A 57,671-nucleotide genomic window follows, 5' to 3' on the forward strand; every position below is an offset into this window, starting at 1 on the left:
CCTTGAAACAAACCGACAATAGGGTTGCCGCCTTGCAACGGGGCGGCCACGTCCCCATCTCCAGATCTCAAGGTCGCCTGGCCAGGCGACCTGTTCCCCATTGACCTGATCCTACGGCATCGCGCTCAAAGCGGCGAACTTCATTCAGTAAAGGGTTTCCCATGGCTCACTAYCCAGACATCCTGCTTCATATCGACGGCGCCTGGCGGCCGGCGCGTTCCGGCAAGACCATTCCCGTCATCGACCCGGCCAACGAGGAAACGATCGGCCAGGTGGCCTGGGCCGAAGTGGAAGACCTCAATGAGGCGCTTGCGGCCGCCGAGAAGGGCTTCAAGACGTGGCGGGCAACCTCCGCCTTCGACCGCGCCCAGGTGATGCGGTSGGCAGCCGCCCTGCTGCGCGAACGGGCCGGCGACATCGCCTTTCTGATGACGCGCGAGCAAGGCAARCCGCTTGCCCAGTCGAAGGGCGAGATCCTTGGCGCCGCCGACATCATCGAGTGGTTCGCCGAGGAGGGAAAGCGGGCCTACGGCCAGATCATTCCGCCGCGCGCACCCGATGTCACCCAGATGACCGTCAAGCTGCCGGTCGGTCCGGTTGCCGCCTTCACGCCCTGGAACTTCCCGATCAACCAGGTGGTGCGCAAGCTGTCGGCGGCGCTGACCACCGGATGCTCGATCATCGTCAAGGCGCCCGAGGAAACACCGGCGTCGCCGGCCGARCTCATCCGCTGCTTCGTCGATGCCGGGCTTCCGGCCGGCGTCGTCAACCTYGTCTACGGCGTGCCCTCGGTCATCTCGGAATACCTGATCGCCCATCCGGTGATCCGCAAGATGTCGTTTACCGGCTCGACCCCGGTCGGCAAGATGCTGGCGGCCCTTGCCGGCCAGCACATGAAGCGCGCGACGATGGAACTGGGCGGGCATGCGCCTGTCATCGTCACCGATGATGCCGATGTCGAACGCGCCGTCGCCATCATGTCCGCCAGCAAGTACCGCAATGCCGGCCAGGTCTGCGTGTCGCCGACCCGCTTCCTCGTGCAGGAGCGCGTCGCCGATCAGTTCCTCGACGGCTTCGTCGCCGCCTCGAAGACGATCAAGGTCGGCAACGGTCTCGAAGCCGGCGTCGACATGGGGCCGCTTGCCAACGAGCGGCGCATCCCGGCGATCGAAAGCCTGGTTGCCGACGCGCTCGAGCATGGCGCCCGATTGGCGACCGGCGGCCATCGCATCGGCAACCGCGGCTACTTCTTCGAGCCGACGGTTCTGGCGGACGTGCCGCTTTCCGCCCGGATCATGAACGACGAGCCGTTCGGCCCGGTCTCGATCATCAATCGCTTCCATGATCTCGACGAGGCGATCAACGAGGCCAATCGCCTGCCCTTCGGTCTTGCGGCCTATGCCTTTACCGGATCGGAGCGCAGCGCCCACCGCCTGGCAAGCGAGGTCGAAAGCGGAATGATTTCGATCAACCATCTGGGCCTGGCGCTCCCCGAAGTCCCCTTCGGCGGCATCAAGGATTCCGGCTACGGCACCGAGGGCGGNGCGCGGAATTTCGACGGTCTGCTCCAGAGCGATATCGAGTCAAGCGAGGTCGAAAGCGGAATGATTTCGATCAACCATCTGGGCCTGGCGCTCCCCGAAGTCCCCTTCGGCGGCATCAAGGATTCCGGCTACGGCACCGAGGGCGGWTCCGAAGCGATCGAGGCCTATCTGGAAACACGCTTCGTCACGCGAAAGAGCGTCTGACACCGGCCGCAGGCAACTGCCTCGCGACCGAGAAGCAACAAGGGACGGCGCCCGATGGCGCCGTCCCCTGCTTAAAATGCGTTGCTGATCCAGTCCTCATGCCCATGACGGACGCGAACGACGAGGATGTCGCCGTCCGCCTCGACCCGGTAGACGACCAGATGCGCCTTGAACGGATGGATGCGCATCGGCGGCGACAGCTCCGTGCGTTCGCGCGCCATGCGCGGGTTGGCGGCAATCAAGGCGAATACGGCGAAGAGTTCATCGTGATATCGCCGCGCCTGGGCGGAGCCGAAAAGGCGCACCCCATCTGCGGCGATCGCGATGATGTCTTCTTCTGCCGCGACGGAAAGCCGAAACGCCATTATCCGCGCGGCACTTCAGCGCGCGTAAGCGCCGCGGAAAAGAGCTCGTCCTTGGAGCGGGACCCGACGCCGCTCTTCAGACCGTCGTCGACAAAGCGTTGCATCACCGCAACCTTGTCATTTCGCTCCTGATCCCTGCGGATGAGGTCGCGCACATAATCGCTGGCGTTGGCATAACGGCCCGTGCGCGTTTGCGCTTCCACCCAATCCTTCATCGGGTCGGGCAAGGATACGTTCATCGTCGCCATGTCGGTCTCCATTTCCTGCGGGCAAGCATGGCATACTTTGGCAAAGTTTGTCAAATCAGCAAGCCCAGGCTGCCGGTTTTCGCCCCGCACAGCCCCGCATCCTGCTACGCTCGTGCAGACCATCGTGCGGTGCATCGGAGGCGCCGGTCCGGTCTGATCGCCAAGGCGGTTGACTATCGGCATGCCAGCCTTTCTGAATGCCGTCGGCACTACTAAACGTCGGATTGCAATCAGGCCGCAAGAATGACTGAGACGCTTCATCGAAATGCAATGGCAGCAACGGGGTCCGCCCTTTCCGAGCCGGAAAAGAACGTCATCATCGGCGGCGTTCTTCTCTCCATGCTTCTGGCCGCGCTCGACCAGACGATCGTGGCGCCGGCGATGCCGACCATCGGCAAGGCGCTGGGACATAGCGACTACCTGCCCTGGGTCGTGACCGGCTACCTCCTGACCGCGACGGCCATGGCGCCGCTTTACGGCAAGATCTCGGATATCTACGGACGGCGGCCGACGATCTTTGCGGCCATCATCATTTTCCTTGCGGGATCGCTGATAAGCGCGCTGGCGCCCAACATGCTGACACTGATCGTAGGCCGTGCGGTGCAGGGTCTTGGTGGCGGCGGCCTGTTTGCGCTGGCGCAGACCGTCATCGGCGATCTCGTACCGCCCAAGGAACGGGCGCGTTACGCCGCCTGGATATCGGGAACCTGGGCGGTCGCGAGCATCGCCGGGCCGCTGCTCGGCGGCACCTTCGCCGAGCATCTGCACTGGTCGCTGATCTTCTGGATCAATATCCCGCTGGGGCTGGTGGCGATGGCGATCATCAACAAGCCGCTGAGGAAGCTGCCGACCGTCGCCCGCGCGCATCGTATCGACGGGGCCGGAGCTCTATTGCTCGTCGCTGCGACTTCGCTATTGCTGCTTGCGCTCAACTGGGGCGGCAGCCGCTATCCATGGCTTTCCGCCGTCATACTCGGCTTGCTTGGCGCTTCCGTCGTGCTCTGGTTCGCCTTTGCCTTGCGGCTGCGCAGGGCGAGCGAACCGCTGATCTCGCTGGAAGTGCTTGCCAATCCCATCGTCCGCTACGGAACGCTCGCGATGTTTCTGGCGCAGGGCGCCAATGTCGGGCTCTCGGTCTATATCCCCGTCTATGCGCAAACGTTCCATGGCCTGTCGGCCAGCAGTTCGGGCGTGGTGATGCTCGGCCTGCTGCTTGGGACCGTCTGTGGAGCGACGACCAGCGGGCGGACGATACCGCGCATCGTTCACTATAAGAGGATGGCGCTGGTCGGCGGCGCGCTGGCCTTGCTTTGCCTGGCGGCCCTTGCTGCTCTCGCCGGTCGGACCTCGCTCGTCGTCCTCGAAATGCTGACATTCGCCGCCGGTTTCGGCTCGGGCATGACCTTTCCGGTGGCGACGATTTCGGTCCAGAACGCCGTCGACCAGGCGCATCTTGGCGTCGCAACCGGTGTTCTGACGTTCCTGCGATCGCTCGGTGGCGCCCTCGGCGTCGCGGCATTCGGCGCGATCGCTCTTGGCAACGGACTGCCGCTTGCTGGCGAAGGGGTGGAACCGCTCGGCACGACGGTTACCTCGGCCGTGCCCTTCACCTATATCTTCATCGCGAGCGCCGCAGCGATGGCGGCGGCGCTCATCTTCTTTCATCTCATGCCGGAAAAACCACTGCGAGGCCGCGACGAAAATCCCGTCGCCGCAGTCGTCGAATAGCTGGCCGCGCCGGCGCCGGCGCGGTCATGAACGGCATGCGGTTCGCGGGCTCAGAACTCCGCCTTCAGCGACGCGTAGAAGGTACGTCCCGGGCCGGGCTGCTGCACCAGGCTCAAGGGATCGACATAATAGGCGTCGGTCAGGTTCTCGATGCGGAAGCTCGCCGTCAGGGTCTCGTTGATCCGGTACTCGGCGAACGCGTCCACCAGCGTATAGGGCTTCCAGTCGATCAGCGAGATGAACTGGGAAGCGCCCTGCGCGGTCACGTCGCCATGACCGATCGCGCGCGATCCTGTACGAGAAATCCGCCCGCCAACCGTCAAGGCGTCGTCGAGGAATGTCTGCGACAGCGTCAGCGCGACCGTGTATTCCGGCGGCACCTGGTTGGTGGCGTAGTCGGCATAGAGCGACTTGTGTCCGCAAGTGGTCGCTGTTCGGCAAAACTCGACGTCGGTGTAGTAGTTGGCGGCGAGCTCGGCGGTAAAGCCGCCGCGTTCATAACGACCGGACAGTTCTATGCCCTGGAAGTGCGCGCCGGCAATGTTGTGAATGCGCATGCCGGAGATCCCGCGCGGATCAGTATACCATTCGCGCGAGATGTAGTTGTCGACATTCCAGTCGAAGAAGCCGAGCTTCATCATCGCCTGGTCGTCGGCCGAAAATACGCCTTCGCGCCTCAGGTTGGTGCCCACCTCCCAATTGCTCGACCGTTCCGGCCGCAGGTTGGAATTGACGTTCATGGTGAAGGCCGAAACGCCCTCGAAGATGCTCGGCGAGCGCAGTGCGTTCGAGTAGTTCACATAAAATTGAGTGCCGTCGAAAGGCTCCAACGTCACGCCCACCGAGGGGCTGAAGCCGCCGTCGCTGAGGGCTGTGTCGTAGGTGTAGCCCGGTCGGGCCTGTTCGGGGGCATTTCGATCCTCGGTCCAGTAGTGCTGGTAGCGCAGGCCACCATTGATCGTCAGCCAATCGGTGGCTTTCCAGGCAGCCTTGGTGAAGGCCGCCGCCTCCTGCCGCGTGCCATCGCGAAGGTCGAGCCAGGTCTCCAGTTCCGGTGTGAACTTGCTCGGTCGCGTATCCTCGCTCAGGAACGACAGGCCGTAGGTCAGGTCGAGCGCGCCGTAGTCGGTCGACAAGACCGACGTGTTTGCGACATCGGCGCCCCACATGAAGGTGTCGGAGCCGGTGCGGAAATCGGCCGGCAGGCCGAAATCTCCGGGCTGCGGATAGAGCACGCCGCTCCGCCGGGGATTGCGCAGCTCCAGCCGCGTGGCCCAGAGATTGGCCTTGAGATCGATGAGGTCGTTGTCGTCAGGCTTCCAGCCGTATCGAAGCGTGCCGGCATCGACCTTCGTTCCCGCCGTCTGGCCCTGCTGCATCGCCTGACCCCGATCCGAGGTCAGGCGCGACGCCAGGAGGTCGCCGGCCTCGCTGCGAAAACCATTGTAGCCGAACTGCAGGCTGTGACCGTTCTCGAAGCGAACTGTGCCCTTGGCGAGATAGGACTTTGTCTGGAGCTGGGTGTTCAGCACCTCCTCGCCGGCGCGGTAGTTGGCGATGCCAATATTGTCGATATAGTCTTTCCAGCCCCGGGCGGGCGGCAGGCATACGCCGCTCTCATAGCAGAAGGGTCGCGGCCCCATACTCACCGGTACTGCCGAGGGTCCGTTGGTGCCCGCGTGATAGTTGCCCTGCCGGCGATAGGCGTAACCGGCAAGGAGGTCGACGTTTTCTTCCTGCATCGCACCGACGATGCTGCCCGAGCCGCTGGTCGGATCGAAGAACGAGGGGCGGTCCATTCCGTCGCTTTTTGCCGTTGCGACCGGAGGCGCCCAGGTGCCCCCCGGCCAGGCATAGCCCGCCGTGGTGCCGGCCGGCGGCGGCTTGGATGTGTTGGTGCCAAAGCCGCCTTTGACCCGAAGGCCGAATGTGTGCCCCTCCTTCACGATGTCGCCGGCGTCGAGCGTGCGCATCGCCACCGTGCCGGAGATACCGCTCGATGCGACGTCCGATCCCTTGGTGATATCGACGCCCCCCAGGAAATCCGGATCGACGAAGGTCCGGTTGGAGATGCCCTGATAGCCCTGATAGACCGTGGCCGAATTGCTGGCTCCGTCGACGGTGACGGCAACGCGGCCCATACCCTGCATGCCGCGGATGTTGACGTCGACGGCGCCGGCGCCGTTGCGCGCTTCGCCGGAAAGCACGCCCGGCGTGCCGCGGAAAATGTCGGCCGGGCTCGAGCCGCGGAAGCGGTCGATATTTTCTTGCGAGATGTAGGCGGTCGGCGCAGCCGTTTCATAGGGCGCATCCACCGGATTGATGATGCCGCCGCCGGCGACGATCGGCGCAAGCATCGTCTCGCCGTTGGCCGCACCGACCGCGTGCGCACCGGAAACGCGCTCGGTGATCGTGACGGTCCCGCCGTTCAGGCTATAGGAGAGGCCGCTGCCGGACAAAAGCTGGGAGAGCGCCTCTGCCGGGGGGATCGGTCCGCTGACGGCAGGCGCGGATTTCCCCTGGGTCAGCGATGCCGAATAGGCAAGTCTCAGCCCCGACTGCCGCGCAAATGCCGTAAGCGCCGCGGTCAGGGACTGCGCCGGTATGTCGAAGGTGGTGGCGCCGGAACGGGCAGACCGTTCCTGTTGTGCCAGAGCCGGCATTGCCGTTTGAAGTGAACCGACCGCCGTGGTTGCGACCACGACCGCGCCAAGAAGTTTGTTTCGCCCCGTTTGTCTGGACATCTGATCCCTATTCCCATGCTTTGAGCGAGGGATCGTTCTTCCTGCTGGCAGGACACACCCCTCAAAAGCCGAGACGAGGCGTCACCCAAAAACCCGCAACGATGTTCGAAAAAAAATGAAACCGGCTAGACCGCCGAGATCAATGTCACGAAGCGCGTCATGCGCGTGACCCGGATCGGCAGGCCGGACGCAAGTGCTGAAAGCGAGGCGTCAGGGGTTCTGAGATCCAGCACCGCGCTGACCAATGTCGACTTCGAGCGGTCGTGGCTGAAGACGATCCAGCCGCCGTGATAGCGGCTAAGGGCAGCGACGACGTCGCCGAGCCTGCGGTTTTCGGCGACATACATGCCGGACTGCCATGCGAGTGCGATTGCCGGATCCTGCACGACAGGGTTACCGATGGCGCCGTCACCCCCGACCGACACGCGCTCTCCCTCGGCGATCGTAACGCCCATGAGGTCCCCGCCTGCCATTGGCGATACGCGAACGGAATGGCGGGTGACAGCAATGCCGAGCGAACCATCGGCGGCATTGGCGTCCACGTCGAAGGCGGTTCCAAGGGCCTTGACGATGGTTTCACCTGAGGCAACCTGAAAGGGTCGTGCGTCCGCCGCCACGTCGAAGAATGCCTGGCCTTCCTTCAGAACCACCCGGCGCGCCCGTTCGTCGAAATCCACGTCCATCGCAGTGCGCGCGTTGAGGACCACCCGTGACCCGTCGGGCAGGTCGATCGAACGCGTCTCTGCCGTGGTGGTCGCATAGTCGGAGCCGAGGATGCGCAGCCAGGGGCGCGAAGCGGCAAGCCCGCCTCCCAGAACAGCGATGCCGAACGCGCCGGTCAGAAGACGGCGGCGCGAAAGGAGTGCGGTGTCGCGGCCGGGATAGACGAGACCGGTTTGGCGATCGCGCCGCAGATGTGCCGCATCGTCCCACAAGGCTTCCGCTTCGACCGCCGCCGCCTCGTGCTCGGCACTTTGTCCGCGCCACGCATGATAGGCGCGTTGGTCCTCGCTGGTCGCCTCGCCGGAATGCAGCCGGACGACCCAGGCGAGCGCCGCGTCGGAGATGTCCCTTGCGGGACATTGCGTTGTCGCTGATGCCGGTTTCATCGCCGCCCCTTGTCAGACATGGTCCAGCTCGCGCCGCACGTCGCGGCAATGGCTCAGGGCACGCAGCATGTGCTTTTCGACCATGCTGACCGAGATACCCAGCGTTTCGGCTATTTCGCGGTGCGAAAGGCCCTCGACCTTGTTCATGATGAAGGCCGTTCGGCAGGCCACGGGCAACTCGTTCAAGAGAACGGAAAGGGCTGCGACCTTGTCGCGAAATTCCAGCCGCAACGCAAAATCGTCCGACGATGACAGACGGTCTGCCTGGTCCAATTCGACCCGGCGCGACCACTCCCGCTCGAGCTTGATGCGAAAGTCGATCGCCGCATTTCGCGCTGCCCTGAACAGGTAGGAACGCGGGTGCTCGACGCTGCGGCGGTCTACCCTCACCATGCGCAGATAGGCGTTCTGCACAACTTCCTCACCGTCATCCCGATTGCCGATCAGGCGCGATGCATAGCGCACCACCTCCTTGTGGTGACGTCTGAAGAGCAGACCGAGCCAGTGATTGAGAGAGCTTGCCATCAGCCACCCTTCCTAGCGAAGCGCGCCACGGCGGTCTTGGGGGTGGATTTCTTCAGGCATGATGCAAACTTCGCGGGAAAACCTGCGGCTCGTCCGATGCGGCACGCTAATACTTGTCTCTTATACTCATGTTTTAGAGCCCGACAAGCGCCTTTGCGCGAAAACGCGGGGATTGGATCGCCGGCACCGAACCCCGGATGGCTCCGGGCAGTCGGTACCGGCGGCATTTATTGCTGATCAGAAGAAAATCGATCCAGGCTCTGTTTCAAACGGCCTGTTCGAAGTCTGTCGAAACGGAAACCGTGTGCCACTGGGCAAGAAGATCGCGATCCGAAGCGTGTTTGGCCTCGATCGCAGCCACCGTGTCGCTGCCAAGCGGAAGCCGGACCGGCGGCTGCTCCGCATCGACGAACGCGATCAGTACGTCCGCAAGCCTGTCGGGGTTGCCCGGCTGGTTGTGGCTGATCTCCTTCGCCTTGCTGCGAACGGCACCTGCGGTCTCCGCATAGTCGCTGATCTCGATCGGGCTGACGCTCAGTGATGTCGAGTCGAGAAAATCCGTGCGGAAATAACCGGGCTCGATCGCCGTCGCGTAGATTCCGAGGGGCGCGAGTTCCGCCGCCAAAGCCTCGGTCAGTCCCTCGACGGCAAACTTCGTCGAGCAGTAAACGCCGAAACCAGGTCCGCTGCGGTAGCCGCCGACGGATGAGAAGTTGAGGATCCGCCCATGGCGTTGGCGGCGCATGTGCGGCAGCACCGCGCGGGTCACGGCCAGAAGTCCGAAGACGTTGGTCCGATAGAGCGCTTCAATCTCGGGACCTGTCGCTTCCTCGACCGCGCCCAGGAGACCGTAGCCGGCGTTGTTGACCAGGATGTCGATGCGCCCGAAGCGCGCGATCGCCTGGCCCACAGCCTGATGCGCCTGGGCCTCGTCAGTGACGTCGAGCGCGACCGCCAGGAGATTGGGATGATCCCCGAAGCGGTCCGCGATCGCCCTGGGATTGCGCGCCGTCGCGACCACCTGATCACCCTTCGCCAGGGCCTTTTCAACGATAAGAGCACCAAATCCACGGGATGCGCCAGTGATGAACCACGTATGCATGTGAACCTCCGGTTTGTTTCGCCGCTCGATCGTCGGCGGCTGGGAAGGTTGTACTGCGAGACGTCTGCTGAGATAATCGACTGGATTCTTGTTGATTTGTTGAATAGCATTCATCAATGCGAACCATATCGCCGTCCGACCTGTCGCCTTTCCTTGCGCTCGCCCGCCACCAGAGCTTCCGCCGTGCCGCCGACGAGATCGGCTGCACGCCGTCCGCACTCAGCCACGCCTTGAAGGCGCTTGAGGAGCGCCTGGACCTTAGGCTCTTCAACCGGACCACCCGCAGCGTTGCGCTGACCGAGGCGGGAGAACTTCTGCTCGCCCGCGTGGCGCCCGCCTTCCGCGACATCGAGGACGCCCTTGACGATCTCAACAATTTCCGGGGAGCGCCGATCGGACGGTTGAGGCTCAACACGGCGCGCGCTTCGGCAAAAATGGTTCTCCTGCCAATCGTTGCGCGGTTTCTCGAAAGTCATCCGAAGGTCAACATCGAGATCGTCGTCGATAACGACCTTGTCGACATGGTGTCGGAGGGTTTCGATGCGGGTGTTCGCTTTGGCGAGATCGTCGCGCAGGACATGATCGCCGTCCCGATCGGTCCGCGCCAGCGTACCGCGATCGTGGCAACACCTTCCTTCTTCGAGCGCCACGCAAGGCCGACCGCTCCCGAGCATCTGAAGGCGCTGTCCTGCATCGGACTGCGCTTCGGCAGCGGAAGGCTCTATGCCTGGGAGTTCGAGCGCGGCGGTGTCGAAGTTCAGGTCGAGGTGACCGGTGCCCTGATCGTCGATGACCAGGACACGATGGTCGATGCGGCCCTTCTCGGCGCGGGGATCGCCTTTGCCTTCGAGGACCAGGTGCGCGCGCTCATCGACGAGGGCAAGCTGGTCCGCGTCCTTGAAGACTGGTGCCCCTATTATGGTGGCTTCTATCTCTATTATCCGAGCCGACGCCAGATGCCGGCGGCGCTCAGGGCATTCGTCGATTTCGCCAGGGTCTGGGACAAGTCAACGCCTTGAGCCGTAACGGCGCAAGCGATCGTCGAGCCCGCTCGCTGCCCCCCCCTTTCCGCGTAATGTCCGTGCAACCTCGCGTTTACAATCGTCTCGGCAAGGTTTTACTGACACCGGTCTATGCCGCCTCAATAAAAGCGTCAGCCGAACGGCGTTGCCGGTCCAACAACATGGTGCGGATAGTGTGGAAGCTCTGGCCACGGTCTCTCAAGCAACGTCTCATTGCACACTTGCTGGTTCTGCAGCTGGCGGTGCTTCTTGCGTTCGGCATATCCTTCGTCACGCTGCTCGTCGTCGCTGACGAAGGCGGCGCGCTCGTCAGTCCCGCCCCGGTCGAGACGGCGTTCCGCGCGATCAAGCGGAGTGCCAGCGGCAAGCTCGAACTCGCTGACACCGCGGAACTGGCACGCGTTCGTCGCGAGCAACCGCATTTCTGGTTCATCGCGCGCAGCGACGGGGCGAGATCGTTCAGTCCGGCGACGTACCGGACATCTACCGCGGCATGACCGTGGCCCTCGACCGAATGACCTATTCGGACATCCGCGACGACGGCCCGCCATCGAACTATCTCGCCGTCATCCGGCGCATGACAAACGAGGAAGGCAGCTTCACCGTATTCGGACAGGGAACGCTTCTGAGCCAACCTTCGCTCATCCTCTCGTTCTCACGCCTGTTCGTCGCGCCGATGCTGGTGCTGCTCGCGCTCGTCACGATCTTCGCGGTGCCCCGCATCGTCAACCGGGCGATCCGGGGCATCTCCGATCTCGCCCGCGAAACGGATGAGATCAACATTACGCACCGGAGCCACCGGCTGGCCGAAACGGCGGTTCCGAGCGAGGTCCGCCCGCTCGTGCGCGGCATCAACAGCGCCCTTCACCGGCTCGATCAATCCTATGGCCAACATCAGCGCTTCATTCTCGACGCCGCCCATGAGCTGCGGACGCCTGTGGCCATTCTTCAGGCGCGGCTCGACTTGCTCGCCTCAGGGCCGGAGCGCGACCGGTTGATCTCCGACTGCGAAAGGATTTCAGCGCTTGCCGAGCAGTTGCTCGATCTGCAACGGCTGGAAGCCGACGCCAGGCCCTTCACCGCCGTGGACCTCGTCGCGCTCTGCCGCAACGTCGCTGCCGACCTTGCTCCGCTCGCCATCGACGAAGGCTACGACCTGTCGTTTGAACAAAACACCGAGCAGTCGCTGATACAGGGCGACGCAGTCTCGCTCGAACGGGCGGTTACCAATCTCGTCCAGAACGCGATCGAGCATGCCGGGAACCAGGGCGTGATCGTCGTACGGGTCGAGCCGGACGGCGTGATCGAAGTCAGCGACGACGGCCCGGGCATCCCGGAGGCGGAACGCGAGCGCGTCTTCGAGGCTTTTTACCGCCTCAAGCCGCGCGAACGTGGCGCTGGTCTCGGCCTCAATCTCGTTCTGCAAATCGCGCAGCGACACAAAGGCCGCGTGAGCATCCTCACCTCACAGAGCGGCGGTGCCTGCTTCCGGCTGGCCTTTGAGAACGGACGCATCTGAGCTGCAATCCGTAGTACCCCCAACAGGCAAGTGTGAGCGTAGTCCGAGTACCAGCCGCCCGAAAGCGGCCGAAATGGGCCCTTTCGGCGGAAAAAAATCGATCCGGGATCTATTTCGGCGGTTGGAAAGCAAAATTTAACCATACTTCTCCATCTTTTGTCCATCAGTCGTCAAGAAGGGGACAATCCAGAAATCGCGCAGCGGCGTTCGCTCGCCGGGCTGAGAGCCTTTGTGAGATTTTCTGGCTTGATTTGCGTTGTTGAGTAAGATCATTCGCCCACAGTCTTTGCACCGTCTGTTGCGCCCATTGCTGATCGCTTGCTGCGGCACCGCCCTCGTCGGCGCGGCTGCGTGGTCGCTTGTCGGCATGGCCGCGATCGGCAGTTCCTACGCGCATGGTTCCGGCCGCCTGCTGCCGAAGCCGCAGCTGCATTTGGCCGAGACGACCAAAGAGCGCGCCTGGGACAAGCACGCCAGAACCAACCAGGCGACGCGGCTCGTGGCCGCCGCCGCGGCGCAGCCCGTCATGGTCGCAAGCCTCGCTCCCAGCGAGGCGAGGTTCGGGCACGATGCCCTGTTCCCGATAGATGCGGAAACGATCGGCAAGAGCGCCCGGATTGCAGCCGCGGTGAAAAAGGCTGTTCTCTCGTCCGAGAAAGTCGCGAGCAACCCCGTTCCCGCTACCCAGGTTCACCATCAGATCGCAACGGTAAAGCTCCCGGCGCCAGAACGCTTCGCGCCGGTGGCGTCTGTTGCCATTGCCAAGAACCCGGTCCAGCTCGCCTACGCCACCCCCTCACAGAGCCACGTGGAAGGCAGCGCCTTTTCGGCTCTGTTGACGGCGCCGTCCGAGGACGATCTCGCCGAACAACCGGACCAGGACCAGGCTGAAGACACGGCCGCCCTGCCGAGCCATGAGGACACGCCCTCGGTCGGTCCCATGCCGCAATTCCGCCCCCGCACCGCGCAAGCGGAAAAGCCGCCCGCCGAAGACGAAAAGCCTGCGACCAAGCAGGCGGAAGACGCAGCGGTGAAAAAGGAAGAAGAGACAGCCAAGGCAGACGCGGACGAAGCGCCGAAGAAGCAGAAACTTGCCTATGCACGGCCGGAAGATCCGACCGAGAACAGTGCCGGCACCGGTTTCGGCCAGGCGTTGCGTAACATGTTTGGCGGCGGAGCGAAGGCCGGCAACGGCGTCGCCGTCTACGACATCACCGCTGCCAAGGTCTATATGCCTGACGGCAGTGTGCTCGAGGCGCATTCCGGTATCGGCAAGATGGCCGACAACCCGCGCTACGTCGACGTCAAAATGACCGGACCGACCCCGCCGCACACCTACAATCTCAGGATGCGCGAAACGCGTTTCCACGGGGTCGAGGCAATCCGCATGCTGCCGGTCGACGGAAGGAACAAGCACGGCCGCGACGGTTTCCTGACGCATAGCTACCTGCTGCGCGGCAAGCGCGCGGAATCCCATGGCTGCGTCGCCTTCGCCGACTATCCGCGTTTCCTGACCGCCTTCAAGCAGGGCAAGGTCAAGCAGATCGTCGTGGTGCCGAGCGGCGGACGCGCGGCCGGCATGCGCCTGGCACAGAACGGCCGGAACTCCTGAGCGGAGCCGGCCAACGGTTGGATCGCAGGCAGCGGACGGTAAAGGTCTTTCGCTGACGAGGAACGGGCACTAAGATCCGGCCCTCGACAGGAGCGAGAACGAAGAGGACCGGGAGCCCGTCATGTGCCGAAACATCAAACCCCTGTTCAATTTCGAGCCGCCGGCGACGAACGCCGAGATCCATGACGCTGCGCTGCAGTTCGTGCGCAAGCTAAGCGGAACGAGCAAGCCGTCCAAGCGGAACGAAGCGGCGTTCGAGCACGCGGTCAATTCGATTGCGGCATGCGCGCAAGAACTGCTCGATGCGCTCGAGACGTCACAGCCCCCACGCAACCGGGAAGAAGAAGCAGCCAAGGCGCGCGCTCGGTCCGCCCTCCGCTTCGCCTGACGGCGGCAAGAGGCTGGCCGCGCGCTCAGCCTAAATCGCAAATACCGTTGCCCGGCGCAGCGTCACGTAACCGGTGTCGCCGGCCTTCACGATCCGCTCCGGCTCCAGGTCCAACTCCAGCGGCACGCCACGCTCGGTCGTCGCGACCACCCGGCGGCCGCCAGGGCGATCCATCACCCGGCTGATATTGGCCGCGATACCCGGGCCTCCCGCCGCCCAGTCGAGATCGACCGGCCGGGCGTAAAGCTCGGCCTTGCCGTCGGCGATCCCTGCGGCATCGATGACCGCGCCATCGGCATAGGCCCGACCATCGCGCACCTCGGCGGGAAGCATGTTGGCATCGCCGAGGAACTTCATGACGAAGGCCGATTTCGGCTCGCGGCAGACCTCCTCCGGCGTGCCCTGTTGAACGATATGGCCATCCTTCAGGATCACCACGCGGTCGGCGAGATCGAGCGCCTCTTCCTGGTCGTGCGTGACGAAGAGCGTGGTGATGCCGAGCTCACTATGGATTTCGCGCAGCCAGCGTCGCAGCTCACGCCGGACATTGGCATCAAGCGCGCCGAAAGGCTCGTCCAGCAGCAGCACCTTTGGATCGACGGCAAGCGCGCGGGCAAGTGCGACGCGCTGGCGCTGACCGCCGGAGATCTGCGCCGGAAACCGTTCGCCGAGCCCTTCGAGGCGAACCAGGCGCAACAGTTCAGCGACCCGCGCATGGATGGCCGCCTTGTCGCGCTTGACCTTCGAGACCTCCATGCCGAAGGCGATGTTCTGCGCCACGGTCATATGCGGGAAAAGCGCGTAGTGCTGGAACACGAAGCCGACGCCGCGATCGCGCACCGGGATGTCGGTCGCATCCTGGTCGCCGAAATAGATGTGACCGCCATCGGCGAATTCGAGGCCGGCAACCATGCGCAATATCGTCGTCTTGCCAGAACCGGAGGGCCCAAGCAGCGCGACGAGCTCGCCGCTTTCGATCTCCAGGGAGACGTCCTTGACGGCACGGAAGGTTTGGAAAGTCTTGACGACGTGGTCAAGGCGGATCTTCATGATGCATTCTCCGCGGAATTGGCAACTGGGCGGACGCGGCCCGCCCCTTGGCGCTCCAGAGCGACCTTGGCGATGATGGTGAAGACGGCGATGAGCGCCAGAATGGACGCCGACGCAAAAGCGCCCGCCGCCTGATAGTCGTGATAGAGCAGCTCGATATGGAGCGGCAGGGTGTTGGTCTGGCCACGGATGTTACCAGAGACGACCGAAACCGCGCCGAACTCGCCCATCACGCGCGCATTACAAAGGACGACGCCGTAGAGCAGCGCCCACTTGATGTTGGGCAAGGTCACCGAAAAGAAGGTGCGGAAGCCGGAAGCGCCGAGGGAAACGGCCGCCTCTTCGAGATCGCGCCCCTGGGCCTGCATCAGCGGAATGAGCTCCCGGGCGACAAACGGCGCGGTGACGAACATCGAGGCGAGCACGATGCCTGGAATGGCAAACAGGATCTTGATGCCATAGGCATCAAGTGTCGGACCAAACAGGCCCTGCAGCCCGTAGACGAAGAGATAGGCAACACCCGCGACGATCGGTGAAACCGAGAACGGGATCTCGATCACCACCAGCAGGAAGCCCTTGCCGCGGAAATCGAATTTGGTGATCGCCCAGGCGGCGGCCACGCCGAAGGCGGTGTTGATGGGTACGGCGATCAGCGCCGCAAGCACGGTCAGCATGATCGCATGGCGCGTGTCGGGATGCAGGATCGTGTCGCGATAGACCTGCCAGCCTTTGGCAAAGGCTTCGACGCCGATGATCAGCAGCGGCGCGAGAATGAGGAATGCGCCGATGATCAGCACGATACCGATAAGGGCGCGGCGGAACACGGGGCCGTCACCGACCCGCGGCAGCGTGCGTACGGTCTTTTTGAAACTCATGGTCAAGACCTCCGCGTGTAGCGCAGCGCCCGCGCCTGCAGCCAGTTGGTTACCGCGAGCATGAGGAAGGCCGTGAGCAGCAGGACGGACGCGATCGCCGCCGCTGCCTGATAGTCGTATTCCTCAAGCCGGATGAAGATCAGCAGCGCGGTGATCTCGGTCGACATCGGCTGGTTGCCGGCGATGAAGATGATCGCGCCGAATTCGCCGAGCGAGCGGGCGAAGGACAAAGAGACGCCGGCGAGAAGCGCCGGTGTCAGCAGCGGCAGAATGACCTTGCGGAAGATCGCGAGGTCCGAGCCGCCAAGCGACTGGGCTGCCTCCTCCAGCGCCGGATCGAGATCCTCCAGTACCGGTTGCACCGTGCGCACGATGAAGGGCAGCGAGGTGAAGCACATGGCGATCATGATGCCGATAGGCGTATAGGCAACCTTGATGCCGTAGTCTTCGAGGATTGAGCCAAACACGCCGTTGGTCGTGAAAAGTGCGGTCAGCGAAATGCCGGCAACGGCCGTCGGCAAGGCAAACGGCAGGTCGACCATGGCATCGACGATGCGGCGCCCCGGAAAGCGGTAGCGCACCAGCACCCAGGCGAGCGCCAGGCCGAAGAAGAGATTAAAGAGCGTCGCGCCAAGGGCGGCCGTCACGGTGACGCGATAGCTTGCGAGTGCCCGCGGCGACGAGACGATCTGCCAGTAGTCGAGAGGGCCGAGGCTTGCGGCCTTGAACACGAGGGCTGCCAGCGGCAGAACGACGATCAGGCTCCCATAGAGCAGCGTCACCCCCAGCGACAGGCGTAACCCGGGCAGGACATTGCGTCTCAAGCGTTCATTTCCTTGTCATGTCATGGTGAAACCCGGCAGACGGTTCGTCTGCCGGGCTGACTGAATGCGAGTTTAAAGAGCGATCAGCGGCTGCCGTAGAGCTTGTCCAGAATGCCGTCGGAAGCGAAGTGCTCTGCCTGGATCTTGCTCCAGCCGCCAAAGACGTCGTCGACATTGACGAGGCGAATGTCGGGGAACTGCGCCTTGAATTCCCCGGCGACCTTTTCGTTGCGGACGCGGTGGCCGAACTCGGCGGCGATGCGCTGGCCTTCCTCGGTATAGAGGAAATCGAGATAGGTCTTGGCGAGCGCCTGAGTGCCGTGCTTCTCGGCGACCTTGTCGACGACCGCGACCGGGAACTCGGCGAGCAGGCTGACCGACGGGATGACGGCCTCGACCTTGTCGGCGCCATACTGTTTGGCGATGCTGCGGGTCTCTGCCTCGAAGGTGATCAGGACGTCGCCGGTTTCGCGCTCGACGAAGGTGGTCGTCGAGGCGCGGCCGCCGGTGTCGAACACCGGAACGTTGTCGAAGATCTTGGTAATGTAGGCTTCGATCTTCGCCTCGTCGCCTTCATAGGCCTCCTTGGCCCAGGCATAGGCCGCCAGATAGGTGTAGCGCGCATTGCCCGACGTTTTCGGATTGGGGAAGACAGCGTGAACATCGTCACGGGCGAGATCGGACCAGTCCTTGATGTTCTTCGGGTTGCCCTTGCGCACCAGGAAGGACGGGAAGGAATAGAAAGGCGAGGCATTGTTCGGGAACGCCTTCGCCCAATCCTTGGAGACAAAGCCGTTCTTGGCCAGGAACTCGATATCGGTGGTCTGGTTGAAGGTGACGACGTCGGCTTCCAGGCCTTCGAGGATCGAGCGGGCCTGCTTCGACGTGCCGGCATGCGACTGGTCGATGGTCACGCCCGGATGCTGCTTGATGAAGGCCTCGTTCTCGGCAACGAAGAGCTCGCGGGAAACGTCGTAGGAGGCGTTGAGAAGCTTCGTCGGCTCCTGTGCCAGCGCAGGGGTCACAAAGTGCGCGACAAGGGTGGCGCCGAGAATGAGGAGGCGTTTCATGCGGTTCTCCGGTGTTGATGCTGACCCAGAACCTATCGGCAGGCATGTGGGAGCGCGAGGGAACGCGGACCCTGGTTGTGCCAAGCCTTAGAAATTTCGTCTCGTTTCCGCTCAGTTTCGCGGAGTTTTTGCCTCAGCTTTCCCAAGGCAACCAATAGCTTACAGTCAGGGCTTATTCAGCACGCGCCACACGTCGATATGGTCGGCCCGTTGACGATAGAACACGAGGTATGGGTAGCTCTTCAGACCGACACTTCGCCAATGAGGGAGCGCCAGTTCGTAGGCAAAGCGCAACGAACCGGATTCCGGACGCGCAACAATCAACGCATAGGCAGCCTGAAACGCGTCGCCAAAAGCGTGAGCGACGTCAGCCCCAGCCTACGTTGCATAACACTCGATCGCCGCCTCGACGTCGCTGCTGGCCGGTTGACGCGAAATGACCGGCTTGTTGCTCACTTGGCCGATCGACCACGAACCCGGTCACGCAAATCGGCGAAGTAGCCAGCGTCGGTCGGGTCGGCTTGTGCGGAAGAGGCACCATCGAGCAATAGCCGACGCAGATTGAGCCAGTCCTGATCCCGGCGGATCAACTCCCGGATAGACTCGCTGCTCGTACCATAACCCCGCCGGGCGACCTGCTCGTCGACGAAGCTTTTGAGAGAGTCCGGGAGGGAAATGTTCATGGTGTTCATGGGTGGCAGAATAGCGCATTCGGCAAAAACTGGCATGAATGGTGATCTTTAACACCAGAGCCGATCGCCTTACGCGGGGAACCTCTCGGCCGCAGCAATATGACAATCGGGGACTAGATACATCCTTGGCGCTTTGACTAGATAGGCGTTCAAGGCAGGGTTGGCGATTCGATGACGATATACTTCAAGGCAGGAATTTCCGATGAAATGGCGCTCGGGATGATCGAGCGTTGTTTCTCCGATGCGAACGACTATGACGGCTATCTCGACATTTTTGCCGACTACACCGAAAAGACCGTCTCGTGGAGCAAGGGCAGATCCGTCGAGGAGTTCAAGGACCAGATCACCGAGGCGCTGCGCGCGGCCTGGGAAGCTTCGCCCTTCTGGCAGGTCTATGAGCGCCGCGAAGAGCGGGACGACGCCGGCACCAACGAAATTCGAAGGGCAGCGATCGCCCTGACCCGCACCTATGGCGGCGTGGTCGTGATCACGCTCAGCCTGCTTGGAAGGCGCAGCAGCGCAAATGACCTCGAGCTGGTGTTCGTCTGCTTCCAGGAAGATGCGCAACGCCGGAATTTCCGCGTGCGTTATGACGGGAAGTTCATTCCGTCCTTGAACGCCTGACGCCCACCCCGGCGCTATGGAGACGAAGGGCGATGACAACCGAATATGATGCCGATGACGCCTTCGCCCTGATCGTTGCAAGTTACCGCCAGGTGACCGGCAAAGAGCTGGTCGACCATCCGTTCGACGGCCGCTGGCTTTACGAGAACGCACCCTTTGCGCTTTTGGCGCACGACCGGTCGGACGACCCGCGTTTCTTCTACGCGAACAAAACCGCCCAGGCCTGCTTCGGCTACAGTTGGCAGGAGTTCATCGGCATGCCGTCGCGCCTCTCGGCCGAGGCGCCGAACCGCGAGGAACGGCAGCGTCTTTTAGACAGTGTCTCCACCAAGGGCTTCATCGACAGCTATCGTGGGCTTCGGATCGCAAAATCCGGACGCCGTTTCTGGATCGAGAACGCCATCGTGTGGCAGTTGGTGCGCGCCAACGGCGAACATGCCGGCCAGGCCGCCATGTTCCATAGCTGGAAGGATCTGTGAGCGCGACGTCCAAGGCGGAGGTCGCGCCCTGCCAGCTTCTTCTCAATTCAACAACCGGACGAGCGCCAGAGCGACGCCGGGTGACAGCGTGATGATCACCAGCCTGATGAGGTCGGCGATCACGAATGGCATCACGCCACGATAGGTCTCAACGATCGGAACGTCGGTCGCCAGCTTGTTGATGATGAAGACGTTGAGGCCGATCGGCGGGGCGGAAAGGCCGATGCCGACGACGATGAGCACGAGAATGCCGAACCAGATGGCAACGTCCTCGGTCGGCATGCCCAAGTCCAGCGTCAGGATGATCGGAATGAAGACCGGCAACGTCAGCAGGATCATCGCCAACTCGTCCATGACGGCGCCGAGCACCAAATAGGTGACGAGCATTCCGCAAATGACGACATAGGGCGGCAGCCCCGACTGTCCGACCATTGAAGCCAGCGTCGCCGGCATCTGCGTTAGCGCCAGAAACGCGCCAAAGACCTCGGCGCCGAGCAGGATCAGGAAGATCATCCCGCTCGTTTCAGCCGTCTGCAGCAGCGCGTTTTTCAGGGCGCCAAGGCTCAGGGTCCGTTGCAGCAGCCCCACCAGCAGCGTTACGGCGGCACCCACCGCGGCACCTTCCGTCGGTGTGAACACTTCGCCATAGATGCCGCCGACCACCGTGACGGCAACCGCCGCCGCGGGCACGATCGCAAAGTCCGCAGCCAGCAGCAGCAGGCCGAATATCGCCAGCAATACGCCCCCTACCGTCCCGAGCGAGCCGAGCAGCCAGCCGATCGCGCCACCGGCAAAGATGATCAGCCCTACGGGCCTCGCCCAGAAAGGACGGGGGGTTCGAACCGCCTCGGTCGCTGTGACCGGCGGCGCGAGATCGGGTTTGCGCCGGACGACGACGGCGATCGCGATCAGATAGAAGGCGGCCGCCAGCAGCCCCGGCACCAGGGCGGCCTGAAACAGCTTGGCGATGTTCTGCTCGGCGGTGATCGCATAGATCACCAGGATGACGGATGGGGGAATGAGGATGCCGAGCGTGCCACCAGCGGCAATCGTCCCGGTGCCAAGACCGACATCGACGCGCGCCCGGCGCAGTTCCGGCAGGGCCGCACGCCCGAAGGTCGCCGTGGTTGCGACCGACGAGCCGCAGATCGCGCCGAATCCGGTGCAGGCGGCGATGACCGCCATTGGCATTCCGCCCTTGAACCGTCCGAAGCCTCGCTCGGCGACGCGAAAGAGCGTTGCGGCGATGCCCGATTGCTCGGCAAGCGCGCCCATCAGGATGAAGAGCGGTATGACCGAAAGCGTGTAGCTGGCAAACTGGCTGTAGGTGTTGGTCTGCAGATAGTAGACCAGCGCATGCGGGCCAGAGAGATAGGCATAACCGGCAGCGCCCACCGCAAGCATGGCAAGGGCGATCGGCATCCGGATGGCGATCAAGAGCAGCATGGCTGCGAATCCGACGAAGGCAATGGCAAAACCGCTCATCGGCCGCCTCCGATTTTCAAGAGGGAAACGGAAACTCCGATGACGGCTGCGAGCGCCGCCAGCGCCGCACAGGTCAGATAGACTGGCCAGATCGGCCAGGGCAGCTGGATCAGCGTCGTCCCGTATCCCCTCGCCTCCAGGCCACCGGTAAACAGACCCCAGGCAAAAAACGCCAGGCAGCCGGCCAAAAGCAGGTCCCAAAGGCCGTCGATGACCCGCGTGACGCGTGCGGGGAGAGCCAACGTGAAGGTATCGACGGCAATATGGCCGTTGCGGGCCTGTGTGTATGCGAGAAAGGAGAAGGCGGCGACGCCGACCGCCACTTCCACTAGCTCGTAGTCGGCCGGCACCGGCCGATTGAACAGCCATCGGCCCAGCACGCTGACGGTGACCAATCCCGCCGCAAGGCAAAGAAGCGTGCCGCCGATCAGTGCCAAACCGGCCGCGAGGCGTTCGACTTCCCTGCGGCGCGGCACCCTCACCGCGTCCTCGTATCCTACGTCTTCCATTGTTGAGGCCTCGTGCTGTTGGTTCATGCAGCGGCGCGTTCAGGCGCCACGTTCAGGCGAGTACGGCCGGCAGTACGCTCAGGCGCCCGAATATTTCTGCACAAGCGCCTGCGCCGTGGCGATCAGCGCCTTGCCGTCGAGGTCCTTGGCCTTCATGTCCTCGATCCACTTGTCGTGGACGGGTCTGGTTGCCTCCACCCACTTCGCCTTTTCGTCCTCGCTGATCGTGCTGATTGTTCCTTCTCCGGATGTCTCGATTGCCGCGCGCACTTCGGCACCGACGCTGTCCCACATCTCGCCGGCCTTCTTGGCGAAGGCCATGCCGCTGTTGGCGTCCAGCACGGCCTTGAGGTCGGCCGGCAACCCGTCGTACTTGCCCTTGTTCATCGCCAGGAAGAAAGTTGCGGTATAGAGCGTCGGCGAGCCCGGGATTTCGGTATGGAACTTGGTGAGCTCGTTCACCTTGATCGAGGGAACCACTTCCCACGGGAGCACGCAGCCGTCGATCGACCGCTGGGCCAGTGCTTCGGGCACCTGCGGAATGGGCATGCCGACCGGCGTCGCCCCCAGTGCCGCCAGCGCCTCACCGGCAAGGCGCGTCGGATTGCGAAGCTTCAGCCCGGCGAGGTCCGCTCCGGTCTTCACTTCCTTATTGGTGTGGATCAGGCCCTGATCATGCGCCCAGAAGCACAAGAGCTGGGTATCGCCAGTTTCCTTCAGTACGTGCGTCTGGCCATATTCCTGGCAGGCTTGCGCGTTGACGGTCGCCTCCTTGGCAGCGACGAATGGCAGTTCGAACACTTCCGTGGACGGGAAACGTCCGGGCGTGTTGCCGGGCAAGGTCCAGACGATATCGACGACGCCGTTCGACGCCTGATCGTAGAGCTGCGGCGGCTTTCCGCCGAGTTGCATGGCCGGGAAGATGTCGACCTTCAGCGCACCGCCGCTTTGTTCTGCCAGCAATTTCGCCCATGGCGTCAACAGCCGCTGATGAACGTTGGATGCCGGCGGCAGGAAATGGTGCAGCTTCAGCGTGACTGTTTCCTGGGCGCGCGCCGCACCGATTTTCAGAACGAAGGGCGCTGCAAGCAGAGCGCCGCCGGTCTTCATCAAATTCCGTCTGCTCAGTTTCATAGGTTCCTCCCTGTCGACCCCACATTCACGCGCGGCGAACATCGCATGCACGCACCTGATCCTTCACGGCCCCTGAAGGTTATCCGGCGGGCAGATCTCCCCGGTCGCTTGAAACTTCCCTTTGCTCCTCATCGGAAAGCTTCAATCCATTAACATGTTAAGTTTATTTTGAACCGACTGTCAAGCGACGGCATCGGGTGACAAAACGGCATGGCGGATCACCCGGACACGTCCTCGTGAACGGGCCCGCTCGAGCCTTCCCGTAAGGATTTGAACCAGTAACGCGCCAGGAGATGGGATCAGAGCGTGAGCGTCTGCACAGTCCCCGCATATTCGCAGTCGAGCTTCCAATCGGCGCCATCCTGCCGGACGTGGAGAAAAGTCGCACCGTCGCCGGGAGCCGGCCGGGTCGCGTCGACGATGCAGTGATAGCGCTTGGCCTTGTAGTCGAACTCGAACGTCTCCTGCTCGACGATATCCTGGTCGATCCCGTTTGCAAAAGGATAAGGCGCATACATTGCCGCGGTGTGGATCGAATGCACGGTCGTGATCGGCGTGCCGTCCATTTCCGTCAGAAGCGCCGTTGCAATGCAGCCCCGGTGTTCATCACCGGAGAGGAGCACGACATGCTTGATCTTTCCGGCGGCGATGGCGCCGAGAACATCACGCAGACTGTTCGGATAGCCATCCCAGCCATCGGAACGCAGCGCACTCAGGTTGTCCGGGCTGAGGCTGGCATCGCGCTGGATCGCCCGGCGATGACGCGGGAGAAACATCGATGGCGACGCTATGAACTTCGGGCCATTTTTTAAAAGCCACGTCTCCAGGTCGCTCATCGTCTCGCCGACGCCCGTCTTGAACAGGGTCGCATTGGCAAGCCCGGCGCCGATCTTGCGGTGCGTCCTTTCGCTGCGCGTGTCGAGCAGGAAGAAATGGAAGCCCTCGTAGTCGAACGTCTTCAGCTTGGGATCCACTCCACGCTGGTATTTCTCGAAGGCCGCGAAACCCTCCTTCTTCAGCTTGGCATTCGTATCGATATCGTTCGGAGAGGCAAGCGGCTCCCAGTTGTCGTCGATCTCATGGTCGTCGAGCAGCATGAACGACGGTATGCGGCGCAGGACCTCGCGCACGCTGCGTTCCTGCAACCAAGCTTCGTAAGGGAGGCGATACCTGTCATCGCTCGCGGCCGGATCGTAGAGCCCTGCGGTCGGATCCACATAGACCTGATCGCCGACGAGGAGCGCGAACTTCGGCTGGATACCCACCCCCGCCCCTATTCTGTCAGCGACCTCGGCATAGGAGCGATAGGCAACCTTCCTGTCGATGAACCCGGCCGGGTACTGGCACGAAGCCAGGATGAAGCTGGTGCCGGCGGGCGAAGGCTGAACAGGAGGAGCGAGCGGGGAATCGTAGGGGATAACGCCGTCCATCATTGCCCGGTCCTGCTCGACCAGATTTTCCAGAACCGACGCTCCCATAAGGAAGTTGAGGTTCATCGAGGAACTTGCAGGCGTCGCCGTCTGCGGAGCGGCGCCGACCGTCAGGTTGGTCGTCGGGGTCGTGTCCTTGTAGACGAGGCGGTTCGGCGAAAATTTCACAGCCTTGCCCGGATTGATGGCGGGCTGCGGCGCATCCATCATCCGCGAGGCGGCCTGCGAGATCCGCTCGAAACGCTGATAGGGAAGTACCTCCAGCACCCTCTCCGGGTTCTCGTTCGACTCGCGAAGCAGCGCCCGATAGACGACGCCATTCTTGGCGAGCGCGTAGTATGTCTCCTCAATGAACGGCGGCAGAAGCTTGTCTTCCGCGTAGGCAAGCAAGACGAGCAACGCGTTTCCCGGGAAGTTCGGATCATACCCCGGCATTGATGTTGGGAGCGGCGCCTTGAACGCATCCCAGTGGTTGTCGCGCAACGCCGGGGACCAGTAGACCATCATGTGGCTGACGATGTAAGGCAGATCCCAGGGCTGGCCATCCGGGCGCTGGATGTCGTCGCCGTTTACCAGCACGCGCAGCATGATCACGCCCTCGGTCTGGCGGATCGACGGCAGCGTGCCAAGGCGAATGGTCAGCTCGCCGTTCTCCTCGGTAATGATCGGCCCGATCCAGGGCGGGTAGGCCGTCATCTCGGTGTCTGCGGCCACAGGCTGGCGTTGGATGTTCTGGTCGAGGAAAGCTTCGATCTTCTGCAAGGTCGCATGCCGGGTCGTCCCGATAAGGGCGTCCTGGTGACCGGCGCCAGGGTTGAGATAGGGTTCCAGGTAGACACGACCTGCATCGTCGAAGACGCGGCGCATGCGGTCGACGGTGGCAGGATCCGTGAGACCGTTGCCCGATCCATGGACGCTGAAGGTGGGGAACTTCCACTTATCCTGCAGGACTTCTCGTGACACCAGTCGGTTTTGCCCCCGGAAGTCGGTGAGCATGGCATTACGCACGAAATGCACCGTCGTGGAGACCGTATTGAGGCTGAGCGCGCCGAAATGCTCGTTGATGAAGCGCAGCATTTCAGGCTCCATGTTGGCGACGTTGAAGTCGCGTCCGTAGAGCGCGTCCATCCGGTGCCGGGTTCTTGTCCACGGCGTCCGCTTCCATGGCCAGATCGGATTTTCCACGTCGAACTCCTCGACCGGGTAAGGAAGCGTCGAAAGCACGCGGTCCCAAAGGTCATCGGCGAGCGTCGGCTTATCCGGATTGAAGCTGTAGCTATCGGGCAGGAAGCCGAGAAGGTAACGCACCGCATAGGCGCGGAAGATGTTGGCAGGCGTAAAGACCACCAGCGGACCGACCTGCGTGAAGGCCACCCGGTCGACGAGGTCCTGGATCTTACCCTCCAGTGTGGCGATGCTGAAAACCATCGTGCCCATGCAATGGGCGATGACGTCGAGTTTCGGCACACCGGTCTGTGTGGCGATCGTCCGCAACACCAAGGGCACGTCTTCCTTGCCGATTTCGTCGAAGCTCCAGGCCGCACTTGCGGTCGGGTGCGCCGGGCTGGTTCTGAGGTCGGCGATCCAGACATCACGCCCCGTCTTCCAGAAATGGCTGGCGAAGTTGGGATTGACGGCGTGGTGGGCAAAGGTCGTCCCGCCGGCGCTGTATCCGTGGATCATCACCAGCGGCCGCTTCGTCGTGCCCGGATAGGGATAGCGGGTTAGCAGTACTTTCCCGACAACCGGCGGGCCGCCGAGTTGAGGCTTGCTCGTTCCGACGACGAGCGTCTGTCGTTGCGCCGCGACCGTGCCGCCGCCCTTGATCTTCAACTGCGCCGGCGGGCGGAAATCCACCGCGTCGTTTGCCGGGTCCTTGTCTTTATCGGGTGCGCGGAAACTCCAGATATGCATTCCCAAAAGCAGCCGGAGAAAATACCCGAGGAAAGTCAGGAGCGCTCCGATCGCGGCGACGCCGTCGCGCTGTTCCGTGATGCGCACGAGCGGCACGCCGATGCGGGCGAGATAGTCGAGGTCGAGCGTCAGCACGCGCCCGCCGGACGCTGCCTCCAACCCCGGAAATTGCTCCAGCGCGACTTCCATGAGCTGACGCCAGGGATTGGAACGCCGATCATAGGTGAAGCGCTTGGTGCCGACGATACGATCGCCCGCAAGCGAGATGCCACCGGTGATCGGGTCCGGCGCGCCGACCTTCAGATCATAGACGAAGGCGCGGATCTCGCCGGACCGACTGGCGATGGCAAGACCTGAGCGGACGCGCTCAAAGAAGCCGGGCCCACCGTCGCCGTCGACGATCGCCTGATAGCTGTCGCGCAGGCCTCGGTTGAGCACCCATGCCTTGCCGGCACGCCAGATCCTGCCGCCGACCCACGTCGACTGGCGCTCGAGGACCCGCAGGCTGCCGGTCAGGGGCGCCGTAAAGACGGCAATCGCCTGGAGCTTCTGCTCCTTCAGGCCGGCGGGCGCCCATGTCTGATGGAGATTGTCCCACTGATCCGCCGGAAAAATTCGGATCATGCTACGGGCCAACGGCACGGAGGCGTCGGTCGCGACCTCAAGGGTTCCATCGCCACCATTGCTTGGCGCCAAATCGGCCAGCGCCTTCGGCTCGAAACGCAGTGTGAGCTCGACAACTCGCGTTTCAGAGGTCGTACCGGGCGCTGAAAACCTGACCCGGCCGGCAAGGCGCTCGATGATCTCGGCATCGGTATCAGGGGCAGATGCAGCGGCATCGGTTTCACGAAACACCGGGCGGGCCAAAGCTAGGCCGGGCGCAGCAGGGGCCGGGGCGACATAATTCCAGGCGGCCGCGAGTGTCTCCGAGGCGCGCAGGGCCACTGCCGCTATGGTGAGCGCCGGATTGGTGCCAAGCGCCGTCGGGATAATCGAGCCGTCGAGGACCACGAGGCCATTATGGAAGTCGTTCGGAAGCTCCGATTTGAAAACACGCCCCAGATGATCGACGACGCCCGTCGCGCCGGTGTTGCCCATCACGCAGCCACCGAGCGGATGCACGGTGGTGAGCGGACCGCGCTTGTTTTGCAGCAGCCAGTTCAGGCTGGCCGGCAGGAGCTTCCAGACGGGATTGGCGATGACGCGCCCGCCCGTATTCTTCGCCAGCCGTGCCAGCGCCTCAACCTCGGTGTCGAAGATCGGCAGGGACGGCAGATCGTCCCAGCGCATCCGCGCCGTGCCGTCATCGCTGTCGGAAGCCGTTTCATCCAGTTCCATACGCCCGGCGGCGCCGTCATCGGCCATGACGGCATAGACGGCGGAATGTTCGATCCTGCCGGTCGGCGCCACATAGGCGTCGTCGTCCGGAAAGCCCCGCGTATGCGTCGACCAGTCGAACCGGTCGAGCCCGTGAAGCGTGTTGAGCGTTGCAAAGATCTCGGTGAAGGCGAGGCGCAAGCCAGCTGGAACGGAGAGTTCCTCGATCAGAACACCTGCCGTTTTTCGAAGATCGAGCACGCCGGTGATGGTGGGTCCGATCGCACGCTTGGAGGGCTGCACGGCCTCGTCCGAGACGGTATTGACCGGATTTGACGTGGCATAATCGGTCACCAGCATGTCGCCATTGGTCGAGCAATGGTTGCCGAAATGCACGGAGAGGCTGAGGCCTTTGGCCTGTGAGCGCTTCAGGATTTCGAACGAGCCGAGCGTGCCCGCCGCCAGCACGACCTTGCCTGCGCGCACCTGCAGCACGTCGCCGTCGGGTGCGCGCAGGGCCGCGTCGGTGTAGACGCAATCGACGATCCAGTTGCCGCCGTCCGGCTTGACGCTGAGCACGGTCGCGCCGCTGAAGATCTCTGCCTCGTTGCGCAGCGCCGTCACGAGCAGGTTGACGTCGAGCGAGTTCTTTGCGCCGAAATTGCAGCCCGTCGCGCAGTCGCCGCAGCGCACGCATTTATTGAGCCTGACATTTCCCGAGCTCACCGTGTCGGTCATCGCGACCGTAATCGCTGCCTCGCGAAAACCCGTCGACGCGATGCTGCGGAAGGACTTGTGTTTCTGGGGAATGCCGTCGGGATGTTTCGAGATGCTGTTCGGGACGCCGTTTGCGGTGCCGCCCAGAAGCTCGCCCGCACGATCATAATACTGCCGCCAGGTCGTCAGGTCCTTGAGGTCGTCGGGCCAGCGCGTGTGAAACACGCTCTCGTCGGGAACTTCCATGACGCCGGCATTGATCAGCGAACCGCCGCCGACGCCGTTTGCGACCACCGTGACGACCTCCGGGCCGATCCGCACGTCGACCAGCCCTTCCTTGTTGCGATCGCGGCGGATATGGCGAGGCAGTTCGGCAAGACCTGTTGGAAACGCGCCCGGCAGATACTCCTTGCCCCGCTCGAGCACCCCGACCTTGATCGGAGCGCCTCCCTTCGTGCGGCCGGCCATGGTGGCGGCAGCGATTGCGCCGCCATAGCCACTGCCGACGACCAGAACATCAAAGTGGAGCGCCGCCGGCGTCTTCCGAACCCGGTCGACCAGCCTTTCGAAACCCTGGGAAATCCACGCGGTATGCGAGGTGTTGTCGAAGTCAATGCTGGCCATGGTCGCCTCCGGGACGTCGGTCTCGGGCACGGTGCAGGTATCCGTAGCTCCAATCGGACATAACGCTCTCCATAAGATGCGTCTGACGCCTGAACTCGGTGTGCGAGCCGCGATGGCTCATGTCTTTCGGTGATCCCCAACAGGGGGCATCGACATCCGGGAAGAATGCAAAAATCCGAAACGTGTGCGGTTTCCGCCAAAGCCGATCGATCGAAGTCGGCTAGCCCTCTTAGCGATTGCTAAATAATATGCGAGAGTCAGCAAATCGGCGAGGGATAAATGCACTTCTGCGCGAAGATGGCCCCTGTTTCGCGCATTTCGTGATCAATCACCGCGCGAAGGAAACATGGAGACGATCGCAAAATCGCTCGAAGGGTTTTTGCCGCTGAACTTGCTTGGCCGGCTTCACGGCTCTCACGGAGAGCGGCCGTCGGCGGTAGAGTTTCCGGCCGCCGTGATCTTTGTCGACGTCTCGCGCTATACGGCCCTCGTCGAGCAACTGGCGCGGCGCGGCAAGGAAGGGCTGGTGCAGATCCCGAAGCTGCTCGGTATTTCCTACGCGCGCTGCGCCGACCATGTCTGCGACCGGGGCGGCGAAGTCCTCCTCTTTGCGGGTGACTCGCTTCTGGCCTATTGGCCCGCCGACGAAACGGGTCTGGCGCGCGCGGTCAAGAGTGCGGCCGAGTGCGCCGAAGCGATCTGCAAGGAGAGCCGCGAGCAGCGAAATCCGGGTGCAGGCGAAATCGGACCTACCCTACATATCGGCATCGGCGCCGGGCAGCTCTGGGCGGCCGCCATCGGCGGCCAGCCGGTCTGGAACCTTGTGGCTGGGGGGGATGCCGTCGTTCAGGCCGCAAGTGCGCAGACACTTGCCCATCGCTGGGAAGTCGTTCTGTCACCAGAGGCGGCAAATGCCCTGACCAATGGCGAGGCAAATGCGCGCGCGCCCGTCGCCGCTCCAGCGCATCCGCACATCGCGCACGAATGGCTCGTCGCATTCCTGCCGATGCAGCTTCAGGAGTTGCTTGGCCCCTCGCCGACGATGATGGGCATCGAGCCCGCATCCCCCAACGCCTTAGCCGAAGGCAATGTCCATCGCGATGCACGGCTGGACACGCTTGCGGAGATCAGACCAGTGTCCGTCATTTTCGTCCGGATAATCGGTCTGCAACACCAAGATGCCCAAGCGCTCGTCCGACACCAGAACCTCTGCGCAACGCTTCAGGCGATTTCGCACCGCTACGGCGGTCCTCCGGGCGAACTCCTCTTCGACGACAAGGGGCTCGTTTACCTCTGCGCTTTCGGGACACGCGGGACGTTTCACCGCGACGACCCGGCCCGCGCCGTGGATGCCGCCCGCGCCATCGGTCGCCATATCACGGAGATGGGGCTTGCCGTCTCGGTCGGCGTGGCGACGGGCGAAGCCCTGTTTCGAGTCGTCGGCAGCACGCGCCGCCGACAGCTGATGGTTCTCGGCACGCCGGTCAATCGCGCCGCGCGCCTCGTCACGACCGTCTCCAATGATGTGCTGTGCGATGCGCCGACCGAAAGGGCAAGCCGGGCGTCCTTCGATTTCGAGCAACGCGGAACCGTCCAGCTGGCGGGACTTGGCGACGTGGCGCCGGTCTTTCGTCCTCTTGAGCCGAAGTCGCGGGCCCTGTCTGCGGCAACGCTGATTGGCCGAGAGCGGGAACTCGCTTTCCTGCAGCATGCTTTCGAGGAGACGCGCGGCGGTTCGAGCCGTCTTGTCGTCATCCTGGGCGAACCCGGCATCGGCAAGAGCAGGCTGGCTGCCACCTTTACCGAGAATCTTCACGCCGCGGGAGTGGCGATTGCCGTGACGCTCGCCGAACGGGACGACCGGCGAAGCTCGCTTCTGGCCTGGCGACGCGTTCTTGAAACGCTTTTGGGATTGCCCGCCGAAAGCGATGGCCTCGTCCTGCTCGAAAGCATTACCGCGCGCATCCGCACGGCGCCGTGGATCGCAGACCGCCTGCCCCTTCTTAACGACCTGCTGGCGATCGAGATCGAGCAGAACGAGGGAACGCGCCACCTGGAAGGTGCCCACCGCGCCGATGCGACCATGCGCCTCCTCGGCGATATCCTCGGCGTCTTGGCGCCACGGCCGTTCGCCCTCGTACTCGAAGACAGCCAGTGGCTGGATTCCGCCTCCTGGCGGCTGGTCGAATGGGTGCTCGGTTCTGTGCCTTCGCTGCTGCTCGTGCTCTGCGTGCGCTCCGAAGAGGTGCCCGAGGATCTGAAGCAATTGCGACGACGGGTCGAGGCGGCAGGCGAAGCCGGGACCGAGACAGAGGAGCCGGCACGGCGCTACCGCATCCTCGAACTCGAAGAGCTCGACGACGGCACTGTTTGCGAACTCGTTTCGCGCACTCTTGGCGAGGTTCCGCCACAACAGGAACTCGCGCGCAGGGTCGCCGCCCTTGCCGGAGGCAATCCCTTCTTTGCCGAGGAGATCGCGCTGACGCTGAAGAGCGAAGGCTTGATCGCCGTGCGCGATGGCCTCTGGCGCTCGATCCGCCCCCTTGAGGACCTCCAGTATTTCGAGGGAGTCGAGCGCGTCATCCGAGAGCGAGTGGATCGCCTCGATTCGACATCGCAGGACGTGATCAAAGCCGCGGCCGTCATCGGACGCTCGTTCACCTTTGCCGAGCTGGAGGCATTGCTGAAAGAAGAGCTGAATGCGGAAGGGCTCGGCTCCGCCGTCGAAAGGCTGGTCGATGCCCATCTGGTGCGCCGGCTCGGCCAAGCCGGAAGCTACGAATTCCGTCACGACCAGACGCGCGATGTGGTCTACGGATCGATGCCGGGCGACCTGCGCAGCCGCCTCCACGCATCGCTCGCCCACTGGCTGGAGCGCAGCCGCATTGAAGCAATGGGTGGAGATCTGGCGGTTCTCGTTCAGCATTTCGAGGCGGCGGACAACAAGGAGAAGGTCGTGAAATACGCGGACCTGGCGGCCGCGAGGGCTTTGCAGGTCGGCGCCTTCCGCGAGGTCGAGTTCTTTCTCGGCATTTGCATGGCGCACGAGCCGAAGCCGCAGGACTGGACGCCCGAACAGCGACTGCAGGCGGTTCGCTGGCGGCGCAAACTTGCCGAAGCGCACTACAGTCGCGGCGACATTCACGCGCAGGGCATTGCCGTCAGGAATGCGCTGAAAGCGGCCGGCCAACCGGTTCCCGTCTCTTCGTCTGCGACGCTGGTACGGCTTGCCGCGCGCAGCTTGCGGCTTGCGGCGCAGCAGATGCTGCCGGAAACAGCGAAGCTTGCCCGCCGCGAGGACCGGCTGTCCTGGGAGAGGGAAATGGCGCGGTGCCTGAACCAGGCAGCGCTGGTTGACTACTTCGAGCTGCGCTTCACCCGTGGAATGTGCAATCTCGTTGGCGCGGTGGCGCGCGCCGAACGGACCGGACGGACGATCGAAATGGCCGTCGCCGCCTCGCAGCTCGGCTGCGGCTTCGGGATGATGGGCTGGCGCTCCGGGTGCCGCTATTTCATGGAAAGGGCGGAGCGGATCGCGACCGAGCTTTCAGACACCGCGATCCATGCGCATGTCTGCAATCTCGACGCGCTCTGGCAGCTCGGGCGCGGAGAATGGGCGGGGGTGGACGCAAGGCTGGAACAGGGCCAGCAGTTCTGCCTTCGAGCCGGCGACCAATTGCGGTGGTGCAATGCCCAGGGCATGCGCTTCTGGTCGCTCTATTACCGTGGCGAGCAGGCCGCGCTCGAACCAACGGCGACCGCCCTGCTCTCGCGCGCGCAGAATGCCGGCAATATCCAGCAGGAAATCTGGGCGTTGCGGTGCAAGGCGTTGTGCGTGCTTCACACGGATCAGCCGCGCGAGGCCGTCGACATTCTCCGGCTGATCGGCTCAGCGATGCTCGGGTCGGTCGATCTGGCCGCGCAGATCTCGGCGAAGGGTGCGCTGGCGCTGGCGCTCGCGCGCACGGGGCGGCATGCGGAGAGTGTCCAGGCGGCCGCCGAAACCTTGCAACTGGTCAAATTGATGCGCCGGCCTTCGTCCCACAGCACTTTGGTCGGCATCTCCGGCGCCGCCGAGGTTTTCCTGCGGGGCCGCGAGGCCGGCCTCGCACACGCTTACGACGAATGGCCGCGCTGGGAGGCCCAAGCGCTACGCGAACTCAAACGTTATGCCCGAGCCTTTCCGATCGGCGTGCCTCAACTCGCGCTGTGGTCGGGCGTATCGCTCTGGCTGGAGGGCAAGGAGGCCGGCGCAATGTCGGTGTGGAAGGATGGCATGGCGGCCGCGCAACACCTCAGTCTTCGGCGCGACGAGGCCATGATCGCCGCCGAGCTGCGTCGCAGGCGGGACCGGCTTTAGGGACGTGACTAATCGGCGCAACTCGCGAGACTATCGTTTCCAAGCCCGCCCAGCCGTTCGGTGAGAAGCGTTTTAAGGCCAGGCTGCCCGACAAGCGACGCCGCGAGGGATGCCGGCACCCAGCGCATCGCGCGCGCGCCCTTTTCCGGAAAGTCGGGCGCCATGGACACAACGGCGATCAGGTGAACCTGGACGTGATAGACGGCGGTCTTGCCGACCTTGCTGTAGGTGTAGCCGCCGATTTCGTCGTTTAACGCCGTTCCGATAACACCGGCCTCTTCGAACGCTTCCCGGACGGCAGCGCCAGGGGTGTCTTCACCATACTCCAGGTGCCCCTTGGGAATGCCCCAGAGCCCGGTGGTGCGGCCGCAAATGAGCAGCACCTCGAACCGGTCCCCGCCGCTTTCCTTGCGAATGCAGATCGCACCAGCCTGGTCGACGACGACCGGCTCTGCGTCGGAAGCGGCTATCGCGTCAGATGACAGACGTGACACAGCGGGTGTTTGCATCATCGCTCTCATGTTGAACTGACTGGAAGCCAAGGGAAGATCAGGCGGCTATGTGACGGTTTTATGACGATTCATAGTGAGATTCAACAGCATGCTAATGCAATTGAAAGGCCGGCAAGATGGCCGGCCGCGGGGCAGTATTCTCAGCCTCGCCGAGCCTGATGACGGCCCACAAATCGCGGGCCGTCATCACATCAAAGCTTAATCAGAACGGCGAATCCGGGAAGTAGAAGTCCTTCGCATTGTCCTTGGTCACGAGCGTTGCATCGATCGTGTAGACGCCGCGCACCGGAACCTGGCCGTAGAAGTTGGCGACGGTCATTTCGAGCGCCGTGCCGACCATTGCCGGCGGATAGAGCACGTCGACCGGGATCATCTTGTCGCCGTCCATGACCTTCTTGATCATTTCCTTCGAGCCTGCGCCGGCGACGACATACTGGATGTCGGTGCGCTTGGCCTGCTCGATCGCCTGCAGCACGCCGACGGCCATGTCGTCGTCCTGGCACCAGACAACATCGATCTTCGGGTACTTGGTCAGGTAGTCCTGCATGACCTTGAAGGCATCGTCGCGGTTCCAGTTGCCGTACTGGCGGTCGAGAACCTTGACCTTCGAGCCTTCGATGCCCTTGTCGAAGCCGTCCTGGCGCTGCTGGTCGATCGGGATCGGCAGGCCGCGGATGACGACGACTTCAGCTTCCGGCGTCGTTGCCTTGATGTACTCGCCAGCGACCTGGCCAAGCGCCGGATTGTTGCCGGCAACGTAGAGGTCACGCACCGAGTTGTCGTTGACACTCGGGGCACGGTCGACGAGAGCGACGAAGGTCCCCTTGCCCTTCACTTCCTTGATGGCGTTGACCAGTGGATCCGGATCGGTTGGCAGGATGACGAGCGCGTCGATGCCTTGCGTCTCAAGATCCTGCACGGCGTTGGCCTGGCTTGCCGGATCGGGTGAGGTCTTGACGATGACGTTCAGGCCGGGATTACGCTCCATCAGGATCTTGGCGACCCGTTCGGCATGGAACACCACGCCGGCCGTCCAGCCATGGTCGGCCGCCGGGATCGAGACGCCGATGGTTACTTTCTTTTCCTCTTGCGCGTGAGACACGCCGGCAAAGGCGGTCATCGCGGCAAGGGTCAGGCCGAATAGCTTCTTGTGCATTAAGTTCCTCCCAAATTTCAGGTCAGCCTGTTCAAGGCCGGGAGACCTGTAGGCCCGGCCGTCTCACGACTTCCGCACCAGCGAACGCTGGACGAGCATCGCAATGATGATGATCGCGCCCTGGATGGCACCGATCAGATATTCGCTGATGAAGTTGGAGAGCAGCATGATGTTGCCGACCAACTCGAGGATGAACGCGCCGCAGATCGTGCCCCAGACGCGCCCTGCGCCGCCCTTCAGCGCCGTGCCGCCGACGACGACGGCGGTGATCGCCTGCAGCTCCCACAAAATGCCCGTCGTGGCCGAGGTCGAGCCGAGGCGCGGCACATAGAGGAGAACAGCGACCGCAACGCAGAGCCCTTGAATGACGAAGGCGATGGTGCGCACGCGATTGACGGAGATGCCCGAATAGCGGGCAACGTCGCGGTTGGAACCGACAGCAACGACGTGGCGACCGTAGCGCGTGCGGTAGAGGACAAAGGCAGCAACAGCAGTCACCGCAAGGATGACGACGATCGGAACCGGCACGCCGGCGATCGTGCCGAAATAGGCTGGACGGTACATTTCCTGCAGCTCAGGCTCCTTGAGCGTGATCGCTCCGCCCTGCGAGAGCCAGGTCGTCAGCCCGCGATAGATGCCCATGGTGCCGAGTGTCGCGATGAAGGGCTCGATCTTGCCGACGGTGGTGATCAGGCCGTTGGTGAGGCCGCAAAGCGCACCGGCGACGATGGCAAAGAGGATTGCCGCCAGAAGCATGAGAACCGGATCGGCAATGACGCCGGAGTTCATGAACAGGATCATCAGGCTGGCGATGAACGCGACCATGGCGCCCACGGAGAGGTCGAGATCTCCGGACGAAATCACGAAGGTCGCGCCAACCGCGATGATCGCAATGAAGGCGCTTCGGGTGGCGACATTGGCGAGGTTGGTGATGCTGATGAAATTGGGATTGACCAGCGCGCCGACCAAGAGAAGCAACGCCAGCGCAACGAATGGCGCCACTGCCCTCAGATCAATGTCACGCCAGCTGCGGCGGCGGATGGCTTCCTGGCTGCCTTCCTGGTTCACGCTCATGTCCAATCGAACCTCCCCCATCTGTCGGGAATCTTGTTGTTGTTGCCGTCGGCCGCGCCGCTGGTGCGGCTCAAGCCGCCGTCTTTTTCTTCAGGCCTGCGGCGTAACGCATGATCTCCTGTTCGCAGATCTCGTCGCCTTCGAGAATGCCGGCGATATGGCCTTCCCGCATGACCGCGACGCGACTGCAAAGGCCAATGATCTCCGGCATCTCGGAGGAGACGACGATGATCGAGCGGCCATCCCGGGCGAGCGCCGAAATGAAGTGATAGATCTGCTGCTTGGTGCCGACGTCGATGCCCCGCGTCGGCTCATCGATGATGATGATGCTGGGGTCGGTTTCCATGACCTTGGCGAGAAGCAGCTTCTGCTGATTGCCGCCGGACATGCGCCCGGCTACGATCCTGTCGTCCCGCACGCGAATGTCGAAGCGACGCCGCGCCTTGACCAGGGCCGCCTCTTCGCTGCCGGGATCGAGATAGCCGAGGCGGCTGTGGCGGCCGAGCGATTGCAGCGTCAGGTTCGCCATCATACCGGCATTGAGCAGGAGCCCCTTGGCCTTGCGGTCCTTGGTCATATAGGCAAGGCCAGCCTTGTTGGCCGCATGCACGTCGCCGGATGGCACCGGCTCGCCACGCACCAGCACCTCGCCGGCCGTGCGCGCGCGCAAGCCGACGATCGCCTCCATCAGCTCCGTCCGGCCTGAGCCGATCATGCCGGAAAAGCCGAGGACTTCGCCGCGGCGCACCTCGAAGCTCGCGTCGCGGACATAGCCGGTCGATACCGCATCGACGCGCAGAACCACGTCTTCGTCGACATCCGGCTCGTTCTTTGCGGGATAAAGGCTCGACAGCTCGCGCCCGACCATCAGCTGGGCGATCGCCTCGCCGTCGAGAATGGAGGTCGGCGACGTCTTGATCCACTGGCCGTCGCGCAGCACCGTCACGCGGTCGGTCAGTTCCATCACCTCGTCGAGCTTGTGCGACACGAAGACGAAGCTCGTTCCCTTGTCGCGCAGCTTGCGCACCAGCCGGAACAGGAAGTTCGTCTCCTCGCGCGACAGCACAGCCGTCGGCTCGTCCATGAACACGACGCGCGCATCGCGGCTGATGGCCTTGGCGATCTCGACCATCTGCTTTTCGGCAATCGAGAGCGATCCGATCATCGCGCTCTCATCGACATGCGAACCGAGGAGATCGAGCACACGACGGGTCTCGGCGCGCATGAACTTGCGGTCGAGCACGCCGAAACGGGTTACCTCGCGGCCGAGAAACAGGCTCTCGGTAACGGTCAGATGTTCGGCAAGATTGAATTCCTGGTGGATGATGACGATGCCGAGCGCTTCCGCAGCGCCATTGGCCGGCAGCTTCGTCGACTTCCCGTCAAGCAGGATCTCGCCCGATGTCGGCTGCTCGAAGCCCGACAGGATCTTCACCAGCGTGGATTTTCCAGCCCCGTTCTCGCCCATGAGCGCATGGATTTCGCCCTGGCGAAGCTCGAAATCGACGCTGAACAGGACCTGCACGCCGCTGAACGATTTGCTGATGCGGCGCGCCGACAGCACGACGGGAGCCCCGTCGACATGCTCCGTGGTCATTATCCCCTCCCTGCGGCCTCCACCGCTATTTCAATGATGTAAACCTTTACACTCGCCGATGTAAAGGTTTACATCAAACTTGCCCGACAATTTTTTTGGCTTCTTCGTTTGACCGTCGGGCGAACCTGTGTAACGTCCTCGCAGCAAATCCCGAGGCCAAGTGTGTCCAATTCCCAGCCCGCAACCATTGAAGACGTCGCACGGATCGCCGAAGTGTCGATCGCGACCGTATCGCGGGCCATTCACATGCCGGAAAAGGTAGCCAAATCGACGCGCCTCAAGGTCAACCAGGCGATCGCGATTACCGGCTACACGCCCAATGCGATGGCGCGCAGCCTGCGGCTCGGGCGGTCGAACATGATCCTCGTTGTCGCACCGGATATCGGTGATCCAAACTTTTCCAGCATTCTTGTGGGTCTCGAAAACGAAGCGCGCGCGCATGGTTACGGCGTCCTGATCGGCCATACGCAGAACGACGCCCAGCGTGGCCTGGAATATTTGAAGTTCTTCAATTCCAACCAGGCGGCGGGCATGATCCTGTTTACGGGCATCCTTCCCTTCGGCCATCAGACGCTAACGGCGCGGCTGCCGCCGACCGTCGGCGTTTTCGAGCCGGTCTTTAACGGCGGCATCCCCTATGTCGGGGTCGATGACGTCGAGGGCGCTCGCAAAGTCGTCGATCTCCTGATTTCCGAAGGGCACCGGCGCATCGCCTTCATCGGCGATTCCAACACCCGCCTTGCCTATGGTCGCCGGCGACAGGGATATGAAGCGGGGCTTGCAGCGGCCGATATTGCCATCAATCGCCGTCTGATCATGGAAGGCGACGGCACGGTGGAAAGCGGCAGGCTGGCGCTCGAACAACTCTTCATGCGCGACGACCTGCCGACCGCCTTCATGTGCGTCAACGACCAGACCGCGCTTGGCGTGACGCTTGGCCTGCGCGCCCGCGGCTACGACATCCCTGACGATTTTTCCGTCACCGGCTTCGATGATGTCCCGCAGGCGAGTTTCATGACGCCTTCGCTGACGACCATCCGCCAGCCTCGAACCGCCATCGGCAAACACGCGATGGCGCTGCTTTTGGAGTTGCTTTCAGACCGCGCGCCCTCCGAAACCGAAATCCTGCTGCGGCCTGACCTCGTCATCCGCAACTCCGTTGGCCCCCCGCCGGCACGGCGATGACGCGACATTCGCAGCCCTTCTGGAAACTCCTGCCCGTGCTTGAACCTGTGACACGGTGATGGAACCGTTTGCGCTCAAGTCGGTTCTCCCACTGTGAAGTCAAAGGAGCAACGAAGATGGATCACACTGGTCACGTACGCCTTGCAGCCACGGAACTGACACCGGCGATTTTGGAAGGGGCAACGGTTTACGGAGCGGACGACGATAAGGTCGGCACGGTCGACCACGTCCACGGCGTCGGCACAGCGAGCACCGTCGTCATCGACGTCGGCGGGTTTTTGGGCATCGGCGCAAAACCCGTTGCCGTGCCGCTTGCCGATCTCGATTTCATGCGTGACGAAGATGGCGACGTCCACGCCGTGACGACGTGGACCAAGGATCAACTCAAGGAAATGCCCGAGCATTACGACTCGTAGCTTGTCCGACATAAAGGCCTGAGGCTTCCAGCACCCCGGCTCACATCGGGATTGCGGCGGCGGCCAAAACATATCCGGCCGCCGCATACGGCTGAACACCCCGTCTCGCTGCGCCATCACTCCTGGAGCGAATGCCAGCCATTCCCCATCACCCAAGGACTGCAGTTTCAGTTTCGGCCGGGATCGGCGACACATCCTTCGCCCTTCGCGGCAAGCCTTGCCTGATGTTCCTTGCCCCAAGTCGACAGGACCGTGACCGCCTCGTTCAGGGTCTTGCCGAACTCCGTCACCGAATACTCGACCCTTTGAACGGCGGCCGGAAAAACCTCGCGGCGAACCAGACGATCGGCTTCCATTTCGCGAAGTTGTTGTGCCAGGACCTTTTCGCTGATCCCCGGCAGAAGACGTCGCAATTCGCCGAAGCGACGCGGTTCGATGTTGACCTCCCACAATATCAGGGTCTTCCATTTGCCGCCGATCGCGTTCAGCGCCGATGCGAAGCCACAATCGTCCTGCTGCAACCGTTTCACGCGCCCCGCTCCCTACTTTCGAGTTACCGCTTACTTTAAAGTGCGTAATTTACAGGCTCCGAAAACCGCTCCTATTAGACGGCAGCTTTCAACCGGAGTTGTCGTTCATGACCAATATAGGTGTTGCCGGCGGCGGGCGCATTGGCACCGCGCGCGCCCGGATATTTCTGAAGCCTGGCACGTTTGCGGCAAGATATCTGTCGCGTGAACGCGCGGCCCTGGCCAGGTCCGTGCCATGACCACAAGCGATCGCCTGAAAGACAATGGACGGCCGCAGACCCTAGAGTGCGCCGGAAAGCGAACGGCAAGCTGTGCCTGCGGTGGCCTGAAGATTACCGTGAACGGACCCCCTGCCCGTGTCTACGCCTGCGCCTGTCTGGAATGCCAACGCGCAACGGGATCGGGCTTCGGCTATCGCGCCCGATTTTCCAGAGCGTCCGTCATCGGCATCGAAGGGGAACGCCGGGTGTGGCGACGCGGCAGCGACGCCGGCCGCTGGGTGGACCAGACCTTCTGCCCGAAATGCGGAACGCTGGTCTACATGGAGGCGGAGGCGCTGACGGACGCGGTGATGATCTCCGCGGGCTGCTTTGCCGACCCGGACTTCCCGCCGCCCGCCGCCGTGTTCTGGGCCTCGCGCCGACATACCTGGTACGACCTGACGGAAGGCATCGAGACATTTGGATAGGTGGCCGATTTCCCCTCAGACGCAACATGTCGCAATCCACCGCGGCGAGGGCCACGGCGCAACATTAGGGAGCTTGTCCGCTCATCGTGTCTCGGTATCCGCCCGTCGGGCCACGAGGCCCAGGTCCTTGGCCCCGAGCCTGCCGATGGCCGACAGGATGCGGTAGCCTCCAACGACGGTCTCCCGCTCAGCGGTGGCGAGCTTCACCTGCGCCTTCACCACGTCGGCCTGGGCTTCCAGTACGTTGAGTAGCGTGCGCTGGCCGATCGCTTGTTCTGCCATCATGCCGTCCTTGGCCATTTTTGCCGCCTTGACGGCGGCCCGGTTGGCGGACGCGGTTGCGAGCGCTCCCTGGTATTGCGCCCAGGCAGAGGCCGCCTTCGACTGAACTTCGGCGTGCTGAACGTCGACGGTGAAGTTCGATTTCCCGAGGTCCTCCTTCGAGCGCCGTACCTCGGCCGCCGCCTTTCCTCCCTGATAGATGGGCACCTTGAGCTCGATGCCCGCCTTTTGCTCCATCGCCGATCAATTGCGTCGATCGCGCTCACGCCCTCACCTCTGCCAATCCCGATCGCCCCCTTCACGGTCGGCAGGAGCTTTCCCTCGCTGACGGCAACATTGAACATGGCGCCTTCGGCGAGGTGCCGTTTCGCCAGAAGAGCGGGATGCTGCTTGGCGGCAATCGCCAGCGCCTTATCGATGTTGGCGGGCAGCATTTTCACGGGAACTTTTCCACCGGTTAAATTGCCCGGTTCGTCGCCGATGACCTGCCTGTAGGTCGCTTGGGCACGCTTCGCTTCGGCATGGGCGAGGCTCAGTTCCGCCTGCGCCGCAGCGCGGCGCGCCTCGGCCTGAGCGAGGTTTGTTCGGGTCCGTTCGCCTGCTTGGTGGCGGGCGATCTCGGATCGCGTGAGCTCCTTGAGGAAATCCAGATCCTGTTTGCGTAGCGCGACGATGCGGCGCGTCAGCACCACGTCCATATATGCCTCGGTCGCCTCGAACAGGATGTTCTGCTCGGTGTTGCGGGTGTTTTCCTCGGCGGCGCGCTGTCGCGCCTTATTGACCTCGACATTGTTGGTCGTCTGCAGGCCGTCGAAGAGGGTCTGATCGAGAACGATACCAAACGTGCCGCGATTGGTCGCCGCACTGGAATTGTACCCGATCCCGCTGCGCCAGGTGATTTTCGGATGCATCGCCGACCGTGCGATGTCGATGTCGTACGCGCTCGCGCGCACTCCGGCCCGCGCTGCATTGAGCGTCGGGTTGTTGTGGTAGGCCTTCGCCAAGGCACTTGAAAGCGGCTCGGCATGAGCCTCAGCCATGGCAATCGGAGCAATCATTGCAACCAGGGTCACCAGTATTCGTTTCATCGAACAGGAATCTCCGTTGGGAACCCGGATGGCTCGCAAGTGAGATAATCCGGATCGAGGGCACGGAGACGCTCGGCGGACGGCGTCAAGGGACGGCCAACGGCCGAACAGCACTTGGCCGGCGCCATGGCAGAAGTACAGCGGCCCAAATTTGGTACCGATGGATCCGCCGTCACGAAAAAAGTCGTGCCGTCGCGAATCCTTTTCCGGGTTCCGCGCCTCTTGTGACTGAGACGATGGGTCTCGGTTTGCACCGGAGGTGTTGCATGGCATTTTTTCGCAAGAATATAGGTAAGGGGCAGCAGATCGTGCGGATTGGCCTTGGGGTTGGCGCGGCTGTGATGGCATACAGTTTCCTGAGCGGGTGGATCGCCCTCTTGGTGGGCGTATCGGCCCTCACCTTCGTCCTCACCGGCCTCATCGGCTATTGCCCGGCCTGCGCCGTTGCCGGGATCCATGATCGGATCAAGCCATGAACACAAAGGCGGTGACGACTGAAACTTTCGAAGCCGCCCGCCACGGCGATCGCAATGCGATCGTCCGGCTGCTCGAGCGGACGCAGCCGGATATTCGCCGATATGCCCGAGCAACCTGCCGGACCGCCGATGTCGACGATGCGACACAAGAAACGCTTTGGCTTCTGTCGCGCCATGTCGGCGCGATCCGGGCACTCGCGACCCTGTCGAACTGGTTGTTCAGCGTGGTGCGGCGGGAGTGCCTGAGGCTCGCCCGACGTACCGGCATGATCGCCGCCGTAGACGAGGACGCACTTGAAACAAGTCTGGTGCAGCGGCCCGAACATGTGTTGCGGCTTGATCTGGCAGCGGCCTTCGAGGCTCTGCCGCCGCACTATCGCGACGTGGCTCTGATGCGCGACCTCCAGGAGATGACGATCGACGAGATCGCCGCGGCTCTCGATCTTTCGCGACAGGCAGTGAAAGCGCGGCTGCACCGTGCACGCCTGCTGTTGCGCGAATATTTGGCGGAGTGAGCGAGCCGAAGAGATTGTGCGCGAGCGGCTTCAAGGAACAATGGCGCGGCTATCACGAAAACGCGGATTCCTTCGCAGTTTTCGGAAACGCCAGATCGACAACCAAACCGCCGTTCGCTGCTTCTCCGAGCGCCACGGAGCCGTTGTGTGCCGTCATAATCTGGGCAACGATGGCCAGTCCCATGCCTGTTCCCTCACTCGCGCTGGTATTGCCCCGCACAAACGGCCTCAGCATTTTCTCGCGCTCCGCGGCCGGGATTCCTGGGCCCTCATCGCTGACCCTCACGATCCGGGCTTGCAGAACCTCGACTACAAGCACTTCCGTTCCGCGTGCGTGTCGCATCGCATTGATGATCAAGTTGTCCAAGGCCAGGCGAATGGCCGGTTCGGAACCGGGGACAATGACCCGCCCCTCTGCTTTGAACTCGATGTCCATGCCCTGCTTCATCACGGATGGCACATGCTCGGCAATGGCCGCGCGCGCGATGGCTGCGAGATCTGCCATGGTGAAGGTCAGCGCCTGGCCTGACAAACGCGCCAACTGCAACGATGTCGTGACGATTGATGCAAGCCGCGCCGTGTCGCGAACAAGGACCTCCCGCACGTCCGGGTCCTGAACAAGGTCGAGCTTCAACCGCAATTTGGTCAGCGGCGTCCGCAATTCGTGGGATGCGTTGGCAAGAAAGTTTCGCTGCGCTTCGAACGCGTTGTCGATACAACCGAGCGCCGTGTTGAACGCGGCAACCATCGGCTTCAGTTCTATCGGAGTGTCGCGATCCGATATCCGGCGACCATTGGGAAGCCCGTCGATCTGCTCGGCTGAATCGACAACCCTTCTTACAGGGGTTGCGATCGTGCGCTTGACAGCAACGACAGCGATCGTGGCCGTGGCAACAAGAACAATACCCAGAAGATGGTAAAGCCCCTGCGGCCAAATTTCGCGCAGGACCACGAGCAGCGTTTCAGCATTCGAAAATGTCACTCCGCCGACCACAACGAGTTTGGGTGGATCCTCCGCGTTCAGTTTTCGGAGCCCGAGAAACTGCTGCTGGCCCGCCATGTAAGAAAACTCAGAGGAGAATACCTGGGGAGAGGTCGTATCGATGATGTCTTGGACCGATGCCGGCACGGCACCGTGTATGATGGCTTGGGTTCCGTCACTGACAAAGTACCAGAATTCGGACTGCTCTTCGGAAAGCCTGATAATCTTTTCCGCAATTACGCCTTCGACCTCGAGCACAAACTTGCCGGTGTGATCGTAGCTCACACCATCCTGGAGAAGTTCGACGACACTTTCGACTGCGATTTTTTTCCTGCTCTGCCCATCCGTCAACAGGAACACCGCGACGGTGAGGACGGTGCTGATCACCATCATCAGCGCCATGCCCAAGATGAGCACAATGGCCACCGGAAACGCGATTGAATTCGGGCGCCTCATTACTCTTGCACCAGCATGTAGCCGATGCCGCGAATGGTCCGGATCGTTGCGCTGCAATTGCCCTCGCGCAGACGCTTGCGTAGCCGCGAGACATGGGAATCGAGCACGTTGGACTCGATCTCCTCGTCGATGTTATAGACGGCAGCTTCAAGATTGTCGCGCTGCACGACGCGCCCTGCCCGCCGGATCAACGCTTCCAGAACGGCGAGTTCGCGTCTCGGAACGCTCAGCGCGTTCTCACCGATCATGGCGGATCGATTGATGAGATCAAACGATAGATTGCCGAATTGCGTGCAGCCGGTCTCGTCCAGGCTGTAGCGACGAAGAACCGCGCGCGCCCGTGCAATAAGCTCCATGGGCTCGAATGGTTTGCCGACATATTCGTCTGCGCCCTTGTCGAGCGCAGACACGATATCGGTCGGATCGTCCAATGCCGTCAGAACGAGCGTTGCCGGCCTCGGGCGGAGTTGCCGCAGCGTCGGCAGCAGCGACAGGCCGTCACCATCAGGTAGGTTGCGGTCGATGACCACGAGATCGAACTTGAAGGCAAGCAGTGCCGCCTCGGCATCCGCAAGCGTTTCGAATACATCCGCAACGCCGATCGCGGCTTCCAGCATGGTCTTGAGCGAAGACGCCAGCTCACGATCATCTTCTACGATCAGAATTCGCATGTTGCCTGCCAGTGTCGACTAGAATTGAGTTTTGAAGATGCGAATATTCATGAAGGAAACAAAAGAGGATTCTAAACAACACGACGTAAGTCAGGTCGCAATCATCCTAATCGAAACAGCCCTCGCTAAAACATCCGTCATCCCTGCGGAATTACTCGTAAGAATACACGGGAGGATCGTAATCGCGTCCTCTACGGCGTTCATCGGACATATCAAGACGTTGTACGCAATTAGCATAAGCATCGGTTCCCGGCACGAATCCGTACTCGGCACAACGGTTTCTGTATTCTACGGTTTCGCATCCCGCCAGCACGATCAGCAGGCCCGCTGCAATGAAAAGACGCATAAAATGACCTCGGTTTATTTCTCGTTTTGTCGATACCTGGATCCCATTGCCACCTTGCGACAATGTTACGAGACACAAGCGTAGTCCGCCTCAGCGGCTGCCAATGGAAGGGATTGTTTTTTCGGCAGAAACGGCTGTTCCGGTTGCCGCGACGGCGAGCTTGCCTCCCCTGTCCGTCCAGGACGGCGGCGCTCCGATGGAGGCGCCGATCATGCCGACCACACCCGGCGCACGCCCGAAGTCCTCACAGATCGCAGAACCGGGTTTCCCACCAAGCGACGTGCGAATGTCATAAACGGACGGCAAGTACAGATCGAAATCTCCAGGTTCTTTGCCGGCGACGACCATTCTTGAGAAATCCTTGCCGAAAGCCGCGGCCAGGTCATAGGCGTCACCAACCTGCGAAACGCGCGCTTCACTCGTAAACGAGTTCGCGCCCTTCGACCAAACGATCGCCGCCGTTTGTTTGCCGGTTCGATCGACGGCCTCCGCTTCGACGGCCAGCCCGCCGAGCCCGAAGGGCAGTCGTGGTATGCCGACCGGCAAGGCAAGCGAACTGCCGATGGAAATCGCCTTGGCGGCACCAGCGACGGACGGCTCGGTCGGGACAATGTCCGTAACAACCGTTCGGACCGTCAGATCTGCGGGCGTACCGAACGGGACGATCCGATATTTTTCGCTCATGGTGATGCAGATCGCGCGGTCAATCGCGTTCGTTACCAGCAGGCGGTCCTTCTGCTTCTCGACACGCTGCAGAGCAGGCGGGGCCAGAGACGTCGGCGCGATGCTCACCGTTTTGACGTCCTTCAGGCCATCCTTGCTGAAATAGACTCTCTTCTTCTCGAACTTCCCCTTCGGAGCACTGAGGTTGCTGTAGGAGGTAAGCGTTCCTGCTTCCTTCAAGGGAACGGTCGTACATCCTCCAAGAGCGAGCATGATCGGCACTATTCTTGCGATTCCCCGACCCCCTGCCACGCCCCTTCTATGGCTGTTCGTCTTCTCATTGCATGTCATTCGCCCAGAACCCTCGTTGTCAAAGACGAGCGCCGATTGGGGTCCTGCACCTTGTGAAAACATTACGAATTCAGCTCAACGCGCTGACTACCATTTGAATTCAATATCCGGGAAAAATCAGGTCTCTGACAGCGTAATGTTCCTGCAAAAGAACAATAGGACAAGGATGTACGGTGATTTTACGCGGAGCACATTGATGTACCTTTTTATGTTTTTTAGCGCGATAATCGTATTCAGCATTCTGTTCCTGAGCGCATACTCCATTTACTCGCAGCTCAGCGACGCCAACGATATTTTATAGGCTTGTACGTCTGCCCTGAGTGCTGGACACAAAAAAGGTCGACAACGGAGTGCTTTGTCGACCTTTCCTTAAGTACCCGCGCATCGGCCGAGCAGACTACTTTCCGGTGGCGCTTGCCGGTGGCTGCGTGGCTGCCTTCAATCCACCTTCCTGCAAATCCGCCTCATCGGCCAGAATGGCGGTCGCCTCAGCAAGGAGAACGTCCTTTGCGTTCTTGCGGGCGTTTTCCATTGCGATATCGGCACTCAGGCTGCGTTCGTCCGCATTCAATCCATCGTCCTCACCGGTATCCTCGCCATCGCTTCCCTGGGCTCGAGCCTTAAGACGATTTTCGCGATCCTTCATTTCCTTGCGACGTTCGGCTTCGTTGAGGGAGACAACGCCTTTTTCGCGTTGCGCCTTGATGTCGGCGATGTCTTCGAGGAGGCGCTGGAAATCGGGGTCGCTTGCAATGCGCGCATTATGGCGGTCCTGCAGTGCCGGCAGCAGCGCCGTGACGGTATCGGCCGGCGTATAATCCGCAGGCTTGATCTCTGACCACGGCAGGGCGTTATCATAGCTCGTCTCGCCAAAGCGCGTCGGGTCGGAAAGCCCCGGCAGACTGATATCGGGCGTTACGCCGTGCAGCTGCGTAGTGCCGCCATTGACCCGGAAGAACTGGGCGATCGTCACCTTGAGTTCGCCAAACGCAGGCTTGCTGTTGCGGACCATCTGGTCGAGGTCGACGACGGTTTGAACCGTGCCCTTGCCGAAGCTGGGCTCGCCGATGACGACACCGCGGCCGTAGTCCTGGATGGCCGCAGCAAAAATCTCAGAGGCCGAAGCCGACCCGCGATTGATCAAAACACCGACAGGCCCTGACCAGAGAGGCTCAGGAAACTCCGAGCTTGTCACCACGACCTTGCCGTCGCCACTGCGTTGCTGAACGACCGGTCCAGAGCCGATGAACAGGCCGGTCAGGGCAATCGCCTGGTCCAGCGAACCGCCGCCATTGTTGCGAACGTCGATCAGAACGCTGTCGACCTGTTCCTGCTTCAGCTCTTCGAGAAGCTTTGCGACGTCGCGGCTCGCGCTGCGATAATCCTGCTCTCTTTTGCGCCGGGCTTCGAAATCCTCATAGAAGGCCGGAAGAGTGATCACCCCGATCTTGCGGGTGGTATCGCCCGCCTTCACAGACAGAACGCTCTTCTGCGCCGCCTGCTTTTCGAGGCTGATCTTGTCGCGCACGAGGGTGACGATGCGATGGGCGGCGTCTGCTCCCGCATCGGCCGGCAGGACGTCGAGGCGCACGACCGACCCCTTCTTCCCGCGGATCAACTGCACGACTTCATCGATGCGCGTGCCGACCACTTCCTTTATCGGGCCGTCGTGACCCTGCCCGACGCCGGTGATGCGGTCTCCGACCGCAAGCTTGCCGGACAGCTGCGCCGGCCCACCAGGCACGAGCTCGCGGATCGTCGTGTAGTCGTCGCGTTCCTGCAGCACCGCGCCGATCCCAACCAGCGAGAGCTTCATGGCGATATCGAAATCGGCCGAAGCGCGGGCGCCAAAGTAATCCGTGTGCGGATCGACCGACGTCGTGTAGGCGTTCATGAACGACTGGAAGACGTCGTCGCTCTTGTACTTGGAGGCACGCTCGAGCGCGTTTGCATAGCGCTTGTCGAGCGTTTCGCGAATGGCCGCATCAGTCTTGCCACTGAGCTTCAAGCGTAGCCAGTCGCTTTTCACGCGCTTGCGCCACAGCTCGTTGCTCTCGGCTTCCGACTGCGGCCAGGGCGCCTTCTCGCGCGACAGGGAATAATCCTCCTGCTTCGTGAAATCGAAGTCCTGCTTCAGCAGCTCGCGCGCGTAGTTCATGCGGTCGACGACACGCTTTCCATAGACGTTGAAGATCGCAAACGGGATCTTCAGGTCCTTCTTCTTGATGGCGTCGTCGATCTCGTTGCGGTCAGGTTTGAAACTGTCGATGTCGGCCTGCAGGAAGAGCCCACGATCCGGATCGAGGGACTCGATGAAGCTGTCCATGATCTTGGCCGACAGGGCGTCGTCTAGGGGAACGGGCTTGTAGCTGTAGCGCGTCAGAAATTTTGCGCTCAACTGTGCGGCCTGTGCCTGCTGCTTCAGCGGCTCCAGAACAGGAGGCGAGGCAACGTCGGCATAGGCGGACGGCGCGATTGCAAGAAATGCACCAAGGAAGACGTATGAAATGCGCATTCAGCGTTGACCCAATTCTTAATGCCGAGTGTCGAAGAGGGATCTAGGTGAAGCAATTATGGCTTTTTGGCAACCGGATTGATCCGACGCCGAGGCCGGCCTTACGTCAAGGCAGGCATCCGCCCGGGACTAATGGAGCGAGCCTGCCGCCCGGAATTCGCCCGGCGCCATCCCGTAAGCGCCCGTGAAAAGTCGGTAAAACCTTGCAAGACTATCGAATCCGCAGGCATAGGCGACCTCGGTGACGGGCAAGGCGGGCCGCTCGACGAGAAGCCGCCGCGCCTGCGAAGTCCGCATCGATGCCAGCGTGCGAGCGAAGGTCAATTCCGCGTGTTCGAACAGGACATGCAGCTGGCGCACGGAAATACCGAGCTCGAGCGCGACCTTTGCCGGCGTCAGTTTCTGCTGGTATTTGTCGCGCGCCATGATCTCTTCGGCGGCATAGCGCAGGCCCGAACGAAGGGCCGCACGCACTTCGGGCATGCCGGGTTTCAGTCTGTCGAGAATGGTCACCGGGTGGGCGGCATGTTCACTGATCCAGCGGCCGTGAATGCGCTTGATCGGCAGCGCATTGAGATAGTTCCAGCGCTCGCGTCCTGCCCGGCTGACGATGATCAGGTCGGCCTCTTCCAGCACCTTCAGATGCTGCATGACGGTACAGCGATCCATGTCTGAAAAGGCGGCGCAGAGCATGTCGGTGGTCTGCGCCTGGGCCAATGCCCAGAAAACCGAGACTTCTTCCCGCTTGCTTGACATGTTATGGTTTTACAACATATTGCAGCCAGATGCGACGGAGACCGCGCCGGTAAGATCGGATTGAGAGCTTTTCGGGAGCAATCGAACCGAGCCGGTTGGCTGGACGTCGCCGATCGGAGTTCAGCGTTGCAACGATGCCCCCACGCAAGTTGCCCAAAAAGGGAGATCATTGAGAATGTTGCCTAAGATAGTTTCAATTGATGAGTGGCAAGCCGCAATCGAACAACAGATTGCCAGGGAGAAAGCCCTCACCCGCGCACGCGATGACTTGAGCGCCGAGCGACGGCGCTTGCCGATGGTCAGGATCGACAAGGACTATTCGTTCGAAGGCCCCACGGGCACGTTAAGCCTTGCCGACCTCTTCGATGGTCGGCGGCAACTGATCGTCTATCACTTCATGTTCGCGCCCGGATGGAAGGCGGGCTGCGACGGCTGTTCCTGGGTCGTGGACGCGATGACCCACCCGGCGCATCTCAACGCACGCGATACGTCCATCGTGCTGATCTCGCGCGCGCCGCTCGAGAAGCTGCAGAAATATCAGGCCCGGATGCAGTGGCAGCACCCGGTCTGGTACTCGTCCATGGCGAGCGACTTCAACCACGACATGGGGGCCACGGTCGCCGACCCGGATGACCCGACCAGGACCAGCGAGCGTCATGGCGTCAGCGTTTTCCTCAGGGACGGCGACGATATCTACCGCACCTATTTCAACGGTGCGCGTGGCGTGGAGTATCTCGGCAGCATGTGGACGTATCTGGACCTGACGCCCTACGGTCGCCAGGAAACATGGGAAGTGTCTCCCGCGGGATGGCCACAGACCGAACCCTACGTTTGGAACCGGCGCCACGACGAATACGGGACCGAACCGGCCTTCTGATTTTCCCCGGCGGCGAGCATGGAATTGTCGTGCTGCCGTTCCTCCGTCTTGTCTTGCCGATCGTCCGACCTCCGTCATTGCTGCGGGCCGGAACAGGGCTCGGGCGCGATGCTGAAGGAATATCGCCGGCCCTGGCTGGAGCGCCGAATTTGTGGATGGATCGCGCCTTGAAGAGGGGCGCTGTTGGGGGCCGTCAATCGATGGGAAACGAGACTCAAATCGGCAAGGAAGGTCCGGCGCCGAGAGGCAAGAGGTTTTGGCGGCGGCGCGGCGTTCGGATTGCATCGATCGCGCTTGTTGCCTTGCTTTTCCTGCTGGTCGCGCCGCTTGCGGCTATTCTCTATCCGACGCTGAAGAGCTATCCCCGAAGCGACTTTCCGGCCGCGACCTTGCAACTGGAGCGCAACAGGCAGGACCTTGCCCATCTGCGGCGCCTGATCGAGGTCGACCGCAGCTTCTCGCCGACCGCCCAGGCCGCTTTTGCCGCCGCCCTCGAAGTGATCGAACAACGGGCCGGTGATCTCGACCGCGCCGGTCTGGCGATCGCGGCTGCAAAAGCGGTCGCGCTCGCCGACAATGGGCACACCAGCGTGGTCGGCCTCGTCGGCGGCCACAGCTTCAATGCGGTTCCCATCCGGCTTGGCTGGTTTGCCGACGGCCTGTTTGTGATCGCCACGACAGGCGAGCAATCGCACCTTTTGGGCGGAGAGATCCTTGAGGTAAATGGAAGAGCGACGGAGGCCTTTGTCGATGCGCTTCCGCCCTATTTCGGCGGCCCCGCCAATCTCGCCAAGGAATTCGTCCCGAATGTCGCGATTTCGCCGGAATTGCTCCATGCCGCCGGCCTTGCCGAAAGCCCGCGGGAAAGCGCCTATTTCATCCGTCGGGCGGATGGACGCGCAGCGCAAATCGCTCTTGTCGCCACGTCCGGTGCGCCGGAACCCTTGAACGCCCATGTCTGGCCACGACGCGATTTCAGTCCCTTGTCGCAGACCGGTCGCGGCGCCGGGTGGCGGCACGTGCTCGACGATGTCACGCTACCGGCCTATCTCACGCGCCCCGACGCCAATGTCTGGCACCACTATCCCTTGCCCGATCTTCTCTACGTCCAGATCAACCGCATCAGGGATGCGACGCCGGAGGGCCTGTCGCAGGGGCTCGCCAAGGTCCTGGACGAAGCTGAGAAAAAACCGATACGCAATGCAGTCGTCGACCTGCGGTTCAACAATGGCGGCAATTACGAACTGACCGCCGATTTCTCGCGAAGGCTCCCGGCCATCCTGCCGCCGGAGGGACGGCTGTTTGTGCTGACCAGCGCGAACACGTTTTCGGCCGCGATCAGCACGGCGGCGCGACTGAAGTACTTCGGCGGCCCGCGCACGGTACTTGTCGGCGAGCCGATAGGAGACCGGCTGCAGTTCTGGGGCGAAGGCGGCCGCACGGTTCTGCCGAACTCGAAGATCACCATCCGTTACTCGACGGCCTATCACGACTGAGAACACGGTTGCAGCCTGTCGGAGATCAGGACCTGTTTCCTGCTGAATTACGTCTACGACGTCCCGGCAGGTCCCCTTCAGCCAGACGTCGCGCGCTCCACGAGCTTTGCCGACTATGCCGCTGGCACCGACCCGGCAATGGCCGCCGTCATGAAGATACTCATGGTGGGCAATGCCGATTGAGAAGCAGCTTGTGGGGAGGCAAGGCCGCGGCCGTACACCGCCGTGGCCGCTGACATCCGTTGGCCCGGCCATTCCCGGCGGCGAAGGATCTGCGGCGACGCTTTTACATCTTCTCGCCCGGCAGTTCGCTGGCCTGCTTGACCCAATCCATGAACTGCGCCTCGTCGAGTTCGTCCGTCTCATAGATGTCGAGATAACGAACATCCGGCTGTTTTGACGTGCCGGGAGGTAAGGGGCTGAATTGCGCCCCGCGGAAGAAAGCAACCTTCACGTATTTCGTCATGCAATGAAAACTGAGGAACCAGACATCCTTTTCCACGCCATAAAAGGGAGAGTTCCACTTGACCGCTTTTTCGACGCCGGGAACGGTCTTGACGACCAGCCGGTCCAGCCGCTTGCCTAGATCGCTTTTCCACCCCGGCATCGCAGCGATGTACTGCTGCACCGGCGCATCTCCGTAGCCCTTTGCGATCTGCGGATTGCCGCCGGTTAGAAGGACGACGCCATCGGCCGATTTTGTCGGCGGCGTCTTGCGTCCGATCTTTGAACGTGGCGCAGGGGAAGCGGCTTTCGGTGCGTTCTTTCCGACTTTCTTCTCAGGCATCCCGGACCTCGACTGTTCCGTCAGTTCGTTCAGGGTCGGATCCACCGTGATGGGCGCGGAGCCCCATACCAAATGGCCAAGCACGATACATAGCCATCCAGCTATGCATCGGTCAAGAATAAACCTCCGGTGTCAGCTGCATTGCGGGCCGCAACTCGATCAGAAAGCCGCTTCGCCAAGTATTGGCCATCGGCACGGCATCCCTCCACAGCCGTAGGGTCATGGCATGCAAACGGTCCGGATCCCCTTGCGATCCCGACCTGTGCAGCAGCGGCTCTCGTGACGAGCTATCATTCGGGATCTCGAACGTGCTCTCCACCAACACCTTGACCGCCGGACAACACCCATGCCCAAACGGCTGTAGACCTGCTGAACTGAAAAGACGCTCTGCCGACACGACTGCGCGCGCTGTTGCAGCCTGCTCCGGTCGATTTGCCACGTGGGCCCAAGGCCACGGCCGCGATCCCTTGCCACCAGCATGCGCCTCTACCCGGCATGTGCCGAACTGGCCGTCGCGGCCCGAACCGAATAGCGAAAGAGCGAAAGCACCCTCAACATAGGCACCCCAAGGTGCGTACTTGTAGGTGGCCCTTGCGCCCGATAGGCCTGCAACCAAGCCCTGGAGTTTCCCTTTCCAGGTTGTCCGCTGCTTGAGGAAGATATTGCTCCAGCCCGCGGCGCGATGGAAACTCGACGACGATGGCGAATGCCGTGGCCGATGGCCTGCTTGAGGTGGGCCACGAGGTCGAGACCGTTCACGTCGACGACGTCCTGTCGGCGCTGCTTAGAGACTGTCGCCAATGTCGTATGCCCGATGGCGAATGCGCGATCGACGACGGTTTCCGGCGGGCGTTCTTTGGTTCCTACCTTCCCGCTGACGGCTTTGTCGCCGCAAGCCCGATCTACTGGTATGGCGTCTCTGCGCAGTTGAAGGCGTTCTTCGATCGAATGTTCTGCTACGTCGCCACGTCGCATCCACAATCGGCGTCCGTTGTCGCGCAGATGACTGGAAAACGGATCGGCCTCGTCCTCAGCTCAGAAGAGACCTACCCCACCGTTTCGTCCAGCCCGCAGCATCAGTTCCAGGAAATCAGCCGCTATACGCGTTCGACCTTCGTCGGCGTCGTTCATGGCCATGGCAACGCACGCACAGATATTTGCCGCGATCCGAGTGACCCGATCGGACGGGCGCGCCTGTTCGGCCGGAACTTCTTCAGCGCTCACACCTCCGACTACCAGATCGACACGCCGCGATCAGGTCGCGTCTGGGCGTGAGCCGTCTTGCGTGCGCGCAATATCTTTCGGCTAGGGCAGGCGGACCTTCCGCCGCCTGGCCGCCTTTGCCTCGCTCGCGGCCGCATCGTATTGCTCCCTGAAGTAATCAAGCTCCGGAAAGTTTCGCTCCGCCCATCGGTCGAGGCTGATGAGCGTTTCGCTGAGAGACAGGCCGACTGAGCTCAGACTGTACTCGACATGGGGCGGGTTCGTCTGGTGATCGTGACGCTGCACCAACCCGTTGCGCTCGAGGTCCTTCAACGTCTGGGTCAGCATCTTTTGCGAAATGCCCTCGACCTTGCGCAGCAACGCGCCATTGCGCATCGGGCCCGCCGCGAGCGCCGACATGATGAGGATCGCCCATTTCGTCGATATCAGTTCGAGCGCATGCCGAGCCGAGCAGGATGCGTCGAACACGTCGGGATTGCTCGCAGGCGGGGCTCCGGCTTGCGGGGGCAGTTTCATCATCACCTCAAGGACATGCCGTTGCGGCCGCCGCTCTTCACGCCTCACAGGTAGTGCGCGTGATCGCACCCCACAAGTTGCGAGTAGCACAGCCGAAGGCATGAGGGCGCGCCGGGCTACGCCCAGGGCGCACCGGCCGCCCATCCCGCTCGGATGGCCTCAATAAAAAGGCGGACCTTTGGAGAAACGTGCTTTCGTGTCGGATAGACGACGCAAACGGGCGGCTCGTCGCGCTCGAATTCTTCGAGCAGGGGGACAAGCCTGCCTTCCCTGATGTCGCGGCCCACCAGGAATGCGCCGAGTTGCGCAAGGCCCATTCCGGCGAGGCAAGCGTCGCGAATGGCCTCGGTGTTTCCGAGACGCAAGTTTCCCTGAACACCGACGTCCCGGTCTCCGCCGCCGACCCTGTAATGCCACGGTACCGGTCCGCTTGCGTGCTTGAACCCGATCCTGTCGTGGCGCGTCAGTTCGTCGATGGTGCGCGGCGTTCCGCGCCGCTTTAAATACTCCGGCGCAGCGCAGGTTATGAGCCGATGAGAGGCCAGGACCCGCCGCACGAGGCGACTGTCGGTGGGCCCGCCGATACGAACGGCAACGTCGATGCCGTCGCCGACGATGTCGCGATACTCATCCGAAAACGAAACCTCCGCTTCCACCTCGGGCCAACGGTTCAGGAAGCGCTGGAGAACGGGCAGAATGTGCAGCCTACCGAGGGCGATCGGCACATCGATGCGAAGGCGCCCTCTTGGGGCCTGGTGCCGTTGTGCCAAGGCGAACTCCGCGTCGTCCACTTCTGACAGGATCCTGATCGCATGCTCGTAGAAGAGCTGGCCCTCCTCGGTGAGGCTGACGCTACGCGTTGTTCTATGGATCAGCCGCGTTGCCATATTGTCTTCAAGACGTGCGACACATTTCCCGACCGCGGAACGGGAGAGGCCGAGCCGTTCCGCCGCCAGGGTGAAGCTCTGGTCATCGGCGACACGAACAAAGGCGCGCACATCGCCGAGATGGTCCAGCATCGCAAGATCCTATTGGGGACGATTCGTCCCTTTTGTTTCCATAAGGCCGAAGTTATCTGAATATCGGAAACAGTAAAGAATGCCTCGCAACGTCCCGGCAACGGGACATGAAGGATTGGCTGGGCGCCACAACGTGCCTCGCCCCAGAATGAAAGAGGCAATTAGATGAAACTCCAGGAAGAAACCGACGGACTCCAAAGGAAGGGAGGCCCTGACCGGGAGAATTGGCTACCGGTCTATGCCGCCGGCCTGTCGACCTTTTGCGTCGTGACGACGGAGATGCTGCCCGTTGGGTTAATGACGCCGATCGCAGACGACCTTCAAACGTCGATGGGGACCGCCGGTTTGACGCTCTCGCTGCCGGCGTTGCTTGCCGCGCTCTTTGCGCCCACCGTGGTACTCTTGGCCGGCAGGATCGACAGAAGGCGCATCCTGACCACCCTTCTCTTGCTGCTGGTTGTTACAAACATCATTTCGGCGCTGGCCAGTACGATCGGTTTGCTCCTGGCGGCGCGTATCATTGTCGGCCTTTGCATGGGCGGCATCTGGGCCGTTGCCGGAGGCCTTGCGCTACGGCTGGTTCCGGGCCGATCGATCGGTGTCGCAACGGCGATCATTTTCGGCGGCGTTGCAGCAGCTTCGGTTCTTGGCGTTCCGGTCGGAGCCATGATCGGTGACGCGGCGGGCTGGCGCTTCGCGTTTGCCGCGATGGCGGTCTTTTGTGCGATCGTGCTTGTGGTCAATCTCTGCGCGTTGCCTGCGCTGCCCGTCCACCAGTCCGTCCGGCTCAGCCAGTTTGGCCATCAGCTCTTGAACCGCCGGATCCAGCTTGGTTTGGCGATCACGTTCCTGTTCGTTGCGGGGCATTTCATGGCCTACACCTTCATACGTCCGCTCCTGGAAGTTGTTTCGGGCATCGGCACACAATGGGTCGGGCTCATGCTGTTTGCCTATGGAGCCGCTGGTATTGGCGGAAACTTTGTTGCTGGCCCTGGGGCCGCCAGGCGTACCGGCGCGACCTTGCTGTGCATTGCCGGTGCCCTTGCTGCTGTCCTCTTCGGCTTTGCTCTCTTCGGAAACTCCGCTCTTGGCGGTGCGGTCGTCCTCATCTTGTGGGGCATCGCCTATGGCGGCGTCTCGGTCTCATTGCAAACCTGGATGATGAAGTCGGCACCCTCCGACATCGAAGTCGCAACGGCGCTGTTCGTCGCAATCTTTAATATCGCCATTGCCGCCGGATCCTTTGCCGGCGGTCGTATTGTCGATCAGTTCGATCTCGGCACCAACCTGCTCGTAGCGGGCATCCTGCCTTCCCTCGGAATTCTGCTCGGATTGAAAGCCCAACGTGCGGCCACTGCTAAGGTTGACTGATCATCGGACATATATCGAGCGGATCGCACTTACCATCTGTGCGCAACCGGATGGACCGGGACGGCTTTCGTCCCGGCTCCGGCGGATCAGGAACAATCGCTTGAGGAAATTCCTACTCCGGCCGGGGGGAGAGCAGCAAAATCATTCCGCAATAATACATAAAATACATAGACTAAATGTGTATAAGCCGAGGTTTCTCACGCATGATGCTGGCAACAACGCGTGCGCCGGACCCGTTCCGCCTGCGACGAATGACAACGCCGGCCAGCCCAGCTTTCGACGGAGGATCCCATGTCCAGTTCCATTTTCGGCCAGGCCTATCGCCGCCGCCGCGTGCTGAAATCGCTCGCGGCTGCCGGCGCCCTGCCCTTCATCGCGCCACTTGCCTCCTCGACGGCCCTTGCGTCCGGCAACAAATATGCCGGCCGCACGGTCAATCTCCTGATCATCCAGCCGCATGTCGTCACGGGCAAGAAAATTGCCGAAGATTTCGAAAGGCTGACCGGAGCCAAGGTCAACGTCACGGCGGTGCCCTACGACCAGGTCAGCGCCAAGGCGACGCTGGACGTGCAGTCGGGCGCCAACCAGTTCGACGTCATCGACTATTTCTATACCTACAAGGGTCAGCTCGCCGAAGATGGCGTGATCGAGGACGTGACCGATCTCATCGAGCGTGACAAGGCCGAGATCCAGCCGGAAGACTTCATCCAGACGATCTACGACCAGTACACGCTGCATGACGGCCGTCGCTATGGCCTGCCCTATGACGGCGACAGCCATCTGTTGTTCTATAACCGCGAGCTGTTTGATCGCTACGGCCTGAAGGCGCCGGCAACCTGGGACGAATACAACGAGAACGCCAGGGTGATCACCGAGGCGGAAAAGAAGAACGGCATCTATGGTGCTGC

48 protein-coding genes and 5 pseudogenes (1 of these 53 running past the window's edge) are annotated in these 57,671 nt (G+C 62.2%); 21 read left to right on the plus strand and 32 right to left on the minus strand.

What is annotated here, in order from left to right:
- Positions 1-161 precede the first annotated feature (161 nt).
- On the plus strand, positions 162-1,543 hold a 1,382-nt coding region (locus ASD63_RS32015; protein ID WP_244497299.1), incomplete at its 3' end, for an NAD-dependent succinate-semialdehyde dehydrogenase.
- Between the two features lie 34 nt (positions 1,544-1,577).
- Entirely contained in the window at positions 1,578-1,748 is a 171-nt protein-coding gene (locus ASD63_RS35825; protein WP_280138324.1) for an aldehyde dehydrogenase family protein, read from the plus strand.
- 71 nt (positions 1,749-1,819) lie between these two features.
- Here ASD63_RS35825 and ASD63_RS32020 read toward each other — a convergent pair whose 3' ends face one another.
- Together ASD63_RS32020 and ASD63_RS32025 are read right to left on the minus strand one after the other, a co-directional pair.
- Positions 1,820-2,113 carry a type II toxin-antitoxin system RelE/ParE family toxin gene (locus ASD63_RS32020; protein ID WP_034798189.1) on the minus strand — a complete coding sequence of 98 codons (294 nt, stop codon included), beginning with the start codon at positions 2,111-2,113 and terminating at the stop codon, positions 1,820-1,822.
- The gene (locus ASD63_RS32025; protein ID WP_034798187.1) at positions 2,113-2,361 is read right to left on the minus strand and encodes a type II toxin-antitoxin system ParD family antitoxin; all 249 of its coding nucleotides are present in this window, start codon (positions 2,359-2,361) and stop codon (positions 2,113-2,115) included. The genes ASD63_RS32020 and ASD63_RS32025 overlap by 1 nt, the downstream gene beginning before the upstream one ends.
- Before the next feature lie 270 nt (positions 2,362-2,631).
- Between ASD63_RS32025 and ASD63_RS32030 the strand changes: the two genes are divergently transcribed.
- Positions 2,632-4,089, plus strand: coding sequence for an MDR family MFS transporter (locus ASD63_RS32030; protein WP_244496897.1), 1,458 nt, complete (start codon positions 2,632-2,634; stop codon positions 4,087-4,089).
- Positions 4,090-4,139: 50 nt separating this feature from the next.
- On the opposite strand, the gene ASD63_RS32035 is transcribed toward ASD63_RS32030, so the two are convergent.
- From ASD63_RS32035 to ASD63_RS32050, 4 genes are all read right to left on the minus strand, one after another.
- A complete protein-coding gene (locus ASD63_RS32035; protein WP_060530491.1) occupies positions 4,140-6,833 on the minus strand; it encodes a TonB-dependent receptor in 2,694 nt (897 codons plus the stop codon).
- Positions 6,834-6,958: 125 nt separating this feature from the next.
- Positions 6,959-7,942, minus strand: a complete 984-nt coding sequence (locus ASD63_RS32040; protein ID WP_060530492.1) for a FecR domain-containing protein — start codon at positions 7,940-7,942, stop codon at positions 6,959-6,961.
- 12 nt (positions 7,943-7,954) lie between these two features.
- The gene (locus ASD63_RS32045; protein WP_060530493.1) at positions 7,955-8,467 is read right to left on the minus strand and encodes a sigma-70 family RNA polymerase sigma factor; all 513 of its coding nucleotides are present in this window, start codon (positions 8,465-8,467) and stop codon (positions 7,955-7,957) included.
- Positions 8,468-8,732: 265 nt separating this feature from the next.
- Positions 8,733-9,569 (minus strand): oxidoreductase, encoded by an 837-nt coding sequence (locus tag ASD63_RS32050; RefSeq protein ID WP_060530560.1) that lies wholly within the window; start codon positions 9,567-9,569, stop codon positions 8,733-8,735.
- Between the two features lie 116 nt (positions 9,570-9,685).
- Between ASD63_RS32050 and ASD63_RS32055 the strand changes: the two genes are divergently transcribed.
- The 5 genes from ASD63_RS32055 to ASD63_RS32070 all read left to right on the plus strand — a co-directional run bounded on the left by ASD63_RS32055 (position 9,686) and on the right by ASD63_RS32070 (position 14,110).
- Positions 9,686-10,588 (plus strand): LysR family transcriptional regulator, encoded by a 903-nt coding sequence (locus ASD63_RS32055; RefSeq protein ID WP_060530494.1) that lies wholly within the window; start codon positions 9,686-9,688, stop codon positions 10,586-10,588.
- Between the two features lie 245 nt (positions 10,589-10,833).
- Positions 10,834-11,088: a hypothetical protein gene (locus tag ASD63_RS36440; RefSeq protein ID WP_244497300.1), complete on the plus strand. Its 255-nt coding sequence runs from the start codon at positions 10,834-10,836 to the stop codon at positions 11,086-11,088.
- Complete coding sequence (locus tag ASD63_RS32060) at positions 11,085-12,110, plus strand: HAMP domain-containing sensor histidine kinase (RefSeq protein ID WP_244497301.1); 1,026 nt, start codon at positions 11,085-11,087, stop codon at positions 12,108-12,110. The genes ASD63_RS36440 and ASD63_RS32060 overlap by 4 nt, the downstream gene beginning before the upstream one ends.
- 259 nt (positions 12,111-12,369) lie before the next feature.
- Positions 12,370-13,722: a DUF2778 domain-containing protein gene (locus ASD63_RS32065; RefSeq protein ID WP_244497302.1), complete on the plus strand. Its 1,353-nt coding sequence runs from the start codon at positions 12,370-12,372 to the stop codon at positions 13,720-13,722.
- Positions 13,723-13,843: 121 nt separating this feature from the next.
- Positions 13,844-14,110, plus strand: coding sequence for a DUF2277 domain-containing protein (locus tag ASD63_RS32070; RefSeq protein WP_034798165.1), 267 nt, complete (start codon positions 13,844-13,846; stop codon positions 14,108-14,110).
- Positions 14,111-14,140: 30 nt separating this feature from the next.
- Here the strand turns inward: ASD63_RS32070 and ASD63_RS32075 are convergent, their stop codons facing one another.
- The 6 genes and pseudogenes from ASD63_RS32075 to ASD63_RS32095 form a co-directional block, all read right to left on the minus strand.
- A complete protein-coding gene (locus ASD63_RS32075) occupies positions 14,141-15,160 on the minus strand; it encodes a sulfate/molybdate ABC transporter ATP-binding protein (RefSeq protein ID WP_034798163.1) in 1,020 nt (339 codons plus the stop codon).
- Positions 15,157-16,035, minus strand: a complete 879-nt coding sequence (cysW, locus tag ASD63_RS32080) for a sulfate ABC transporter permease subunit CysW (protein ID WP_034798161.1) — start codon at positions 16,033-16,035, stop codon at positions 15,157-15,159. The genes ASD63_RS32075 and cysW overlap by 4 nt, the downstream gene beginning before the upstream one ends.
- 2 nt (positions 16,036-16,037) lie before the next feature.
- Positions 16,038-16,859, minus strand: coding sequence for a sulfate ABC transporter permease subunit CysT (gene cysT / locus ASD63_RS32085; protein WP_060530495.1), 822 nt, complete (start codon positions 16,857-16,859; stop codon positions 16,038-16,040).
- Between the two features lie 83 nt (positions 16,860-16,942).
- A complete protein-coding gene (gene cysP, locus ASD63_RS32090) occupies positions 16,943-17,929 on the minus strand; it encodes a thiosulfate ABC transporter substrate-binding protein CysP (protein WP_060530496.1) in 987 nt (328 codons plus the stop codon).
- A gap of 165 nt (positions 17,930-18,094) precedes the next feature.
- Positions 18,095-18,385: pseudogene (locus ASD63_RS34675) on the minus strand (type II toxin-antitoxin system RelE/ParE family toxin).
- Positions 18,382-18,657 carry a type II toxin-antitoxin system ParD family antitoxin gene (locus ASD63_RS32095; protein ID WP_060530497.1) on the minus strand — a complete coding sequence of 92 codons (276 nt, stop codon included), beginning with the start codon at positions 18,655-18,657 and terminating at the stop codon, positions 18,382-18,384. The pseudogene ASD63_RS34675 and the gene ASD63_RS32095 overlap by 4 nt, the downstream one beginning before the upstream one ends.
- A 135-nt stretch (positions 18,658-18,792) precedes the next feature.
- On the opposite strand from ASD63_RS32095, the gene ASD63_RS32100 reads away from it, so the two are divergent.
- Together ASD63_RS32100 and ASD63_RS32105 are read left to right on the plus strand one after the other, a co-directional pair.
- A complete protein-coding gene (locus tag ASD63_RS32100) occupies positions 18,793-19,245 on the plus strand; it encodes a hypothetical protein (RefSeq protein ID WP_034798155.1) in 453 nt (150 codons plus the stop codon).
- Positions 19,246-19,277: 32 nt separating this feature from the next.
- Positions 19,278-19,724, plus strand: a complete 447-nt coding sequence (locus ASD63_RS32105; RefSeq protein ID WP_060530498.1) for an MEKHLA domain-containing protein — start codon at positions 19,278-19,280, stop codon at positions 19,722-19,724.
- Between the two features lie 42 nt (positions 19,725-19,766).
- On the opposite strand, the gene ASD63_RS32110 is transcribed toward ASD63_RS32105, so the two are convergent.
- From ASD63_RS32110 to ASD63_RS32125, 4 genes are all read right to left on the minus strand, one after another.
- On the minus strand, positions 19,767-21,209 hold the full coding sequence (locus ASD63_RS32110; protein WP_034798150.1) for a TRAP transporter large permease: 1,443 nt from the start codon (positions 21,207-21,209) through the stop codon (positions 19,767-19,769).
- The gene (locus ASD63_RS32115) at positions 21,206-21,718 is read right to left on the minus strand and encodes a TRAP transporter small permease (protein WP_162253370.1); all 513 of its coding nucleotides are present in this window, start codon (positions 21,716-21,718) and stop codon (positions 21,206-21,208) included. The genes ASD63_RS32110 and ASD63_RS32115 overlap by 4 nt, the downstream gene beginning before the upstream one ends.
- A 78-nt stretch (positions 21,719-21,796) precedes the next feature.
- On the minus strand, positions 21,797-22,852 hold the full coding sequence (locus ASD63_RS32120; protein WP_060530500.1) for a TRAP transporter substrate-binding protein: 1,056 nt from the start codon (positions 22,850-22,852) through the stop codon (positions 21,797-21,799).
- A 299-nt stretch (positions 22,853-23,151) separates the two neighbouring features.
- The gene (locus tag ASD63_RS32125) at positions 23,152-28,854 is read right to left on the minus strand and encodes an alpha/beta fold hydrolase (protein WP_060530501.1); all 5,703 of its coding nucleotides are present in this window, start codon (positions 28,852-28,854) and stop codon (positions 23,152-23,154) included.
- 346 nt (positions 28,855-29,200) lie between these two features.
- Here ASD63_RS32125 and ASD63_RS32130 point away from each other — a divergent pair, with 346 nt between their 5' ends.
- Positions 29,201-33,214, plus strand: coding sequence for an adenylate/guanylate cyclase domain-containing protein (locus ASD63_RS32130; protein WP_060530502.1), 4,014 nt, complete (start codon positions 29,201-29,203; stop codon positions 33,212-33,214).
- Between the two features lie 8 nt (positions 33,215-33,222).
- Here the strand turns inward: ASD63_RS32130 and ASD63_RS32135 are convergent, their stop codons facing one another.
- The 4 genes from ASD63_RS32135 to ASD63_RS32150 form a co-directional block, all read right to left on the minus strand.
- Positions 33,223-33,723 carry an NUDIX hydrolase gene (locus ASD63_RS32135; RefSeq protein ID WP_060530503.1) on the minus strand — a complete coding sequence of 167 codons (501 nt, stop codon included), beginning with the start codon at positions 33,721-33,723 and terminating at the stop codon, positions 33,223-33,225.
- A gap of 205 nt (positions 33,724-33,928) precedes the next feature.
- A complete protein-coding gene (locus ASD63_RS32140) occupies positions 33,929-34,882 on the minus strand; it encodes a substrate-binding domain-containing protein (RefSeq protein ID WP_034798145.1) in 954 nt (317 codons plus the stop codon).
- Between the two features lie 63 nt (positions 34,883-34,945).
- Positions 34,946-35,956 (minus strand): ABC transporter permease, encoded by a 1,011-nt coding sequence (locus ASD63_RS32145; protein ID WP_034798144.1) that lies wholly within the window; start codon positions 35,954-35,956, stop codon positions 34,946-34,948.
- A 70-nt stretch (positions 35,957-36,026) separates the two neighbouring features.
- Entirely contained in the window at positions 36,027-37,553 is a 1,527-nt protein-coding gene (locus ASD63_RS32150; RefSeq protein ID WP_060530504.1) for a sugar ABC transporter ATP-binding protein, read from the minus strand.
- Between the two features lie 162 nt (positions 37,554-37,715).
- Between ASD63_RS32150 and ASD63_RS32155 the strand changes: the two genes are divergently transcribed.
- Together ASD63_RS32155 and ASD63_RS32160 are read left to right on the plus strand one after the other, a co-directional pair.
- On the plus strand, positions 37,716-38,738 hold the full coding sequence (locus ASD63_RS32155; RefSeq protein ID WP_060530505.1) for a LacI family DNA-binding transcriptional regulator: 1,023 nt from the start codon (positions 37,716-37,718) through the stop codon (positions 38,736-38,738).
- A gap of 116 nt (positions 38,739-38,854) precedes the next feature.
- Entirely contained in the window at positions 38,855-39,154 is a 300-nt protein-coding gene (locus ASD63_RS32160; RefSeq protein ID WP_034798138.1) for a PRC-barrel domain-containing protein, read from the plus strand.
- Positions 39,155-39,321: 167 nt separating this feature from the next.
- On the opposite strand, the gene ASD63_RS32165 is transcribed toward ASD63_RS32160, so the two are convergent.
- Positions 39,322-39,684 (minus strand): helix-turn-helix domain-containing protein, encoded by a 363-nt coding sequence (locus ASD63_RS32165; RefSeq protein WP_060530506.1) that lies wholly within the window; start codon positions 39,682-39,684, stop codon positions 39,322-39,324.
- A gap of 337 nt (positions 39,685-40,021) precedes the next feature.
- Between ASD63_RS32165 and ASD63_RS32170 the strand changes: the two genes are divergently transcribed.
- Positions 40,022-40,372 (plus strand): GFA family protein, encoded by a 351-nt coding sequence (locus ASD63_RS32170; RefSeq protein WP_034798240.1) that lies wholly within the window; start codon positions 40,022-40,024, stop codon positions 40,370-40,372.
- 81 nt (positions 40,373-40,453) lie between these two features.
- Here ASD63_RS32170 and ASD63_RS36445 read toward each other — a convergent pair whose 3' ends face one another.
- Together ASD63_RS36445 and ASD63_RS36830 are read right to left on the minus strand one after the other, a co-directional pair.
- Entirely contained in the window at positions 40,454-40,891 is a 438-nt protein-coding gene (locus ASD63_RS36445) for a TolC family protein (protein WP_082573048.1), read from the minus strand.
- A gap of 251 nt (positions 40,892-41,142) precedes the next feature.
- Positions 41,143-42,090: pseudogene (locus ASD63_RS36830) on the minus strand (TolC family protein); the annotation flags it as partial.
- Between ASD63_RS36830 and ASD63_RS32185 the strand changes: the two are divergent.
- Both ASD63_RS32185 and ASD63_RS32190 read left to right on the plus strand, forming a co-directional pair.
- Positions 42,009-42,218 (plus strand): DUF2892 domain-containing protein, encoded by a 210-nt coding sequence (locus ASD63_RS32185; RefSeq protein ID WP_034798134.1) that lies wholly within the window; start codon positions 42,009-42,011, stop codon positions 42,216-42,218. The pseudogene ASD63_RS36830 and the gene ASD63_RS32185 overlap by 82 nt on opposite strands.
- Positions 42,215-42,733, plus strand: coding sequence for a sigma-70 family RNA polymerase sigma factor (locus tag ASD63_RS32190; protein ID WP_034798132.1), 519 nt, complete (start codon positions 42,215-42,217; stop codon positions 42,731-42,733). The genes ASD63_RS32185 and ASD63_RS32190 overlap by 4 nt, the downstream gene beginning before the upstream one ends.
- A gap of 52 nt (positions 42,734-42,785) precedes the next feature.
- On the opposite strand, the gene ASD63_RS32195 is transcribed toward ASD63_RS32190, so the two are convergent.
- From ASD63_RS32195 to ASD63_RS36460, 6 genes and pseudogenes are all read right to left on the minus strand, one after another.
- Positions 42,786-44,141 carry a HAMP domain-containing sensor histidine kinase gene (locus ASD63_RS32195; RefSeq protein WP_162253371.1) on the minus strand — a complete coding sequence of 452 codons (1,356 nt, stop codon included), beginning with the start codon at positions 44,139-44,141 and terminating at the stop codon, positions 42,786-42,788.
- 29 nt (positions 44,142-44,170) lie between these two features.
- Positions 44,171-44,842 (minus strand): response regulator transcription factor, encoded by a 672-nt coding sequence (locus ASD63_RS32200; protein ID WP_060530510.1) that lies wholly within the window; start codon positions 44,840-44,842, stop codon positions 44,171-44,173.
- A 436-nt stretch (positions 44,843-45,278) separates the two neighbouring features.
- On the minus strand, positions 45,279-46,124 hold the full coding sequence (locus ASD63_RS32210; RefSeq protein ID WP_244497305.1) for a DUF3313 domain-containing protein: 846 nt from the start codon (positions 46,122-46,124) through the stop codon (positions 45,279-45,281).
- A gap of 475 nt (positions 46,125-46,599) precedes the next feature.
- Positions 46,600-48,717 (minus strand): carboxy terminal-processing peptidase, encoded by a 2,118-nt coding sequence (locus ASD63_RS32215; RefSeq protein ID WP_060530513.1) that lies wholly within the window; start codon positions 48,715-48,717, stop codon positions 46,600-46,602.
- A gap of 129 nt (positions 48,718-48,846) precedes the next feature.
- Positions 48,847-49,215, minus strand: a pseudogene (locus tag ASD63_RS36455) (helix-turn-helix transcriptional regulator); the annotation flags it as partial.
- Positions 49,207-49,473: pseudogene (locus ASD63_RS36460) on the minus strand (helix-turn-helix transcriptional regulator); the annotation flags it as partial. The pseudogenes ASD63_RS36460 and ASD63_RS36455, both read right to left, overlap by 9 nt.
- Before the next feature lie 175 nt (positions 49,474-49,648).
- On the opposite strand from ASD63_RS36460, the gene ASD63_RS32225 reads away from it, so the two are divergent.
- Together ASD63_RS32225 and ASD63_RS32230 are read left to right on the plus strand one after the other, a co-directional pair.
- Positions 49,649-50,350: a DUF899 domain-containing protein gene (locus ASD63_RS32225; RefSeq protein WP_060520299.1), complete on the plus strand. Its 702-nt coding sequence runs from the start codon at positions 49,649-49,651 to the stop codon at positions 50,348-50,350.
- Between the two features lie 200 nt (positions 50,351-50,550).
- The gene (locus tag ASD63_RS32230; RefSeq protein WP_060530515.1) at positions 50,551-51,846 is read left to right on the plus strand and encodes a hypothetical protein; all 1,296 of its coding nucleotides are present in this window, start codon (positions 50,551-50,553) and stop codon (positions 51,844-51,846) included.
- Between the two features lie 286 nt (positions 51,847-52,132).
- On the opposite strand, the gene ASD63_RS32235 is transcribed toward ASD63_RS32230, so the two are convergent.
- Positions 52,133-52,717, minus strand: coding sequence for a DUF1801 domain-containing protein (locus ASD63_RS32235; RefSeq protein WP_244497303.1), 585 nt, complete (start codon positions 52,715-52,717; stop codon positions 52,133-52,135).
- Positions 52,718-53,308: 591 nt separating this feature from the next.
- Here ASD63_RS32235 and ASD63_RS32240 point away from each other — a divergent pair.
- A pseudogene (locus ASD63_RS32240) lies at positions 53,309-53,908 on the plus strand (flavodoxin family protein); the annotation flags it as partial.
- A 30-nt stretch (positions 53,909-53,938) separates the two neighbouring features.
- Here the strand turns inward: ASD63_RS32240 and ASD63_RS32245 are convergent.
- Both ASD63_RS32245 and ASD63_RS32250 read right to left on the minus strand, forming a co-directional pair.
- Positions 53,939-54,373, minus strand: a complete 435-nt coding sequence (locus ASD63_RS32245; RefSeq protein WP_060530563.1) for a helix-turn-helix domain-containing protein — start codon at positions 54,371-54,373, stop codon at positions 53,939-53,941.
- Between the two features lie 116 nt (positions 54,374-54,489).
- On the minus strand, positions 54,490-55,392 hold the full coding sequence (locus ASD63_RS32250) for a LysR family transcriptional regulator (RefSeq protein WP_060530517.1): 903 nt from the start codon (positions 55,390-55,392) through the stop codon (positions 54,490-54,492).
- 165 nt (positions 55,393-55,557) lie between these two features.
- Here ASD63_RS32250 and ASD63_RS32255 point away from each other — a divergent pair, with 165 nt between their 5' ends.
- Both ASD63_RS32255 and ASD63_RS32260 read left to right on the plus strand, forming a co-directional pair.
- On the plus strand, positions 55,558-56,763 hold the full coding sequence (locus ASD63_RS32255; protein ID WP_060530518.1) for an MFS transporter: 1,206 nt from the start codon (positions 55,558-55,560) through the stop codon (positions 56,761-56,763).
- 291 nt (positions 56,764-57,054) lie between these two features.
- Positions 57,055-57,671, plus strand: the beginning of a protein-coding gene (locus ASD63_RS32260) for a sugar ABC transporter substrate-binding protein (RefSeq protein ID WP_060530519.1). Its footprint extends 724 nt past the window's final position; 617 of the gene's 1,341 nt are visible here — the first part of the coding sequence; it begins with the start codon at positions 57,055-57,057; its stop codon lies off the right edge, out of view.

The organism is Ensifer sp. Root558, from assembly GCF_001427045.1.
Classification (GTDB): Bacteria; Pseudomonadota; Alphaproteobacteria; order Rhizobiales; family Rhizobiaceae; genus Ensifer; species Ensifer adhaerens.

Excerpts from the sequence above, each read along its gene's own strand:
- ASD63_RS32020 (WP_034798189.1), bottom strand. The coding sequence starts at position 2,113 with ATGGCGTTTCGGCTTTCCGTCGCGGCAGAAGAAGACATCATCGCGATC.
- ASD63_RS32025 (WP_034798187.1), bottom strand. The coding sequence starts at position 2,361 with ATGGCGACGATGAACGTATCCTTGCCCGACCCGATGAAGGATTGGGTG.
- ASD63_RS32030 (WP_244496897.1), top strand. The coding sequence starts at position 2,632 with ATGGCAGCAACGGGGTCCGCCCTTTCCGAGCCGGAAAAGAACGTCATC.
- ASD63_RS32035 (WP_060530491.1), bottom strand. The coding sequence starts at position 6,833 with ATGTCCAGACAAACGGGGCGAAACAAACTTCTTGGCGCGGTCGTGGTC.
- ASD63_RS32040 (WP_060530492.1), bottom strand. The coding sequence starts at position 7,942 with ATGAAACCGGCATCAGCGACAACGCAATGTCCCGCAAGGGACATCTCC.
- ASD63_RS32045 (WP_060530493.1), bottom strand. The coding sequence starts at position 8,467 with ATGGCAAGCTCTCTCAATCACTGGCTCGGTCTGCTCTTCAGACGTCAC.
- ASD63_RS32050 (WP_060530560.1), bottom strand. The coding sequence starts at position 9,569 with ATGCATACGTGGTTCATCACTGGCGCATCCCGTGGATTTGGTGCTCTT.
- ASD63_RS32055 (WP_060530494.1), top strand. The coding sequence starts at position 9,686 with ATGCGAACCATATCGCCGTCCGACCTGTCGCCTTTCCTTGCGCTCGCC.
- ASD63_RS32060 (WP_244497301.1), top strand. The coding sequence starts at position 11,085 with ATGACCGTGGCCCTCGACCGAATGACCTATTCGGACATCCGCGACGAC.
- ASD63_RS32070 (WP_034798165.1), top strand. The coding sequence starts at position 13,844 with ATGTGCCGAAACATCAAACCCCTGTTCAATTTCGAGCCGCCGGCGACG.
- ASD63_RS32075 (WP_034798163.1), bottom strand. The coding sequence starts at position 15,160 with ATGAAGATCCGCCTTGACCACGTCGTCAAGACTTTCCAAACCTTCCGT.
- cysW (WP_034798161.1), bottom strand. The coding sequence starts at position 16,035 with ATGAGTTTCAAAAAGACCGTACGCACGCTGCCGCGGGTCGGTGACGGC.
- cysP (WP_060530496.1), bottom strand. The coding sequence starts at position 17,929 with ATGAAACGCCTCCTCATTCTCGGCGCCACCCTTGTCGCGCACTTTGTG.
- ASD63_RS32095 (WP_060530497.1), bottom strand. The coding sequence starts at position 18,657 with ATGCCAGTTTTTGCCGAATGCGCTATTCTGCCACCCATGAACACCATG.
- ASD63_RS32100 (WP_034798155.1), top strand. The coding sequence starts at position 18,793 with ATGACGATATACTTCAAGGCAGGAATTTCCGATGAAATGGCGCTCGGG.
- ASD63_RS32105 (WP_060530498.1), top strand. The coding sequence starts at position 19,278 with ATGACAACCGAATATGATGCCGATGACGCCTTCGCCCTGATCGTTGCA.
- ASD63_RS32110 (WP_034798150.1), bottom strand. The coding sequence starts at position 21,209 with ATGAGCGGTTTTGCCATTGCCTTCGTCGGATTCGCAGCCATGCTGCTC.
- ASD63_RS32115 (WP_162253370.1), bottom strand. The coding sequence starts at position 21,718 with ATGGAAGACGTAGGATACGAGGACGCGGTGAGGGTGCCGCGCCGCAGG.
- ASD63_RS32120 (WP_060530500.1), bottom strand. The coding sequence starts at position 22,852 with ATGAAACTGAGCAGACGGAATTTGATGAAGACCGGCGGCGCTCTGCTT.
- ASD63_RS32125 (WP_060530501.1), bottom strand. The coding sequence starts at position 28,854 with ATGGCCAGCATTGACTTCGACAACACCTCGCATACCGCGTGGATTTCC.
- ASD63_RS32130 (WP_060530502.1), top strand. The coding sequence starts at position 29,201 with ATGGAGACGATCGCAAAATCGCTCGAAGGGTTTTTGCCGCTGAACTTG.
- ASD63_RS32135 (WP_060530503.1), bottom strand. The coding sequence starts at position 33,723 with ATGCAAACACCCGCTGTGTCACGTCTGTCATCTGACGCGATAGCCGCT.
- ASD63_RS32140 (WP_034798145.1), bottom strand. The coding sequence starts at position 34,882 with ATGCACAAGAAGCTATTCGGCCTGACCCTTGCCGCGATGACCGCCTTT.
- ASD63_RS32145 (WP_034798144.1), bottom strand. The coding sequence starts at position 35,956 with ATGAGCGTGAACCAGGAAGGCAGCCAGGAAGCCATCCGCCGCCGCAGC.
- ASD63_RS32150 (WP_060530504.1), bottom strand. The coding sequence starts at position 37,553 with ATGACCACGGAGCATGTCGACGGGGCTCCCGTCGTGCTGTCGGCGCGC.
- ASD63_RS32160 (WP_034798138.1), top strand. The coding sequence starts at position 38,855 with ATGGATCACACTGGTCACGTACGCCTTGCAGCCACGGAACTGACACCG.
- ASD63_RS36445 (WP_082573048.1), bottom strand. The coding sequence starts at position 40,891 with ATGGAGCAAAAGGCGGGCATCGAGCTCAAGGTGCCCATCTATCAGGGA.
- ASD63_RS32185 (WP_034798134.1), top strand. The coding sequence starts at position 42,009 with ATGGCATTTTTTCGCAAGAATATAGGTAAGGGGCAGCAGATCGTGCGG.
- ASD63_RS32190 (WP_034798132.1), top strand. The coding sequence starts at position 42,215 with ATGAACACAAAGGCGGTGACGACTGAAACTTTCGAAGCCGCCCGCCAC.
- ASD63_RS32200 (WP_060530510.1), bottom strand. The coding sequence starts at position 44,842 with ATGCGAATTCTGATCGTAGAAGATGATCGTGAGCTGGCGTCTTCGCTC.
- ASD63_RS32210 (WP_244497305.1), bottom strand. The coding sequence starts at position 46,124 with ATGCTCGCTCTTGGAGGATGTACGACCGTTCCCTTGAAGGAAGCAGGA.
- ASD63_RS32215 (WP_060530513.1), bottom strand. The coding sequence starts at position 48,717 with ATGCGCATTTCATACGTCTTCCTTGGTGCATTTCTTGCAATCGCGCCG.
- ASD63_RS32225 (WP_060520299.1), top strand. The coding sequence starts at position 49,649 with ATGTTGCCTAAGATAGTTTCAATTGATGAGTGGCAAGCCGCAATCGAA.
- ASD63_RS32230 (WP_060530515.1), top strand. The coding sequence starts at position 50,551 with ATGGGAAACGAGACTCAAATCGGCAAGGAAGGTCCGGCGCCGAGAGGC.
- ASD63_RS32245 (WP_060530563.1), bottom strand. The coding sequence starts at position 54,373 with ATGAAACTGCCCCCGCAAGCCGGAGCCCCGCCTGCGAGCAATCCCGAC.
- ASD63_RS32250 (WP_060530517.1), bottom strand. The coding sequence starts at position 55,392 with ATGCTGGACCATCTCGGCGATGTGCGCGCCTTTGTTCGTGTCGCCGAT.
- ASD63_RS32255 (WP_060530518.1), top strand. The coding sequence starts at position 55,558 with ATGAAACTCCAGGAAGAAACCGACGGACTCCAAAGGAAGGGAGGCCCT.